55 protein-coding genes and 1 tRNA gene (2 of these 56 running past the window's edge) are annotated in these 55,947 nt (G+C 63.6%); 27 read left to right on the top strand and 29 right to left on the bottom strand.

The window, feature by feature from the left end:
- On the top strand, positions 1-2,092 hold the 3' portion of the coding sequence (locus tag FJW07_RS25155) for a nitrate reductase (RefSeq protein WP_140859178.1). 578 nt of this gene lie to the left of the window's left edge; the window shows 2,092 of its 2,670 coding nt (coding positions 579-2,670); the start codon falls outside the window, past its left edge; its stop codon occupies positions 2,090-2,092.
- Between the two features lie 31 nt (positions 2,093-2,123).
- On the opposite strand, the gene FJW07_RS25150 is transcribed toward FJW07_RS25155, so the two are convergent.
- The 8 genes from FJW07_RS25150 to FJW07_RS25115 form a co-directional block, all read right to left on the bottom strand.
- Positions 2,124-3,110 carry an ABC transporter permease gene (locus tag FJW07_RS25150; protein ID WP_140859177.1) on the bottom strand — a complete coding sequence of 329 codons (987 nt, stop codon included), beginning with the start codon at positions 3,108-3,110 and terminating at the stop codon, positions 2,124-2,126.
- On the bottom strand, positions 3,107-4,087 hold the full coding sequence (locus tag FJW07_RS25145; RefSeq protein WP_140859176.1) for an ABC transporter permease: 981 nt from the start codon (positions 4,085-4,087) through the stop codon (positions 3,107-3,109). The genes FJW07_RS25150 and FJW07_RS25145 overlap by 4 nt, the downstream gene beginning before the upstream one ends.
- Entirely contained in the window at positions 4,084-5,628 is a 1,545-nt protein-coding gene (locus tag FJW07_RS25140; protein ID WP_140859175.1) for a sugar ABC transporter ATP-binding protein, read from the bottom strand. The genes FJW07_RS25145 and FJW07_RS25140 overlap by 4 nt, the downstream gene beginning before the upstream one ends.
- Positions 5,629-5,828: 200 nt before the next feature.
- Positions 5,829-6,863, bottom strand: coding sequence for an ABC transporter substrate-binding protein (locus tag FJW07_RS25135; protein WP_140642493.1), 1,035 nt, complete (start codon positions 6,861-6,863; stop codon positions 5,829-5,831).
- Between the two features lie 72 nt (positions 6,864-6,935).
- Positions 6,936-7,847, bottom strand: coding sequence for a sugar phosphate isomerase/epimerase (locus tag FJW07_RS25130; RefSeq protein ID WP_140859174.1), 912 nt, complete (start codon positions 7,845-7,847; stop codon positions 6,936-6,938).
- Between the two features lie 19 nt (positions 7,848-7,866).
- The gene (locus FJW07_RS25125) at positions 7,867-9,423 is read right to left on the bottom strand and encodes a mannitol dehydrogenase family protein (protein ID WP_140859173.1); all 1,557 of its coding nucleotides are present in this window, start codon (positions 9,421-9,423) and stop codon (positions 7,867-7,869) included.
- Complete coding sequence (locus tag FJW07_RS25120) at positions 9,399-10,181, bottom strand: SDR family oxidoreductase (RefSeq protein ID WP_140859172.1); 783 nt, start codon at positions 10,179-10,181, stop codon at positions 9,399-9,401. The genes FJW07_RS25125 and FJW07_RS25120 overlap by 25 nt, the downstream gene beginning before the upstream one ends.
- 172 nt (positions 10,182-10,353) lie before the next feature.
- The gene (locus FJW07_RS25115; protein WP_140859171.1) at positions 10,354-11,253 is read right to left on the bottom strand and encodes a MurR/RpiR family transcriptional regulator; all 900 of its coding nucleotides are present in this window, start codon (positions 11,251-11,253) and stop codon (positions 10,354-10,356) included.
- Positions 11,254-11,566: 313 nt separating this feature from the next.
- Here FJW07_RS25115 and FJW07_RS25110 point away from each other — a divergent pair, with 313 nt between their 5' ends.
- Positions 11,567-12,751, top strand: coding sequence for a Gfo/Idh/MocA family oxidoreductase (locus FJW07_RS25110; RefSeq protein WP_140859170.1), 1,185 nt, complete (start codon positions 11,567-11,569; stop codon positions 12,749-12,751).
- A gap of 157 nt (positions 12,752-12,908) precedes the next feature.
- Here FJW07_RS25110 and FJW07_RS25105 read toward each other — a convergent pair whose 3' ends face one another.
- Positions 12,909-13,088 (bottom strand): hypothetical protein, encoded by a 180-nt coding sequence (locus FJW07_RS25105; RefSeq protein ID WP_140642480.1) that lies wholly within the window; start codon positions 13,086-13,088, stop codon positions 12,909-12,911.
- Between the two features lie 289 nt (positions 13,089-13,377).
- On the opposite strand from FJW07_RS25105, the gene FJW07_RS25100 reads away from it, so the two are divergent.
- A complete protein-coding gene (locus FJW07_RS25100; RefSeq protein ID WP_140642478.1) occupies positions 13,378-13,812 on the top strand; it encodes a hypothetical protein in 435 nt (144 codons plus the stop codon).
- 187 nt (positions 13,813-13,999) lie between these two features.
- Here FJW07_RS25100 and FJW07_RS25095 read toward each other — a convergent pair whose 3' ends face one another.
- From FJW07_RS25095 to FJW07_RS25085, 3 genes are all read right to left on the bottom strand, one after another.
- Positions 14,000-15,190, bottom strand: coding sequence for an NADH-quinone oxidoreductase subunit D (locus tag FJW07_RS25095; RefSeq protein ID WP_140651331.1), 1,191 nt, complete (start codon positions 15,188-15,190; stop codon positions 14,000-14,002).
- Between the two features lie 63 nt (positions 15,191-15,253).
- Positions 15,254-15,643 carry a hypothetical protein gene (locus FJW07_RS25090; RefSeq protein ID WP_246677134.1) on the bottom strand — a complete coding sequence of 130 codons (390 nt, stop codon included), beginning with the start codon at positions 15,641-15,643 and terminating at the stop codon, positions 15,254-15,256.
- 88 nt (positions 15,644-15,731) lie between these two features.
- On the bottom strand, positions 15,732-16,340 hold the full coding sequence (locus FJW07_RS25085) for an alpha-ketoglutarate-dependent dioxygenase AlkB (RefSeq protein WP_140859169.1): 609 nt from the start codon (positions 16,338-16,340) through the stop codon (positions 15,732-15,734).
- A 95-nt stretch (positions 16,341-16,435) separates the two neighbouring features.
- Here FJW07_RS25085 and FJW07_RS25080 point away from each other — a divergent pair, with 95 nt between their 5' ends.
- The 4 genes from FJW07_RS25080 to FJW07_RS25065 all read left to right on the top strand — a co-directional run bounded on the left by FJW07_RS25080 (position 16,436) and on the right by FJW07_RS25065 (position 23,034).
- Positions 16,436-16,666 (top strand): KTSC domain-containing protein, encoded by a 231-nt coding sequence (locus FJW07_RS25080; protein WP_140642469.1) that lies wholly within the window; start codon positions 16,436-16,438, stop codon positions 16,664-16,666.
- A gap of 344 nt (positions 16,667-17,010) precedes the next feature.
- A complete protein-coding gene (locus FJW07_RS25075) occupies positions 17,011-20,907 on the top strand; it encodes a GAF domain-containing protein (protein WP_140859168.1) in 3,897 nt (1,298 codons plus the stop codon).
- Between the two features lie 224 nt (positions 20,908-21,131).
- Positions 21,132-21,479: an Hpt domain-containing protein gene (locus tag FJW07_RS25070; protein ID WP_140859167.1), complete on the top strand. Its 348-nt coding sequence runs from the start codon at positions 21,132-21,134 to the stop codon at positions 21,477-21,479.
- A gap of 1 nt (position 21,480) precedes the next feature.
- A complete protein-coding gene (locus tag FJW07_RS25065) occupies positions 21,481-23,034 on the top strand; it encodes a response regulator (protein WP_181182710.1) in 1,554 nt (517 codons plus the stop codon).
- A gap of 185 nt (positions 23,035-23,219) precedes the next feature.
- Here FJW07_RS25065 and FJW07_RS25060 read toward each other — a convergent pair.
- Positions 23,220-23,309, bottom strand: a tRNA-Ser gene (locus tag FJW07_RS25060).
- A 435-nt stretch (positions 23,310-23,744) separates the two neighbouring features.
- Between FJW07_RS25060 and FJW07_RS25055 the strand changes: the two genes are divergently transcribed.
- The 4 genes from FJW07_RS25055 to FJW07_RS25040 all read left to right on the top strand — a co-directional run bounded on the left by FJW07_RS25055 (position 23,745) and on the right by FJW07_RS25040 (position 26,713).
- Positions 23,745-24,440 carry a DUF2569 family protein gene (locus tag FJW07_RS25055; protein WP_140642452.1) on the top strand — a complete coding sequence of 232 codons (696 nt, stop codon included), beginning with the start codon at positions 23,745-23,747 and terminating at the stop codon, positions 24,438-24,440.
- Between the two features lie 84 nt (positions 24,441-24,524).
- Positions 24,525-24,851, top strand: coding sequence for a hypothetical protein (locus FJW07_RS25050; protein WP_140642450.1), 327 nt, complete (start codon positions 24,525-24,527; stop codon positions 24,849-24,851).
- A 257-nt stretch (positions 24,852-25,108) separates the two neighbouring features.
- The gene (locus FJW07_RS25045; protein WP_140859165.1) at positions 25,109-26,098 is read left to right on the top strand and encodes a BMP family ABC transporter substrate-binding protein; all 990 of its coding nucleotides are present in this window, start codon (positions 25,109-25,111) and stop codon (positions 26,096-26,098) included.
- 156 nt (positions 26,099-26,254) lie between these two features.
- On the top strand, positions 26,255-26,713 hold the full coding sequence (locus tag FJW07_RS25040; RefSeq protein WP_140859164.1) for a GNAT family N-acetyltransferase: 459 nt from the start codon (positions 26,255-26,257) through the stop codon (positions 26,711-26,713).
- 70 nt (positions 26,714-26,783) lie between these two features.
- Here FJW07_RS25040 and FJW07_RS25035 read toward each other — a convergent pair whose 3' ends face one another.
- Together FJW07_RS25035 and FJW07_RS25030 are read right to left on the bottom strand one after the other, a co-directional pair.
- Positions 26,784-27,191: a hypothetical protein gene (locus FJW07_RS25035; RefSeq protein ID WP_140859163.1), complete on the bottom strand. Its 408-nt coding sequence runs from the start codon at positions 27,189-27,191 to the stop codon at positions 26,784-26,786.
- A 22-nt stretch (positions 27,192-27,213) separates the two neighbouring features.
- Positions 27,214-27,423 (bottom strand): SlyX family protein, encoded by a 210-nt coding sequence (locus tag FJW07_RS25030; RefSeq protein WP_140859162.1) that lies wholly within the window; start codon positions 27,421-27,423, stop codon positions 27,214-27,216.
- Positions 27,424-27,681: 258 nt separating this feature from the next.
- On the opposite strand from FJW07_RS25030, the gene FJW07_RS25025 reads away from it, so the two are divergent.
- The 6 genes from FJW07_RS25025 (at position 27,682) to deoA (ending at position 33,910) form a co-directional block, all read left to right on the top strand.
- Positions 27,682-29,214 carry an ABC transporter ATP-binding protein gene (locus tag FJW07_RS25025; protein ID WP_140651393.1) on the top strand — a complete coding sequence of 511 codons (1,533 nt, stop codon included), beginning with the start codon at positions 27,682-27,684 and terminating at the stop codon, positions 29,212-29,214.
- On the top strand, positions 29,211-30,350 hold the full coding sequence (locus FJW07_RS25020; protein ID WP_140706806.1) for an ABC transporter permease: 1,140 nt from the start codon (positions 29,211-29,213) through the stop codon (positions 30,348-30,350). Before FJW07_RS25025 ends, FJW07_RS25020 begins: the two co-directional genes overlap by 4 nt.
- A 1-nt stretch (position 30,351) precedes the next feature.
- Positions 30,352-31,323: an ABC transporter permease gene (locus tag FJW07_RS25015; protein ID WP_140642435.1), complete on the top strand. Its 972-nt coding sequence runs from the start codon at positions 30,352-30,354 to the stop codon at positions 31,321-31,323.
- A 61-nt stretch (positions 31,324-31,384) separates the two neighbouring features.
- Complete coding sequence (gene cdd, locus FJW07_RS25010) at positions 31,385-31,777, top strand: cytidine deaminase (RefSeq protein ID WP_095766692.1); 393 nt, start codon at positions 31,385-31,387, stop codon at positions 31,775-31,777.
- A gap of 13 nt (positions 31,778-31,790) precedes the next feature.
- Positions 31,791-32,594, top strand: a complete 804-nt coding sequence (locus tag FJW07_RS25005; protein ID WP_140859161.1) for a purine-nucleoside phosphorylase — start codon at positions 31,791-31,793, stop codon at positions 32,592-32,594.
- The gene (gene deoA / locus FJW07_RS25000) at positions 32,594-33,910 is read left to right on the top strand and encodes a thymidine phosphorylase (protein ID WP_140859160.1); all 1,317 of its coding nucleotides are present in this window, start codon (positions 32,594-32,596) and stop codon (positions 33,908-33,910) included. The genes FJW07_RS25005 and deoA overlap by 1 nt, the downstream gene beginning before the upstream one ends.
- Positions 33,911-33,916: 6 nt before the next feature.
- Here deoA and FJW07_RS24995 read toward each other — a convergent pair whose 3' ends face one another.
- The 3 genes from FJW07_RS24995 to FJW07_RS24985 form a co-directional block, all read right to left on the bottom strand.
- Positions 33,917-34,483, bottom strand: coding sequence for a TIGR02281 family clan AA aspartic protease (locus FJW07_RS24995; RefSeq protein WP_140642428.1), 567 nt, complete (start codon positions 34,481-34,483; stop codon positions 33,917-33,919).
- Between the two features lie 106 nt (positions 34,484-34,589).
- Positions 34,590-35,219, bottom strand: coding sequence for a uracil phosphoribosyltransferase (gene upp, locus FJW07_RS24990; RefSeq protein WP_027165262.1), 630 nt, complete (start codon positions 35,217-35,219; stop codon positions 34,590-34,592).
- Positions 35,220-35,376: 157 nt separating this feature from the next.
- Complete coding sequence (locus FJW07_RS24985; protein WP_140859159.1) at positions 35,377-36,351, bottom strand: adenosine deaminase; 975 nt, start codon at positions 36,349-36,351, stop codon at positions 35,377-35,379.
- A 168-nt stretch (positions 36,352-36,519) separates the two neighbouring features.
- On the opposite strand from FJW07_RS24985, the gene ubiE reads away from it, so the two are divergent.
- The 5 genes from ubiE to coaBC all read left to right on the top strand — a co-directional run bounded on the left by ubiE (position 36,520) and on the right by coaBC (position 40,913).
- Positions 36,520-37,296: a bifunctional demethylmenaquinone methyltransferase/2-methoxy-6-polyprenyl-1,4-benzoquinol methylase UbiE gene (gene ubiE / locus FJW07_RS24980; protein WP_140859158.1), complete on the top strand. Its 777-nt coding sequence runs from the start codon at positions 36,520-36,522 to the stop codon at positions 37,294-37,296.
- A 43-nt stretch (positions 37,297-37,339) separates the two neighbouring features.
- Positions 37,340-38,914, top strand: a complete 1,575-nt coding sequence (gene ubiB, locus FJW07_RS24975; protein ID WP_140859157.1) for a 2-polyprenylphenol 6-hydroxylase — start codon at positions 37,340-37,342, stop codon at positions 38,912-38,914.
- Positions 38,915-38,998: 84 nt separating this feature from the next.
- Positions 38,999-39,256, top strand: a complete 258-nt coding sequence (locus FJW07_RS24970; RefSeq protein ID WP_140642420.1) for a plasmid stabilization protein — start codon at positions 38,999-39,001, stop codon at positions 39,254-39,256.
- Positions 39,257-39,258: 2 nt separating this feature from the next.
- Positions 39,259-39,681 carry a type II toxin-antitoxin system VapC family toxin gene (locus FJW07_RS24965; protein ID WP_140642418.1) on the top strand — a complete coding sequence of 141 codons (423 nt, stop codon included), beginning with the start codon at positions 39,259-39,261 and terminating at the stop codon, positions 39,679-39,681.
- Positions 39,678-40,913, top strand: a complete 1,236-nt coding sequence (gene coaBC, locus FJW07_RS24960; RefSeq protein WP_140784385.1) for a bifunctional phosphopantothenoylcysteine decarboxylase/phosphopantothenate--cysteine ligase CoaBC — start codon at positions 39,678-39,680, stop codon at positions 40,911-40,913. Before FJW07_RS24965 ends, coaBC begins: the two co-directional genes overlap by 4 nt.
- A 38-nt stretch (positions 40,914-40,951) precedes the next feature.
- Here coaBC and FJW07_RS24955 read toward each other — a convergent pair whose 3' ends face one another.
- From FJW07_RS24955 to FJW07_RS24920, 8 genes are all read right to left on the bottom strand, one after another.
- Positions 40,952-42,388: an MFS transporter gene (locus tag FJW07_RS24955; RefSeq protein WP_140859156.1), complete on the bottom strand. Its 1,437-nt coding sequence runs from the start codon at positions 42,386-42,388 to the stop codon at positions 40,952-40,954.
- A gap of 137 nt (positions 42,389-42,525) precedes the next feature.
- Positions 42,526-43,533, bottom strand: a complete 1,008-nt coding sequence (locus tag FJW07_RS24950; RefSeq protein WP_140859155.1) for a hypothetical protein — start codon at positions 43,531-43,533, stop codon at positions 42,526-42,528.
- An 8-nt stretch (positions 43,534-43,541) separates the two neighbouring features.
- Positions 43,542-44,342 carry a hypothetical protein gene (locus tag FJW07_RS24945; RefSeq protein ID WP_140859154.1) on the bottom strand — a complete coding sequence of 267 codons (801 nt, stop codon included), beginning with the start codon at positions 44,340-44,342 and terminating at the stop codon, positions 43,542-43,544.
- A 602-nt stretch (positions 44,343-44,944) separates the two neighbouring features.
- Positions 44,945-45,421, bottom strand: coding sequence for a DUF992 domain-containing protein (locus FJW07_RS24940; protein WP_140642408.1), 477 nt, complete (start codon positions 45,419-45,421; stop codon positions 44,945-44,947).
- Positions 45,422-45,634: 213 nt separating this feature from the next.
- On the bottom strand, positions 45,635-46,486 hold the full coding sequence (locus FJW07_RS24935) for a tetratricopeptide repeat protein (RefSeq protein WP_140859153.1): 852 nt from the start codon (positions 46,484-46,486) through the stop codon (positions 45,635-45,637).
- 132 nt (positions 46,487-46,618) lie between these two features.
- The gene (gene rpsU, locus FJW07_RS24930; RefSeq protein ID WP_027165252.1) at positions 46,619-46,885 is read right to left on the bottom strand and encodes a 30S ribosomal protein S21; all 267 of its coding nucleotides are present in this window, start codon (positions 46,883-46,885) and stop codon (positions 46,619-46,621) included.
- 179 nt (positions 46,886-47,064) lie between these two features.
- On the bottom strand, positions 47,065-47,451 hold the full coding sequence (locus FJW07_RS24925) for an SET domain-containing protein-lysine N-methyltransferase (protein WP_140859152.1): 387 nt from the start codon (positions 47,449-47,451) through the stop codon (positions 47,065-47,067).
- Between the two features lie 110 nt (positions 47,452-47,561).
- A complete protein-coding gene (locus tag FJW07_RS24920; protein WP_140859151.1) occupies positions 47,562-48,320 on the bottom strand; it encodes an SDR family oxidoreductase in 759 nt (252 codons plus the stop codon).
- Between the two features lie 252 nt (positions 48,321-48,572).
- Here FJW07_RS24920 and FJW07_RS24915 point away from each other — a divergent pair, with 252 nt between their 5' ends.
- The 5 genes from FJW07_RS24915 (at position 48,573) to FJW07_RS24895 (ending at position 54,172) form a co-directional block, all read left to right on the top strand.
- Positions 48,573-49,826 carry a sarcosine oxidase subunit beta gene (locus tag FJW07_RS24915; RefSeq protein WP_140859150.1) on the top strand — a complete coding sequence of 418 codons (1,254 nt, stop codon included), beginning with the start codon at positions 48,573-48,575 and terminating at the stop codon, positions 49,824-49,826.
- A gap of 72 nt (positions 49,827-49,898) precedes the next feature.
- Complete coding sequence (locus FJW07_RS24910) at positions 49,899-50,195, top strand: sarcosine oxidase subunit delta (RefSeq protein ID WP_140651419.1); 297 nt, start codon at positions 49,899-49,901, stop codon at positions 50,193-50,195.
- Positions 50,192-53,185 (top strand): sarcosine oxidase subunit alpha, encoded by a 2,994-nt coding sequence (locus FJW07_RS24905; protein WP_140859149.1) that lies wholly within the window; start codon positions 50,192-50,194, stop codon positions 53,183-53,185. The genes FJW07_RS24910 and FJW07_RS24905 overlap by 4 nt, the downstream gene beginning before the upstream one ends.
- The gene (locus tag FJW07_RS24900; protein ID WP_140859148.1) at positions 53,178-53,762 is read left to right on the top strand and encodes a sarcosine oxidase subunit gamma; all 585 of its coding nucleotides are present in this window, start codon (positions 53,178-53,180) and stop codon (positions 53,760-53,762) included. The genes FJW07_RS24905 and FJW07_RS24900 overlap by 8 nt, the downstream gene beginning before the upstream one ends.
- Before the next feature lie 185 nt (positions 53,763-53,947).
- The gene (locus tag FJW07_RS24895; RefSeq protein ID WP_140706830.1) at positions 53,948-54,172 is read left to right on the top strand and encodes a hypothetical protein; all 225 of its coding nucleotides are present in this window, start codon (positions 53,948-53,950) and stop codon (positions 54,170-54,172) included.
- Between the two features lie 103 nt (positions 54,173-54,275).
- Here FJW07_RS24895 and FJW07_RS24890 read toward each other — a convergent pair whose 3' ends face one another.
- From FJW07_RS24890 to FJW07_RS24880, 3 genes are all read right to left on the bottom strand, one after another.
- Positions 54,276-54,506: a DUF680 domain-containing protein gene (locus tag FJW07_RS24890; protein WP_140642390.1), complete on the bottom strand. Its 231-nt coding sequence runs from the start codon at positions 54,504-54,506 to the stop codon at positions 54,276-54,278.
- 167 nt (positions 54,507-54,673) lie between these two features.
- Complete coding sequence (locus FJW07_RS24885) at positions 54,674-55,318, bottom strand: TetR/AcrR family transcriptional regulator (RefSeq protein ID WP_140651424.1); 645 nt, start codon at positions 55,316-55,318, stop codon at positions 54,674-54,676.
- Positions 55,319-55,458: 140 nt separating this feature from the next.
- Positions 55,459-55,947 carry the 3' portion of an SDR family oxidoreductase gene (locus tag FJW07_RS24880; RefSeq protein ID WP_140859147.1) on the bottom strand. The gene runs 288 nt beyond the window's last position, so 489 of the gene's 777 nt are visible here — the last part of the coding sequence; the start codon falls outside the window, past its right edge; the stop codon is at positions 55,459-55,461.

Below are 55,947 nucleotides of genomic sequence, written 5' to 3'. Positions count from 1 at the left end.
CGTCATCGATCCGCGCCGCACCGCCACGGCCGACGAGTGCGACCTGCATCTGGCGCTCGATCCCGGTACGGATGTGCTGTTGTTCAACGGGCTGCTGGCGCATCTCGTGCAAGCCGGTAAGGTCGATTCAGGCTTCGTCCGTGACCATACATCGGGCTTCGACGCCGCATCCGTGCTCGCCAGCGCCGACGCGCCGTCGATCGCGCGCGTCGCGAAAGGTTGCGGGCTGGCAGTCGCCGATATCCAGGCCTTCTACGATCTCTTCGCCGCCACAGAGCGGACCGTCACGGTCTACAGCCAGGGCGTCAATCAGTCGGCGCATGGGACCGACAAGGTCAACGCCATCATCAACTGCCATCTTGCCACCGGCCGCATCGGGCGACCCGGCATGGGGCCGTTCTCGGTCACTGGTCAGCCGAACGCCATGGGCGGCCGCGAGGTAGGCGGCCTGGCCAACCAGCTCGCCGCGCATATGGACTTCGCGGATGAGGCCAACGTCGACCGGGTCTCGCGCTTCTGGAAGGCACCAAGCGTCGCGCGGCGCGGCGGCCTGAAGGCGGTGGATATGTTCCAGGCGGTCGCCGACGGCCGCATCAAGGCGCTGTGGGTGATGGGCACCAATCCGGCCGTCAGCATGCCGGATGCGTCGCGCGTGCGCGCCGCCTTGTCCAAATGCGATTTCGTCGTCGTCTCGGATGTGACCCGCACCGACACCACGCGCCATGCCGACGTGCTGCTGCCGGCCGCCGCCTGGGGCGAGAAGGACGGCACGGTCACCAATTCGGAGCGGCGCCTCTCGCGTCAGCGGCCGTTCCTGCCGCCGCCGGGCGAGGCGAGAGCCGACTGGCGCATCATCTGTGATGTCGCCGCCCGCATGGGCTTTGGCGATGCCTTCGCCTACCAGGCGCCGGCCGACATCTTCCGCGAGCACGCCGCGCTGTCCGCCTTCGAGAACAGCGGCGAGCGCCTGTTCGATCTCGGCGGCATGGCTGACCTCAGCGACACGGACTATGCCGCCTTCGCGCCGCGTCACTGGCCCGCATCGGTGCGAGGCGAGCAGCAGATACGATTGTTCGGCGACGGCCGTTTCCCGACGCCCGACGGCCGTGCGCGCTTCGTGCCGGTGCGGCAGGAGGCAACCGCCTTCACCGTCGATGCCGATTATCCGCTGGCCCTGAACACCGGCCGGCTGCGCGACCAGTGGCACACCATGACGCGCACCGGGACCGTGCCGCGTTTGATGGCGAACGCGCCGGAGCCCGCGGCCGACATCCATCCGGCGGATGCGGCCGCGCACCGTCTCAAGGACGGCGACCTCGTCCGTCTTTCAACCCGCTTCGGCTTCGTCCGTGCACGGGTGCGGGTGTCGGAAGCACAGCGACGCGGCCAGGCCTTCCTGCCCATGCATTGGAGTGGCCATTTCGCGGCGAAGGCCGCGGCCGGTCTGCTGTCCTCGCCGATCACCGATCCGCATTCCGGCCAGCCAGAGCTCAAGCATGTTCCGGCAATGATCGTGCGGGAAGACATCGGATGGGCGGGCGTGCTCATTACACGCCGCGATTTGCGGCCGACAGGTTTCGTCCATTGGAGCCGACAGGCGGTCGAGGGCGGTTGGGTCTACGAGCTGACCGGAACGGAGCCGCCGGATCAGGGCATTCTCCTGGCGCGCAAGCTGCTTGGCGTCCAACGGCGAGACCAGCTTCTGGAATATACCGACCGGCGCGGCCTCGCCTATCGCGCGGCGGCCATTGACGATGGCGGCGCCATGGCGGAAGCCTTGCTGGTCGCCGCCCCGGATCAGTTGCCGGCACGTGACTGGCTGGTGTCGCTGCTTGCAGCGCGCCAGCCACTGTCGGCGACCGATCGCCATGCGCTTTTGTCGGGACGCTCGCCGGTGCCCATGCCTGTCATCGGGCGGGTCGTGTGCGCGTGCTTCCATATCGGCGCCAACCAGCTTGCGTCGGCGGTCGCCGCCGGTTGCGACAGTCTGGAAGCAATCGGCTCGACGCTGCGCGCCGGTACCAATTGCGGCTCATGCCGCTCGGAGATCAGGGCGATCATCGATGCCCGCCAGGTGCAGGCGGCGGAGTGAGCCGCGCCTGTCACGGCCACGTCGCTTGGTTCTATCGGTCCTCGACAATCCGCAGATACGCCGCCGTCACGAACAGCACGATGAAGCCGAACAGGATGCGGCGGCCGCCTTCGGGCATTTGCAGGATGGTGAGCAGCGTCGTCAGCACGGTCAGGATCAGCGCGCCGATGATGGTGCCGGTGTAGCCGCCGCGGCCGCCGAAGATCGAGGTGCCGCCAATGACGGCGGCGGCCACGGATGGCAGCACCAGCGGTTCGGCGAGCGACAGCGAGGGCGCCTTGATCAGGCCGATATAGAGCAGGCCGGTGATGCCGGCGAGCAGGCTGGAGAGGACGTAGAGCGCGGTGATCACCTGCCAGTAGCGCACGCCCGACAGACGCGCGGCGCGTTCATTGTCGCCCACGGCATAGAGCAGGCGGCCGAAGCCGGTGCGGTTCAGCATGAAGACGATCAGCACCGCCACCGGCACGAACAGCAGAAGCGCGTTGGGAAAGCCGTAGGTGACGCCGGTGCCCAGCCAGCTGAGGAAATCCGGAATCTTGGCGCCGGAGGCGATCACGGTGCGCTGGTAGACCTGCAGGAAGCCGGTGCCGATCAGGCTGGTGCCGAGCGTCATGATCAGAGGATGCACGCGGAACACGCCGACGCCGATGCCGTTGACGAGGCCGATCAGCACGGCGGGCAGCATGGCCAGCAGGAACGCCACCGCCGGATCCTGGTTGACGATCTGCGTCGCCATGATGAAGGCGCTCATCGTCGCTACCGTGCCGACGGAAAGGTCGATGCCGCCGGTCAGCATTGTCATGGTCTGGCAGCCGGCGAGGATCCCCAGCGGGATGGCGAATTTCGCCGTGTTGGCGAGCCAGCGCTCGTTGACGATACCGGGGCGCAGCACCTGCAGGATCGCCACGAGGATGATCAAAAGGATGATCAGCGGGATGAGCGGCCGGTCCGCCATGAAGCGCTTGATCCGGCGACCGAACGAGACCGGCTGGGGCATGGTCGCGATGTCGGTCATGGCGTTGCTCCTGCCGGGCGGCTCCGCATGAAGGCGCCGAACATGACGACGGCGACCATGATCGCGCCTTCGATGATCGCGGTGACGTTCGGATCGATGGCCAGAAGCGTCAGGTCGGTGCGCACCAGCCTCAGCACGAAGACGGCGATGATCGGCCCGAGCAGGCCGCCCTTGCCGCCGCCGAGCGCGACGCCGCCCAGCACCACCGCGGCGACGCTGGCCAGCAGATAGGGCCCGGGGATGGGCGCACCGATGCCGGTGCTGACGGTGAGCGACAGGCCGCCAAGCGCTGCGAACAGGCCGGACAGCGCGTAGGCGATGATCTTGGTGCGCGCCACCGGCACGCCGCTGCGGAAGGCGGCGAGCTCGTTGCTGCCGATGGCGTAGATGGAGAGGCCGAGGCGTGAGCGCCTGAGCGGAATCCACACGATGCAGAGGCAGACGACGAGCAGCACCAGCGCCTTCGGCACCCAGGCGTCCACCCAATCCGGCAGGCCGGGGACCGGCACGGTGCCGATGACGCTTGCCTTCAGCCATTCGGCGGCGGCGCCGCCGGGGGCGCCCAGCACAAGCAGCGCCGCGCCCTGGAGCACGAACAGCATGGCCAGGGTGACGACGATGTCGGGCACCCGGGTGACGACGATGAGGAGGCCGTTCAGCGCGCCGAGCACCAGCCCCATGGCCAGCACGAAGGGCACGACGAACAAGGCATACTCCTCGCTGGCGCCGTTCATCATCGAGGCGGCGGTGACGCTGGTCAGCGCCATCATGGCGGCGACCGACAGGTCGATGCCGCCGGCGATGACGACGACGGTCTGGGCCGCGACGGCAAAGGCGTAAGGCAGAACCGCGCGCGCCAGCGAACCGAAGTCGCCGCTGCCATAGCCCGGCTGGATCAGCTTGGTGACGACGAAGAGAAAGATCAGCAGGGCGAACAGCCCCGCGACCCAACCCTGGTTGCGGAGAAAGCGGCTCATGACGCGGCCTCCGCACTGGAACCGGGTTTGACCTCGGCAAGGATGCCGACATCCGCCTTGGCGCCGCGCGGCAGGCCGTAGGCTGCGCGCATCAATGCCGCTTCATCGGCTTGCTCGACCGGGAAAGTGTCGACGACGCGGCCGCCGAAGATGACGATGACGCGGTCGCAGACACGCTGCACCTCTTCCATTTCGGATGTGTAGAACAGCACCGACTTGCCCTGGCCGGCGAGCTCGCGCAGCAGCTTGTAGATTTCCTGCTTGGTGCCGACATCGATGCCGCGGGTAGGGTCGAAGCAAAGGATGGTGCGGGCGTTGGCTGCGATCCAGCGGGCGATGGTCACCTTCTGCTGGTTGCCGCCGGAAAGGCGCTGCACCTCGCCCTGGGCGCGGGTGTCGATCTGCAATCTGGCGATGGCGCTGGAAACCACCACCTGCTCGCGGCGCATGCGGATCGGGCCCCATTTGCGCAACGCCGCGCTGAAGGGCAGCGCGATGTTCTCGCGCACCGAGCGCTGCATGGCCAAGGCCTCGGCGCGGTCGCCCGGCACATAGGCGATGCCGGCCTGGATGGCGTCGCTCGGATGCGAGAATTTCACCGGCGCGCCGTCGACGTCGATGGTGCCGCCGGTCGGACGGATCGAGCCGGCAAGCGCTGCGAAGAGCTCGTCCTGGCCCTGGCCCTCGAGCGCAAACACGCCGGCGACCTCGCCATTGGCGAGATCGAAGGAGACGTCGTTGAGCTTGGTGCCGAGCTGCAGGTTGCGGACCGACAATCGCGGGCGGCGGCCGCCGGCAACCGCCACATCATTTGCCGCGCGCGCGGTGACGTGTGTCTTCTCGATGCGGGTGCCGAGCATCATCTCGACTATTCTTTCCTCGACGCCCGGCTCGATGTCGACGACACCGACCGTGGAGCCGTCGCGCAGCACGGTGGCGCGGTCGCAGAGCGCGGAGATCTCGACGAAACGGTGCGAGATGAAGATGACGGAGCGGCCGGCGTCGCCCTGGCGCCGCACGACTTCCAGCACCTTCTCGGCAAGGTTTGCGGGCAGAGCCGCGGTCATCTCGTCGAGGAGAAGCACGTCGGGTTCGACGGCAAGCGCGCGCGCCAGATCGAGCACGCGCAGGATGGCCAAGGGGATATGACGCGCCGTCTCGCGGATATCGAGGTCGGGAATGCCGAGCTCGCGCACCCAGGCGCGGAACGGCTCGACCGGCGTGCCGGTCAGCCGCAGATTGGACAGGACATCGAGATCGGGGATCAGCGCCGGTTCCTGGTAGACCGGCAGCAGCCCGGCGCGGCGGGCGTCGGCGGGCGAGCGGACATCGAGCTGCTGGCCGCGGATCAGGATGCGCCCGGCGTCCGCCTTGATCGCGCCGGTCAGGATCTTCACCAGGGTCGACTTGCCGGCGCCGTTGGCGCCCATCAGCGCATGCACCTCGCCCGGCAATACGGACAGCGAGGCGTTGCGCAGCGCGGCAACCGCACCGTAGTTCTTCGCTACGCCTGTGGCGTCGAGGAGGAGGTTGGTGGTCAAAGCTTTCTCGATCCAGAGCGTTTCACCGTTTCATGGAAACGGCGAACCGCTCTATCCTTTTGTTTTACGCAATTCCGGACGGAAAACCGCTCACACTTTTCCTGGAATTGCTCGAAGGCTCAAATTATGCGTGCCAAATCAAATGGCAAGGACGCCAGACCTTGGTCCAGCGTCCTCGCGCTTGCGTCCGGATCAGGCGCTTATTCGCCCGGGCCCTTGCAGGCTACGATCTGCTCCTTGGTGTAGGTCGTCCAGTCCGGGATCGAGATCGAGACCGGCCATTCGGGGCTGAGCGATGGATCGACGACGCTTTTCAGCTTGGCCTTGCCTTCGTCGGTGGCGTTTTCCCAGAGCTGCGGCTCGACCAGCACGGTCTGCTGCGCCGGCTTCTTGCCATCGAGGATCTGCAAGGCGAGCGTCACGCCGGCGCCGCCGATCGAGCCGGGATTGGTGACCGCAGCACCGACCAGGCCCTTGACCGAGCTGAGCTGGCCGACGAAGCCGGCATTGTCGGCGCCGACCACAGGCACCATCGGCGCCTGCTGTTCGACCAGCGCGTCGACAATCACGTTGTCGATGCCAGAGGTCCAGATGCCGTTGATCGGGGTGCCGGTGGCGAGGAAGGACAGGATCTGCTGCTTGGCCTGGTCCTGCTGCCAGCCGGTGAAGACTTCCTGCGCGACCTTCACGTCGGGGAATTCGGCGAGCGCCTTCTTGAAGCCTTTGTCGCGATCTGAGTCGGCCGAAGCGCCGGCGGCGCCGCGCATGTAGAACACCTCGCCCTTGCCGCCCATCTGCTGGAACAGCCACTTGGCGCCGAGATAGGCATATTGTTCCTGGTTGTTGGAGATGATGTAGGCGGACGGCTCGGTCACCGCCTGGTCGACGGCGACGACGACGATGCCGGCCTTGGTGGCTTCCTCGAGGCCGGCCTTGATGCCGGCCGGATCGGCCGGGTTGACGACGATGGCGTCGACCTTGGCGCTGATCAGGTTGCGGATGTCCTCGAGCTGGCCGGCGGCGTCGGTGTTGCGGTGGGCGATGTTGAGCTTCGTCACTTCGCCGGATGCGAGCGCCTGCGCCTTCATCGCGCAGATCATTTCCTCGCGCCAGCCATTGCCCTGCACGGTATTGGAAATGCCGATCGTATACTTGCCGGCGGCGGCCGAAACGCCCACCGAGGCAAGCAAGGCGGCGCCGGCAAGGAGCGAGGCCACGGTCAGATGTCTTTTCATTTCAGTACTCCTCCACATTGATCTTTTCAGTTCAGTTCCAGGGCTCCGACACGGTCGGAGCCAAGTTTTTCGTCATTTGATGAAGGGGCGCAGCACGTCGCGGGCAAGCAGGAAGCCGCGCTTGACCTTTTCATCCGTCCCCTCGAAGCGCCGATCCTCATGCTCGATGATGACCGGCCCGTCATAACCGGCCCGGTAGAGGCCCGAAAAAATCCTGCTCCAGTCGATGTCCCCAAGCCCCGGCATGCGCGGCACCTGCCAGCCTATGCCAGCCGAAAGGATTCCGCGCTCGTACAAACCATCATGATCAATCATCAGATCCTTGGCGTGCACATGCAGCATGCTCTTGCCGAACTCGCGGATGAAGCGCTCCTTGTCGATCATCTGCCAGACGAGATGCGAGGGGTCGAAGTTCATGCCGACGTCGCCGCCCCAGGCTTCGAGGATGCGGCGCCAGACATAGGGCGAGTAGGCGATGTTGTGCCCGCCCGGCCATTCGTCATAGCTGAAGATCATCGGGCAGTTCTCGAAGGCGAGCTTCACGCCATGCTCGCGGGCGTGGGCGATGATCGACGGCCAGATTTTCTGCGCATCCTCCCAGTTGGCGTCGATAGTCTTCGAAGCGTCGCCGCCGCAGAAGGTGTTGACGAGCGGGACCCCCATGCGGCTCGCCAGCACGATCACTTTCTTCAGATGATCGATCACCGCTTCGCGATGCGCCCGGTCGGGATGGAGCGGATTGGGGTAGAAGCCGAGGCCGGAGATGGCCAGGCCCTTACCGGCAAGCTCGGCGGCTATGTCCTTGGCCTGCGCGGCTGAGACGTCCACGTCGATATGGCTGGTGCCAGCGTAGCGGCGGCTCGCCCCGGACGTCTTCGGCCAGCAGGCGATTTCCAGCGCCTCGAAGCCGACAGAGCGCGCCCAGTCGGCAACTTCGCCGAGTGGCGTATCCGGAAACGGTGCTGTCAGCAGTCCAAGCTTCATGTTCCCTCCCAGTTGCTAACTATGCAGATCGCGCCGGCTGCTTCAACCGCGCATCGGTTGGCCCAGCGCAGACTTGTCCGACAAAGCCCATCGGATCGCCTGAAAGCAAGCCGTCGAGCCCGGCGACGACATGCGCCCGGAATGTGGCGTTGGCGGCCAAGGACGGGTCGAAGATAGCGTCGATGGCAAGGATCGAATCGACAAGCGCGCCGCTGTCCGCACCGATGCGGTCGGCGATCGCCGCAATTTTCCCGGCAAAGGGGTCGGATACCTGCCAGGCGCGGCCGAAACGCACGGATGCCTTGATCAGATAGGCCATCCAGCCGGCGACCGGGACCGACAGCAGCGCAATGCTCTCGCCCTTCGCCAGGCGGTCGCGGATCGGGCTCAGCAGACGCTGCACGATCTTCTGCGAGCCGTCGGTGGCGATCTGGTGGTTGCGATGGCGGATCGCCGTGTTGGCGAGGCGCGACAGGCTCTGCTCGACATAGGCAGTGGGCGCTATGCCGGGCACGGGCATCAGCGTCGGCAATGCTTCCTCGGTCAGCATGCGGCGGACGAAATTCGCCAGAAGCGGGTCGGCGATGGTCTCGAACGTGTGCTCGAAGCCGCCCAAAACGCCGAGATAGCTGAGCGTCGTCTGGGCGCCGTTCAGGACGCGCATCTTGAGATGCTCGAACGGTGTGACATCGTCGACGAAGGTCGCGCCGACGCGGTCCCAACGCGGAACGCGGCCGGCGAAGCGGTTCTCGATCACCCATTGGCGGAAGCGCTCGCCCACCACCACGGCGCCGTCGCGGTAGCCGAAGCGTTTCTCGACGGTGTCGATATCGGCTTCGGTCGTCGCCGGCGCGATGCGATCGACCATGGCCGAGGGGAAGGCGACATTGGCCTCGATCCAGTCCGCCAGCCTCCTGCCGCGCCGCTCGGCGAATGTGCGCACGACATTGCCGAGGATAATGCCGTTGGTGGGGATGTTGTCGCAGGACAGCAGCGTCACCGGCCGGCCATGCGTGGCCATGCGCAGCTCCAGCGCCCTTGCCAGGATGCCTGGCACGCTGCCCGGCGTCTCGGGATTGGCGAGATCGTGCGCGATGTCGGGATGGTCGGGGTCGAGCGCGCCGCTCGACGGAATGTGGCAATAGCCTTTCTCGGTCACCGTCATGGTGACCATCTCGATGTCGGGCGAGGCGAGCACGTCCAGCGCCGGCGCCGCACTTTCCTGGCTGTCGACGACGCTAACGATGCTGCCGATGATGCGCGCTTCGACCTCGTCGTTCTGACGGATCAGCCGCGTGTAGAGGCCGTCCTGACGCCCCAGCGTATCGGCCAGCAGCGGAGATCGGATATTGATGCCGACCAGTCCCCAGCGGTCGAAATCCTTCGCCAGCAGGTCGTCGGTGTATTCGGCCTGATGGCAGCGGTGGAAGGCGCCGACACCGATATGGGCGATCCCGGGCTTCAGAGCGGCGCGATCGTAGGCCGGCTTGCGGACCTCGGACGGCAAGCGATCGAGCAAGGCAGGGCTGAGGCTCTCGGGCGATGACGCGCTCAACGATTGGCTCCGATCACCCATTGCTCCTGGTCGATCAGCGCGCCGGTCATCGGGCCGGCAGCATCGGAAAGCAGGAAGACGGCAAGGTTGGCTATATCGGTCACGGCGAACAGCCGGCCGAAGGGCTGCGTCGCATTGGCCGCGTCTAGCCAGCCCGGCCCCTGGCCGAGCGTCTCGGCTTGCATGACGCGCTCGGCCGGCGTGTCGGTCCAGCCGACATTGATGCCGTTGACGCGGATGCGGTCGAAGCGGTGGGCGTTGGCGGCGTTCTTGGTCAGCGTCGCCAGCGCGCCCTTGGTGGCGGAATAGACGGCAAGCTCCGGCGAGCCGCAATGCGCGTTGATCGACAGGATGTTGACGATCGAGCCGCCCTGTCCGCGCTTCTTCATGTCGGCGATCGCCGCCTGCATCAGGAAGAAGGGTGCTCGGGCGTTGACGGCAAACAGCGATGCCCAATCGTCGAGGGTGGCGTCGACGAAAGAGGCGCGATCGGTCAGCCCGGCGGCATTGACCAGGCCGTCGATGCGACCGAAGCGTTCGATGCAGGCCTGCGCCAGCCGCGCCGGGGTTTGCAGATCACCGAGGTCGGCGGAAGCGAAGGCGGCAGCGGTGCCCATGGCCGAGAGCTCTGCCGCGGCAGTGTCGCCACGTTCCTGGTCACGGCCAGTGATCAGCAGTCCGGCGGCGCCGGAGCGCGCGGCGATCTCGGCGATCGCCCGGCCGATGCCTTGCGTCGCGCCGGTGACCAGCACCACCTTGCCGTCGAGACGAACCTCCATTCCTCCTCCCGGAACAAAGTTTCCATTTTTTCAAATATGGAACGATGGTTCTCTTTAGTCAATCGTGCTAGAGCGGTTCGCCGTTTTCATGGAACCGGTGAACCGCTCTATCTCCTTGTCTTTCGCAATTCCGGACGGAAAACCGCTCACGCTTTTCCTGGAATTGCTCTTGTCAACCTGTCCGTTGCGCGACGACGCCGTGGACCAAGGCCATGCCGACCGCGAGCGAGGCGGCGAGCGAACGGAAGCCGCCGAAATCCTGCTCGACCACTTCCAGCCAGGTGTCGGAGAGTTTTACCAGCGGCGAAAAGGTGCTGTCGGTGATGGCGACGATGCGCGCCTTGCGCTCATGCGCGACGGCGACGAGGTCGGGCGTGATCGAATTGTAAGGGCTGAAGGAGACGGCCAGCACCGCGTCGCGCGGCGTGATGCAACCGACCTGGTCGAGCGCAGTCGAGCCGACATTGTCGACCAGCACGTTGCGCACGCCCTGCTGCGAGAGCGTCAGCGACAGATAGGTGGTGACCGGGAAGGCGCGCTTGCTGCCGATCACATAGATCAGCTCGGCGGCCGCCAGATGATCGACCATCGTCTCGAAAGCGGCGATATCGAAATTATTGCCGATGCGGCCGAGCGAGGCCTGGCAGGCACCGACCATGCCATTGAGGAAATGCAGGTTCGCGTTCGGCTCCTCGGCCTTGTCCTGGCCGCCTTGCGTATCCGGCCAGGAGCCTTTCATGCGGTCCTTGAACAGGACCTGGAAATCGGAAAAGCCGGAGTAGCCGAAGATCTGCGCGAAGCGCACCAGGGTCGAGGGCTGCACGCCGGCCTGGTCCGCCACTTGCGCGATCGTGCCCAGAGCCACGTCGCTCGGATGCTGCCATAGGAAGATCGCGACCTGGCGAAGCCGCTTCGGAAAATGCACGGTGCCCGACGAAAGCACCGCCCGCAGCTCTTCATAGGTTTGCGGCTTGGTGTAGCCAAGTGCCGCCAGCGACCGGCTCCGCTTTCTCGCCGCCGTCTCCAGACTGTGTGCAGACTGTTCGTCGGCCGCCTTGCCGCGGCCGCTCATAGGATATGCCTCATCGTGACCCCAACCATCGGATGCGTCATCCGATCCCTGCCCTCCGGATGCGGTCCGCTGGATCAGAACGACGTTTCGTTGAACCGTCGTCCTGATCCAGCTCGTTGTTGAAGCATGATCTTTTCCGAAAACCGGTTCTCAACTTTCGGGATCATGTCTAGCTGGACCTGGATCAAAAGCTAACGCGGCACAATCGTTTTACAAAACAAAAAATAGAAATATCATTCGAAAACAACGGCGGTCGGTTACGACGAACATCGGCGACGACCGGCACATCGAACTTGGGAGAATAATCGCAATCATGGTCTATGCAACCGCCGACGGTACGTCGCGTCAACGTCTCCGGGTCGGCATGGTCGGAGGCGGCCGCAACGCCTTCATCGGCGCCGTGCATCGGCTGGCCATGCGGCTCGACGACCAGATCGCACTGGTCGCGGGCGCTTTGTCCTCCGATCCGGAGAATGCCGCGGCCTCCGCGGCGGAGATCGGCATCGCGCCTGAGCGCAGCTATGCCGATTACTGCGCCATGGCGAAGGCCGAAGCGGCGCGACCGGACGGCATTGAGGCGGTGGTCATCGTCACGCCCAATCATCTGCACGCGCCGGTCGCCACCGCCTTCCTCGAAGCCGGCATCGACGTGATCTGCGACAAGCCGCTGTCGACGACGCTTGCCGAGGCCGAAGCGCTGGTTGCGCTGACCAAAGCCAGGAAGCGCCGCTTCGTCGTCACGCTCAACAACACCGGTTACGCCATGGTGCGCCAGGCGCGCGAGATGGTGGCGGCGGGCGAACTCGGCCGCATCGTGTCGGTGCACGGCGCCTATATCCAGGACTGGCTGACCAAGCCGATCGATGCCGAGGGCCAGAAGCAGGCCGAATGGCGCACCGATCCGGCGCGCGCCGGCCAGTCGGCGGTGCTCGCCGATATCGGCGTGCATGCCTTCAACCTGGCGAGCTTCATTTCCGGTTTCGAGGCCGAGGCGGTTTCTGCAGATCTGTTCACCGCCGTGCCGGGGCGGCGACTCGACGACAACGCGCATGTGCTGCTGCGCTGGACGGACGGGGCGCGCGGCACGATCCTCGCCAGCCAGACCTCGCCCGGCCACTACAACGACCTGTCGGTGCGCATCTATGGCGAGAAGGCCGGGCTCGAATGGTCTGGATCGCGGCCGGAGGAGTTGCGCTTCTCGCCCTATGGCGAGGAAACGCGCACGCTGGTGCGTGGCGGCCATGGCTCGACGGCGGAAGCCCGGCGCGTCTCGCGCATGCCGGCGGCGCATCCGGAAGGCTATATCGAGGCCTTCGCCAACTTCTACCGCGACGCCGCCGACATTATTCGCGCGCACCGCTCGGGTGGAACGGTCGATACGGCGCGCGTGGCGCAGATCCCAGATGTCGTCGACGGCGCGCGCGGCGTGAAGTTCGTCGCCGCGGCGGTGGCGTCGAACGCGGCGGAAGGGGCGTGGACGGCGGCGCGGTTCGGGTGATTACCCCTTCGCCGAGCCCGTGACGCTGCACGACACCGACGTCATTTACGGCGTCTACCGCGAACGCATGATCGAACGCAGAAGAAGCACCTGCCGACCATGCGTGGGGAATGAGTGATCGCCATGGGCGGCGCTGGAAGCACCGCCCATGAGCCATTCAAGGCCGGCGCCGCCTCGGCGTGGAATGCTTCGGCGGCGTGTCGTTCTCGTCGGGATTGGGGATCGGCTCCTCGTCAGGCAGCCGATCCGGATCCGGCTCGCGCACCGGCTTCGGTTCGGGGATGGGCGGCGTGGGCACTGGCGTGGGAGCCGGGTCCGGATTGGGGAGAATGGCCATCGCGTTTTCCTTCCGCTGGTGCTCTGCTGCGATCCCAACAAGCGGGATGCCCTGCCCGACCTGAAATGATGGAGGTGATCGCCGCACTCGGACGCTTCGTCGGGAGTAATCGGCGGCACAAGCTGGCAGAACGGTCGCGCCCGCGGATGGTTCCAACACGATCGGGCCGCGCGATGGCGGCAGATAATGATCAAATGATTCTACGTGGCTGTTTCGGCTCTTGCCGGCGTCGGTCGGCGCCTTAAATCCCGTTGTGGACGGGGGCCATCTGCCGACACAGGAGACGGCCGTGAAGCACCAAACCCTTGACCAGATCAACGCCGTTGCCGACGTTCATGCCGAAGCACCGGCTCTCATCGCCAATCGCGGCCAGCGCCTTGAACGCTGGGCGCAACTTCTGGAGGATAGTCCGAGCCGCCGCCTCACGGCGCTGGCAGGCACCGAATACGCCGCACCCGACGTGCGTGAAAGAATGCGCACAGACGGATCGGCGATCACCATCGCTTTCGAGGACCCGATCTTTCGCGCGCAAGGCTTGCGCGACGACACTTACGGCGAAGCCAAGCGCTTTTTCGAGATGAGCGACTGGCAGCTGCATGAGGTCGTCTGCCATTGCCATGTCGGCGCCAACATGCCGGCCCGCTGGGCGGCATCGCGCGTGCGGGCGGCGATCTCGCCGGGTGCGGGCATTCTCGCCTGGCTGAGAGCGGTGTTCATGCGTTAGAGCGGTTCACCGTTTCATGGAAACGGCTTTCCGCTCCACCGCTTTGTCCGACGCTATTCCGGACGGAAAAACGCGGGCACTGTCTCTGGAATTGCTCTAGCGCTGGCCGCGATGCCCACGATCGCGACCGTTCAAGACCTCCATGGGAACGACGGAGACTTGGCGGGCTCTCCGCGCTCCCTTTTGTTCAGCGATCGATCTCGCCGAACACGATGTCGAGCGAGCCGATGATCGCCGCGACATCGGCCACCATGTGCCCGCGCGACAGGAAATCCATGGCCTGGAGATGGGCGAAGGACGGTGCGCGTATCTTACAGCGATAGGGAACGTTGCTGCCGTCCGAAACCAGATAGACGCCGAACTCGCCTTTCGGCGCCTCGACCGCGGCATAGACCTCTCCGGGCGGCACGCGGTGGCCTTCGGTATAAAGCTTGAAATGATGGATGGTCGCTTCCATCGAGCGCTTCATGGTGGCGCGCGGCGGCGGCGTGATCTTCTGGTTCGGCACGGCGACAGGACCTTGGCCATCCGATGAGCGCAGCTTTTCCAGGCACTGCCGCATGATCCGCACCGACTGGCGCATCTCTTCCATGCGTACCAGATAGCGATCGTAGCAGTCGCCGTGCTTACCGATGGGGATGTCGAAATCCATTTCGGAATAGCATTCATAGGGCTGCGCCTTGCGCAGGTCCCAGGCGGCACCCGAGCCGCGCACCATGACGCCGGAGAAGCCCAGGCCCCAGGCGTCGTCGAGCGAGATCGCGCCGACATCGACATTGCGCTGCTTGAAGATGCGGTTGTCGGTGAGCAGGCCCTCGAGATTGTCGCAGGCCTGCAGGAACGGATCGCAGAAATCCCAGATGTCATCCAAGAGCTGCCCCGGCAGATCCTGGTGGACGCCGCCGACGCGGAAATAGTTCGCGTGCATACGGGCGCCGGAGGCGCGTTCATAGAACACCATCAACTTCTCGCGTTCGGCGAAACCCCATAGCGGCGGCGTCAGCGCGCCGATATCCATGGCCTGCGTGGTGACGTTGAGAAGATGCGACAAGAGCCGCCCGATCTCGCAAAACAGCACGCGGATCAGTTGGCCGCGCCGGGGGACGGACAGTTCGAGCAGCTTTTCGGCGGCAAGGCAGAAGGCATGCTCCTGGTTCATCGGCGCGACATAGTCGAGCCGATCGAAATAAGGCAGAGCCTGCAGATAGTTCTTGTATTCGATCAGCTTTTCGGTGCCGCGGTGGAGCAGACCGATATGCGGATCGGCACGGTCGACGATTTCGCCGTCCAGTTCCAACACCAGCCTGAGCACGCCATGCGCCGACGGGTGCTGCGGCCCGAAGTTGAGCGTGAAGTTACGGACCGCGGCTTCGGTCATGACGACCTCGCAAGGGTGAGTATCGAAGGCGGACCGCGGCCCGTCAGCCGCCGTCCAGCCGGGTCATGCCGTCGTCTGGATGATCAGGGTCAGCGTGCCGTCACCGTCAATGTTGGCGGCGACGACTTGCGAGGAATTCAGTCCGTTGGCATGCAGAACCGACGTCGCCTCGGGCGAGGCGTCGACCGAGCTCTGCAGCTTGGCCAGCTCCTTGGCCGTCGTCCTGGTGACGATGGCCTCGGCCTGAGCTTTCACTTCCGAAGGCAAATCCTCGAATGCGACCACGACAATGTTGGTGACATTCTGGCCGGCATTGTCCTCGCCAGGCTGGGCCTGGTCGGGGGCGGGCTGCTGGGCCGGAGGCAGGACTTGCGGCGGCTGCGGATCGGCGCGTTGAGCGGAAGCGGGCTGCGCCAATGCCATTGCCGACAGGGTCAGGACTATCGTCAACATGCGCATCGTCTTTCCTTTCCATCGGGAAACCTGACGACACAACCCCGGGGCCGGACGATGGTTCCCGGACATTCGCCGGCGCGGCAACTTACGAAGCGCGCATTGTCCGGAAGGTGACGGAATAGCGGTGTTGCTCAACAGGCGGGATGCTGTGCTCCCATTCGTTTCGCGACGGGCCGGCCATGAGATAGACAGACCTGGGCTCAACCTCGATCGTTTCACGATCCCATGCCGCGCCGTTCTTACGGCGCAGCCGGAAGCTGCAGGGCGCGAGCAGCGAAACGCCGGCGACCAGTTCGAAATGCGGCTTGTCCCGGTGCCAGCCTATGCCGGCACCCGGCCGATACTCGTTGATCAGCACCTGCGCGAATTCGGTGGCCGGGACCGCCGCGAAGGCGGCCACCTTGGCGCGAAGCAGCAGCAGGAAGTCCGGAATCGGCGGCGCTTCGAGCACCTGGCGGCGCTCATAGTCATAGCGCAGGCCGAAGCCGACGACCTGCCTGTTGGCAAGATGGCCGTGAAAATCGAACGGTTTGAAAGGCAGGCCCTGGATATGACGGACCAGCTCGTGTTCTTCGTCGCGGGCAATCAGGCCTGGCTGGTAGGAGAAGCCTTCGGGCGCGGGCGGCAGGCTTGCGGGCGCACCGAAGAGATCGCCCTGGAAATCGTCGTCGGCTCGGCTTTTCAATGAAGTCATGCGGCTCAGATAGGCAATCGGAGCCCCTGTGCAAGCCGGCGCGGCGGAACCGCGCGGCGCACGACGAATTAAGAGTTGGAAGCAGGAGCCTTCACGTGCCTTCCACCGCGATCCGGAATATCCACTACGATCCGTCGAAGCGGGTCCTTTCGGTATGGTTCGTCCCGACCGGCAAGCGCTATGACTATGAGGACGTAGGACCCGAGGTCTACACGGCTTTCAAGGCGGCTTTCTCAAAAGGACAGTTCTTCAACGAATTCGTGCGCGATCGTTTCAGATATCACCTGGTCGAGCATGAAGGCTCGGCTTGCTCCGAAAAAATATAGAAATCAATCAAGTTAAATGGCGGAGAGAGCGTCTTTCGATTAGGGGCCGACCGATTCCATCCGCCTGCCAGCACTCCTAAGTGGCTCCGAGATTTAAGTGCTTCCGGGATTGGGTTGGAGGGCTAGCCTCGGAACGGCAGCTCTGCGCCGCATCTCGGCCGCTGCAGCAATCTTGCCACTGGCCGGAAGCAGACAGGGTCCGAGCCGCAGAGTCTAGCTTGTCCCAAAGCCACCCCTCGACGGTACTGTCAATCAGTCGTCTGGCATGTAAAACTACTTGCTAATATGCGGGTGGGAAAGCATTCCGCTGAACCTGGCGGAAGGTCCCTTTGGGAGAAGCCAATATGCAGGGCTCAGTCGAAAGCGACCTTGCCAGTCGCCTGGCATCCGCCGACCGGCGTATTGCCGAACTGGAACATATCAACGCAGTCGCGACGATCGAGCTTGACCGTCTTTCCGTTGAAAACAAGCGATTGATTCAATTCACCGAGGAACGCACCAAGGAATTGGCCATCCTCAACAGCGTCGGCGAAGCGACCGCCAAGACGCTGAATGTCGAAACAGTGACCCGTATTGTTGGCGACAAGGTTCGCGAGATGTTCGGCGCGGATTTGACGGAAATCCTGCTGCACGACGAGACGTCCAATTTGATCAACGTCTCCTATGCATTCGACGGCAATTACCAGTATCCTGAACCTTTTGCGATGGGCGAAGGACTTACCTCGAGAGTTATATTGTCGGGTAAGCCACTATTGCTGGGGACCGCCGACGAAGCCATCGGGTTGGGCGCCCTGATGCCCAAGGAAGAGGACGAGACTGAAACCTATCTCGGTGTGCCTATTATTGCCGGGAATAGGACGCTGGGCGTGGTTAGCGTGCAGAGCTACAGAAAAAACGCCTTCAACGAAGATCATATGCGCTTGTTACAGGGATTATCCTCCAGCATGGGCGTGGCGATTGCTAACGCACGCCTTTTCGACGAAACCCAGCGGCTGCTGAAAATATCAGAGGACCGCGCAAAGGAACTCGCCATTCTCAATAGCGTCGGCGAAGCGATGGCGAAAACGCTGAATGTGAAGACAGTGACCCGTATTGTCGGCGACAAGGTTCGCGAGATATTCGGCACTGAAGTAACCGAAATCCTATTGCGGGATGAGATGTCGGATCTAATCAGGATCCCTTACGCGTTCTATGGCGATTACCAGGATCCTGAACCATTTGTTATAGGTGAAGGCCTGACTTCGAAGGTCATATTGTCAGGCAAGCCGCTGCTGTTGGGAAATATTGACGAGCACATTGCTCTGGGTGCCCTGATGCCGAAGGAGGAGGATAGAACCGAATCATACCTGGGCGTGCCGATCATTGCCGGAGACAGAACGCTCGGTGTGGTCAGCGTGCAGAGCTACCAAAAGAATGTCTTTAACGAAGATCACGTGCGCCTGCTGCAAGGGCTGTCGTCCAGCATGGGCATTGCCATTGCCAACGCGTATCTCTTTGACGAGACGCAGCGGCTCCTGAAAATGGCGCAAGACCGCGCAAAGGAATTGGCCATTCTCAACAGCGTCGGCGAAGCGATGACGAAGTCGCTGAATGTTGACACCGTCATCCGACTGGTGGGCGATAAAGTGAGGGAGGCGTTCGGCACAGAGGTCAGCGAGATTCTGTTGCATGATAGTCAATCCGGTTTAGTTCGAGTTCCTTACGCTTACTACAGGGGCTACAAGACCATCGAGCCGTTCCCTTTGGGGATAGGACTTACATCGGAAATTATCTCCACTGGAAAGCCGTTGGTTTTCAACACCATGGAGGAAGGAAAAAGGCGCGGTGCCTATTTTCCAGACGAAGACGACAGGACCTCTTCATACATTGGCGTGCCTATCAATTCAGGCGAGAGAACGCTCGGAGTGGTCAGTGTGCAAGGCTACGAGTCAGATGCCTTCGACGAAAACCACGTGCGCCTGTTGCAGACGATAGCCTCCAGCATGGGAGTCGCGATCGCCAATGCCCGCTTGTTCGACGAGACACAGAGGCTTCTCAAGGAAACCGAGCATCGCGCCGCTGAACTGGGCGCGATCAGCAAGGTTAGCCAAGCCCTCATAGGTGAAGCTGAACTTGGCAATACGATCCAGCTGATAGGCGATCAGATGCAGGAGATTTTCAGCGCCGACATCGTCTATGTCGCGCTGCTCGATCCAAAGACCAAGCTCATCCATTTCCCGTATCAGTTCGGCGAGGCCTTCACTACGCTCCGGCTCGGGGAAGGCCTTACAAGCAAGATCATAGAAACCGGCGAGCCGTTGCTCATCAATCAGGATGTCGCGGAACGCGGCGCGGAAATCGGAGCAACTCCAGTTGGCAAGGATGCGCTGTCTTACCTTGGCGTTCCAATCAAGACGGCGCAGGGCAATGTCGGCGTGATCAGCGTGCAGAGCACGACACGGGAGGGCATGTTCAACGAAAATTCGCTGCGGCTGCTTTCAACCATCGCCGCCAATGCGGGTGCGGCGCTTCACAACGCACAACTGTTCACCGAGCTCAAGGAGCTTTCGCTGGCCCTGACGGAGGCCAAGGAAGCGGCGGAGGCCGCCAACGAAGCCAAAAGCACGTTCCTCGCCACCATGAGCCATGAAATCCGCACGCCCATGAACGGCGTTATCGGCATGGCCAACCTGATGCTGGCCACCAAACTTGACGATGAGCAGCGGGAAATCGGCGAGACGATAAACAATAGTGCGGAAGCGCTGCTGACCATCATCAACGACATACTCGACTTCTCAAAGGTCGAGGCGGGTAAGCTCGACCTTGATCCTCGGCAGTTCGAACTGCGCGAATGTCTCGAAAGCGCGATAGACCTGATCGCGCCGAGGACGGCAGAGAAGGGACTGGATCTCGGCTACGTGATCGAGCCCGGCACGCCGGAAACGATTGTCGCCGACGGCAACCGTCTACGCCAGGTTCTGATCAATCTGCTCAACAACGCCGTCAAATTCACCGAGCGAGGAGAGGTCGTGCTTTCCGTGATGGAGGTGCCGTCCGCAGCCGCGGACACAAGTCCACAGGCCGAAGGCGAGCGGAAAATTTGTACGCTCCAGTTCGCAGTGCGCGACACCGGCATCGGCATAGCCAAGGACCGGATGGATCGCCTGTTCAGGTCATTTAGCCAGGTCGATGCCTCCACGACCAGACGCTATGGCGGAACCGGCCTCGGTCTGGCGATCAGCAGGCGCCTGGTGGAATTGATGGGCGGTGAGGTTTGGGTGGAGAGCGCCGAAGGAAAAGGCACGACATTCTCCTTTACCATCCGCGCTCCGATTGCCTCGAGTCGAAAAACGGCTCAGGCAGCGCCGTCAAAGGACGAGTTGGCCGGTAAACGGCTGCTGTTCGTCGACGACAACGCAACAAACCGGCGCATCATGTCGCTGCAGTCGCAGTCCTGGAACATGGCTGCATCAGCAATCGAACATCCCGCCGACGCGCTTCGAAGACTTGCGGGAGGCGAGGTCTTCGATGTCATCGTTCTCGACATGAACATGCCCGGCATGGATGGGATCGAACTGGCCAGGCAAATACGCGCGCTCGAAGGCAACGGCAGCGTTCCGTTGGTGCTGCTCAGTTCAATGGTGCCCATGCCTGAAGACAAGAAGAAGGAAATGGAAGGCATTAAGTTCGCGGCCACGCTCTCCAAGCCGATCAAGCCGTCGCCATTGCTCAATACGTTGCTGTCGATCTTCGTCGGAACTCCGACACGCTCCATCCGATCAGATCAGCCGAAGGGGACGGCTCTCGATAGTACGATGGCGCAGAAGTTTCCGCTTCACATCCTCCTGGTCGATGACAATGCCACCAACCGGAAGCTTGGCTCCAAGGTGCTCGAGCGTCTGGGTTACAAGCCGCAACTGGCGGTCGACGGGCAGTCGGCGGTCGCCGCTTATACTCAGGGCAGCCATGACGTTATCCTGATGGATATCGAAATGCCTGATATGGACGGTCTCGAAGCGACAAGATTGATCCGCGCGCCCGGCCCCCAATATGCGCGTCAGCCGTTCATCATTGCCCTGACCGCCAACGCGATGGCCGGAGATCGCGAGAGGTATCTGGATGCAGGGATGGATGACTATCTCAGCAAGCCGCTGCGCGTCGAAGACCTTATCGCTTCGCTGAACAAGGCGGTGCTGGCAGGCGGGCACAGGCCTGCCGTCGCAACGCGAGATTTCGAGGAACCTGGCGTACCAAGGGTCTAAATACGAAGGGTGCACCTTGGCGCAATCGCCACCGGCGCCGTGGCGGTATTGATCGAGAACTATGTGCTATCGCTAATTTAGCACGTCTGCGATAGTCTGCTTTTGAGCGCGGTGGAACTCTCACAAATCCAATCAGGGGGTTCGATTTCGGTCTTACTTCACCAGTACCGGAAGAAACTCGCGGTCACTGGTTATAGTCGGAAGAAACGCACATCGGGGATGTCGTGGCGATCGACAAAGGGGCACTGGACAAGCTGCGCGAGCTTGTCGGTGGCGAAGAGGCTGATCTTGTAGAGCTCGTGGAGTCCTTTCTCGAAGAGGGGCCATCCATCATGCTGGACATGTGGTCGTCGGCTCGGGCTTCCGACCTGGCAGTCACTCGGCGGGCTGCCCATTCCATGAAATCCAACGCGCGGGATATGGGGGCGGCCGAACTCAGCCAAATCTGTGCCCAGGTGGAGGCGCGGTGCGCAAGTGGGGAGCCGGCGGATTTGGCGGAAATCGACAACGCGCAGCGCGCCTTCGACGCCGCCGTCACGGAGCTCCGAAAAATCTTCAAGCTGGGAGAATAGCGTGAGCAGCCCTGGTAGGATCCTCATTGTTGACGACTCCCGGACCATAAGGATCAAGCTCAAGAAATCGGTCGAGGTTCTCGGACACGAAGCCGAGGCGGTGGAGAGCGGCCGGGCGGCGCTCGATTTGCTCGCCACCGATAATTTCGACCTCATCCTTCTCGATATCATGATGCCGGTGATGGACGGCTTCGAGGTGCTGAAGGGTCTCAAGGCGTCGTCCAGAACGCGGGATGTGCCGATCATCGTGATTTCCGCGCTCGACGATGAGATGAGCAGCGTCGTCAAGGCGATCGAATTGGGCGCCGAGGATTTCCTGCCCAAGGATTTTGAACTCGCGCTTCTCAAGGCACGGGTTTCCACCTGCATCGAGAAGAAGAGACTGCGCGACATCGAGAAAGAATACTTGCGGCAGGTGGCCAAGCTGACGAAGGCGGCCGCGACCTTGGAAAGCGGGAGGTTCAACCCTTCAAAGCTCGGCATCCGCGATGTGGCAGGCCGCCCGGATGGCTTAGGCAAGCTCGCCACGGTTTTCGCTACGATGGCCCAGAAGGTCTATGAGCGCGAGCGCAAGATGCGGCAGAATATCCGCACATTCCGTGGCGCATTGCTGCTGTTGGCCTGCGGAGGACTGTGGGGCCTTGTCGTGCCACTCTCGAAGATGGCTTCACTCGTTGAAGCTCATCCGATAGGGCTGGCGATCCTTATTGACGTCATTGGGGCAGTATTCTGCGTCGGGATAAGCATCAAGCGCGGGACAATGCCGCGCCTGGCTGATCTTACGCGCTCGGATTGGAAGTTCATCCTCATCCTTGCGTTCATCAGTTCGGTGATCAATCAGGTGCTGGTCTATTGGTTGGCAAGCAAGCTTCCCGCCTTCATCGTCTCCATTGTCATCGTCCTGGAGGGATTCTCCGTATTCCTGTTCGCTGCCTTGATGCGGACGGAAGCGCCTAACCTGAAGCGGTTTTTGGGACTTGGATTGGGTCTCGTCGGCATCTTCATCATACTCCTCTATGGAGAGCCGGCGGAAATGGCTACCAGCTGGTTGTGGCTTGCCATTGCACTCGTCATCCCGATCACTTACGCGACCGAGGATATCTACCTCTCGGAGCGCAAGCCTGCTGCTATCGATAGCGTCGCTCTGTTCGGCATCACCCTTGTTGCTTCGGTTTTGATGCTGATGCCGCTGGCGGCCTTCTATCGGGACTTCATCCCGCTTGATCTATTGACCGGAAAGCTTGGCGTGATCGTCGTTCTAATGGCGGTTGCCGGCAATCTGGCAATGCTGCTTTTCATCGCGCTGATCTCCAGCACAGGCGCCGTATTCGCAAGCCAGAACGCCTACGCGGTCACCACAGCCGGCATAGGCTGGAGCATGCTGTTGTTGGGTGAAGCCATACCGGCGCTCACCTGGGTCTCCTTGGCGCTGATCGTCGTTGGTCTTCTGATGGTCGAGCCGAAGCAGGAGGCCGAGGAGGAACCGCCACTACTCGACGACGGGTTGGAGGAATTTGTCCTGCGGCCCGACCTGGTGCCGTTACCGACGGAATGAACAGACTTGGAGTATTCGGGCGCGTCGGATTTGTCCTGCTAACAGTGGCCAGATTGCCTCCGTGATATTTTGGCGGACCAACTGGCTTTTTGGCAGTTTGTTACACAGATCAACGATGTTTCAGCCTTGAGGTGCCCGTCTATTGTTCTAAGTTATTGAAATCGTTAAATTTATTAGGAAAATTATGGCGGAGAGAGCGGGATTCGAACCCGCGTTACGGTTTCCCGTAAACACACTTTCCAGGCGTGCGCCTTCAACCACTCGGCCACCTCTCCGTCTTAGCATCTCGCGTCGGCCGGTTTCGCCGCGCGGGTTGGGGAGATGCTCCCGTGGGAAGTCCTCAACGGACATCTGGTGCCTTCAACCGGCGGGCAACCTTCCCGGCACCGCTAGCCGTCTAGGCAAACAGGCGCGGGGCTCATCTAGTCGATCCGAAAGCGAATGCCAAGCCATATTGGCGTTGCCGCGGCTTTTGCCGTGTATGGCGCAAAGGCGGGGAAGGGCGATGCGTTCGAATGATGTGTACAGGCCGATCGCCCCCTCCGGCAACGCTTGACTTCGCCTGCGCCCGGCTGTCGACTGCCGTTAATCATGCAATCCCGGTGAACGGTTGCGGGCTTTCCTGGAATTGCCGGTTCGGTTTTGCAATCCCGACGAAAGCCGGCAGGCGGCCTTCCTGGAATTGCTTGGGCGAGGGGCGTCGTTCCGACATGGCATCGATCGACCAGCAACCCGCGGGGCGGCCGGACGGCGGCCTGTCCTTCATCCCGGTGGCGTGGCTCGTCATCGTCATGGGGCTGTCTGCCTACGGGCTGATCTCCTCCTGGCGGCTGATCGGCGACTTTAGCCTGCCCGACAGCGTGTTCTTCCTGGTCTATGGCGGCTTGACCGGCGGCGTCATCACCATCCTGTGGGGGCTGTACCTGCTTGGCCTTGCCTTCAACCGGTCGGCCCGCTTCCCGCGCCATTACACGATCTGGCAAATCGCCATCATCGTCTGGCTCCTCGTGCGCCAGGCCTATGTGTTTTACAGCTTCGCCTTCTCGGTCGAAGCGCTGGGCTTCACCGTGGCCGAGATCGCCATCGGCCTGCTCTGCATCTATCTCCTGCGCAACGGGGCCGGCGCGGACACGATCTACGCCAATCCGGAGACCGAGCGGCCGCCGGTCTTTGTCTCGATCCTTGCCGCGCTGCTCGGCATCATCCTTGGCGGCGCGATCGGCGCCTGCGCCGGGTTCTTCGCCGGTTCGCTGATCGCGGACCTGACGCATATGAGCTGCTTCGAGGGCGCCTGCGGATTTTTCGCGGCTTTTGTCGGCCTGGGCGGCCTGATCGTCGGCGCGATCGCCGGCGGTATTTTCGCCGTCTGGCGGGTGAACCGGCGCGGGCCGGCGCGGGCTCGCTAATTTCACGGGCCGCGATTGCGCGGGAACCACGCACGCTCTATGTCGATTGCGGGGTAGACGGGAGCTTTCCCGGGGAGAGCGTCGATGTTGCGTTTCATCTTTCGGCTGGCAGCCATGGTTGCGCTGTCGATCGCCGTCATCATGGCGGTGATCGACACGACACGCTCGGTCGCAGCGTCGTCGCTGGTGATGACACCGCTCAACGCAAGCTGGCTCGCGGTCTCGCCCGATACCCGCGCGGCTTTCGAGACTTTCGTGCGCGCCAAGGCAAACCCTCTGGTCTGGGACGGCGCGGTCGCCTGGGTGCTCGCGCAACCCGGTTTCGCGGTGTTCGCGGTGCTTGCCTTCCTGCTCTACGCCATCGGCTACCGGCGCAAGCGCCGCGGCGCGGAATTCGCTCCAAGCCCTTGAAGGCTTTTGTTCTGACGCAATTCCGCATGCAAACCACAACACACTTTTCCTGGAATTGCTTTTAAGAGACGTGCCGGATCGCCGGTAACCGCTTTTTCCAACAGGTCAAAATTCCACGTGAATTTTGTTTCGCGCCGTGCCAGATTGACCGCGAGCGGGAGGGTCAAACACTTCCTGCCTGGCCTCGCCAGCCCGCCGGAGAACCGGGCGAGCAGGCGGTGCAAAAACGGAAAAATAACCGACAGGGTGTGGATCACATGAAACGTATCGTTCTCGGCCTTCTGGCCGCAACCGCAATGGTTCTTCCGACTTTCGCCGCGGACGTGCAGCCGGCCATCCTCTATGATCTGGGCGGCAAGTTCGACAAATCCTTCAACGAGGCCGCCTATAACGGCGCCGAGAAGTTCAAGAAGGAAACCGGCGTCGCCTATGTCGAATTCGAAGTCTCCAACGCCTCGCAGCGCGAACAGGCGCTGCGCCGCTTCGCCGAGGACGGCCGCAACCCGATCGTCATGGCGGGCTTTGCCTGGGAGGACGCGCTGAAAGCGGTCGCGAAAGATTATCCCGACCTCAACTTCGCCATCATCGACGATGCCGTCGACCTGCCCAATGTCCGCTCGCTGGTGTTCAAGGAGAACGAAGGCTCCTACCTCGTCGGCATCCTGGCGGCGATGGCGTCGAAGTCGAAGAAGGTGGGCTTCATCGGCGGCATGGATATCCCGCTGATCCGCAAGTTCGAATGCGGCTATGTCGGCGGCGCCAAGTCGGCCGGCGCGACCGATGTCATCCAGAACATGACCGGCGATACGCCGGCCGCCTGGAACGACCCGGCCAAGGGCGGCGAGATCGCCAAGACGCAGATCGATCAGGGCGCCGACGTGGTCTATGCCGCTGCCGGCGGCACCGGCGTCGGCGTGCTGCAGGCGGCGGCGGATGCCGGCAAGCTCGGCATCGGCGTCGATTCCAACCAGAATGGCCTGCAGCCCGGCAAGGTGCTGACCTCGATGATGAAGCGCGTCGACGTCGCCGTCTACAACACCTTCATGGACGGCAAGAACGGCACCTTCAAGGGTGGTCTGGAGAATCTCGGCCTCAAGGAAGGCGGCGTGGACTACGCCATGGACGACAACAACAAGGCGCTGGTGACCGATGAGATGAAAGCGGCCGTCGAAAAGGCCAAGGCCGACATCATCGCTGGCAAGGTCCAGGTGCACGACTACACCGCCGACAACGCCTGCCCCTATTGATCGGCAGCTGAGCCGGAGCGGTTCAGTGATTGAACCGCTCTAGCTTTTGTTTTCACGCAATTCCGGGCGGAAAACCGCTACGCACTTTTCCTGGAATTGCTCTGGGGTTCGAACCGCCGGGCCAATGCCCGGCGGTTTTGTTTTGGAGACGGCACGATGCGACCGGCAATCGAAGCCATGGCCGAAGGCGACGTCGAGCCACTGGCGCGGCTTCGGCTCGAGGCTTTCTTTGAGGGTACGGATCGGACACTCGACGAGGACCTGGCCGGGCTGCGCGGGCTGATCGCCGGCGACGGCTTCGAGGCGGCCTTTGTCGCCCGCGACCGCGGCCGGCCGATCGGGAGCTGCCTGCTCGTCCGCGACGAAATCAGTTCGCCGCACGATCTGACGCCATGGCTGGCCGGACTGATCGTCGAGGAAGTCTATCGAGGCGGGGGCGTCGGCACGGCGCTGGTCAGAACCGTCGAGTCTCATGCGGCGTCTGCCGGTATCGGCACGCTCTACCTTTATACCTGGCAGGCGCGCGGCTTCTACGAGGCGCTTGGATGGACGGCGGTCGAGACCTTCGAGCAGGACGGCGCGCCGATGCTTCTGATGTCGAAGTCACTGCTTTGACGCAATTCCGGACGGAAGGCTACGACGAAGGCGCCGAGCCCAACCGCCCGCACTTTTCCTGGAATTGCCTTTATAGCGTGCCGGCGAGATAGCCGAGCGCAAAGGCCGCCACCAGGGCAAGCGCGATGACGAAGCCCAGCCTGCCGCCAAGCGAATGCAGGCCGACACCGTAGGGCTTCCGCTCGAGCCGGTGGATCATCGGCGGCGGCGGTTCCGTCTCCGGGACGCCGACGCCAGCCAGCCGCGTCTGCATTTGCGGCAGTTCGGCAAGGCGTTGCGTGACCAGTTCCCAGCGATCGCCGCGCGCTTCAGGTCTCGCGGGATCGAAGGCGCGCAGGCGTTCGGCCAGCCGCAGCACCGTGTCGCGAAAGGCGGGATCGATCTCGAGGTCGCGTTCGGCGCGGGCGCGTTCCCTGTCGTTCATCAAGCCAAAGACATAATCGCCGGCTCGAGCGACGCGGTCGCTTTCACTGGACATGGCCGTCTTTCCCCATGGCTCCTCACCAATGCGGCGGCTTGGTCACCGGCACATCGGAGGCGGACTGCTCCTCCAATTCGAGGAAGCGGCCGGTCAGGGCTGCGAGCTTGCGCTCCATACGCTCGATCACCTTCCACTGTTCGGCGATCTGGCCGGACAGCTCCTCGATGGTCTTCTCCTGCTCGGCGGCGCGGATTTCCAACGTCGTCAGCCGATCGTCAGGCATGGCCATGCAAAACCGATCCTTGCGAATGTGAAGCCTCCAGCTAAGCAGATATTCGTGGGATGCCCCACGAATATCTGCTTAGCTCTGTTGGTTTTCGCAGGTTCAGATCGCAAAACCGTGGGACACTTTTGCGGAACCTGCTCAGGTTCGAAATTGACAAGGACGCGGGGATTTGTCGAGAGTGAACGGCCGATTGGCATAAGCGGGGCATCATGCTAGGCATTTTGACCAAGCGATAAAAAAATAACAGTGGGAACAGGCTGCATGGCGCAAGCCGCAATCGAGCTCATAGGCATCAACAAGAGCTTTGGCGCGGTGCGCGCCAACCGCGACATCAACCTGGAAGTCGCGCGCGGCACGATCCACGGCATTGTCGGCGAGAACGGCGCCGGCAAGTCGACGCTGATGTCGATCCTCTACGGCTTCTACCAGGCCGATAGCGGCGAGATCCGCGTCGGCGGCAAGCCGGTGTCGATCAGCACCTCCAACGACGCAATCGCGCTCGGCATCGGCATGGTGCACCAGCATTTCATGCTGGTCGACAATTTCACAGTGCTGGAGAACATCATCCTCGGCGCCGAAAACGATGCGCTGTTGAAGAGCAGCATCGCCAAGGCGCGCTCGGAGCTTGACCGGCTGGAGCGCGAATACGGCCTCGAGGTCGATCCCGACGCCGTCATCGAAGAGCTGCCGGTCGGCCTGCAGCAGCGCGTCGAAATCCTCAAGGCGCTCTATCGCGGCGCCGAGATCCTGATCCTCGACGAGCCGACGGGCGTGTTGACGCCGGCCGAGGCCGATCACCTTTTCCGCATCCTCAAGCAATTGAAGGAGCAGGGCAAAACCATCGTGCTCATCACGCACAAGCTGCGCGAGATCATGGCGATCACCGACACGGTGTCGGTGATGCGCCAAGGCACGATGGTGGCGACCCGGGTGACGAAGGAAACCACGGTCGGCGAATTGGCCGAACTGATGGTCGGCCGGCGGGTGTTGCTCAGGGTCGAGAAGGGCCAGTCGGAAGCCGGCGCGGTAAAACTCTCGGTCAAGAACCTGACGGTCAAGGATTCGCGCGGCGTCACCATGGTCGACAATGTCTCCTTCGACGTGCGCGGCGGCGAGATCGTCGGCATCGCCGGCGTTGCCGGCAACGGCCAGTCCGAGCTGCTCGAGGCGATCTCCGGCATCCGGCATGCGGTCTCCGGCGAGGTGATGCTCGACGGCAAGCCGATCGACCTCACCGGCAAGGCCGATCCCGGCGAACTACGCGACCGCGGACTCGCCCATGTGCCGGAAGACCGTCACCATGTCGGACTGGTGCTCGCCTTCGAGGAAAACGAGAACTCGATCCTCGGCTATCACGACGACGAGCGCTATTTGAAGGGGCCGTTCCTCGACATCGATGCCATCATGGCCGATGCCAAGGACAAGATCGAAAAATACGACATCCGTCCAAGCAATCCGCGGCTGAAGACGGCGAACTTCTCCGGCGGCAACCAGCAGAAGATCGTGCTGGCCAGGGAGATGGAGCAGGACCCGGGCGTGCTGATCGTCGGCCAGCCGACGCGCGGCGTCGATGTCGGCGCCATCGAATTCATCCACAAGCGGCTGATCGCCATGCGCGACCAGGGCAAGGCGGTGCTGGTGGTCTCGGTCGAGCTCGACGAGATCCGCTCGCTGTCCGACCGCATCCTGGTGATGTTTGCCGGCCGTGTCGTCGGCGAGCGCGGCCCGGACGCGACCGAAGGCGAGCTTGGCCTGTTGATGGCCGGCGTCGAGCACCAGGAGGCCGCCGAATGAGCACGCCTTACGCCAAATTGCCGGCCTGGGCCGATTATGGATTGATTCCGTTGATCAACCTGTCGGTCGCCTTCATCGTCGCCGGCTTCGTCGTCATGCTGGTCGGCGAAAACCCGTTCCGCGCCGCCGCCATCCTGGTCGAGGGCGCCTTCGGCAAGGGCACGGGCATCGCCTTCACTTTGTTTTACGCCACGACCTTCATCTTCACCGGCCTTTCCGTGGCGGTGGCGGCGCATTGCAGCCTGTTCAACATCGGCACCGAGGGGCAGGCCTATATAGGCGGCCTCGGCATCGCGCTTGTTTGCCTGAGCCTCGACAGCGTACTGCCCTGGTGGGTGATCTTCCCGATCGCGATCGTGGCCGCGGCGGCGTTCGGCGCGCTGTGGGGGCTGATCCCGGCCTATCTGCAAGCCAAGCGCGGCTCGCACATCGTCATCACCACCATCATGTTCAACTTCATCGCCGCCTCGGTGATGGTCTACCTGCTGGTCGGCGCGCTGAAGCCGGCCGGCTCGCAGGCGCCGCAGACGCGCAATTTCCTCGCCGGCGCCGAACTGCCGAAGCTCAACTGGATCATCGAATTGTTCGGTGCCAAGATCCGTTCCGCGCCGCTCAACATCTGCTTCCTGCTGGCGCTGGTCATGGCTTTCCTGGTCTGGCTTTTGATCTGGCGCACGAGGCTCGGCTACGAGATGCGCACCTATGGCCACAGCCCGAAGGCGGCGCGCTACGCCGGCATTTCGGAAACCCGCATCATCATCACCGCGATGATGATCTCGGGCGCGCTGGCCGGCATGATGGCGCTCAACCCTGTCATGGGCGACCAGCACAATGTCGCGATCGATTTCGTGTCCGGCGCCGGCTATGTCGGCATCGCGGTCGCGCTGATGGGCAGGCTGCATCCGGTCGGCATCGTCTTGGCGGCGATCCTGTTCGGCATGCTCTACCAGGGCGGCGCCGAGCTCGCCTTCGAGATGCCGGCGATCAGCCGCGACATGATCGTCATCATCCAGGGTTTGGTGATTCTCTTCGCCGGCGCGCTGGAACACATGTTCAGGCCCTACATCCAGGCGCTGTTCGCCTCGGTCAGTCCGAAATCGGTCGGCATGCAGGCAGTGAACGGGAAGGGGGCCTGAGATGGACATTTTCAACGCCATCGTCCAGGTGCTGGATTCGACCATCCGCCTTTCGGTGCCGCTGCTGCTCGCCTGCCTGGCGGGCCTCTATTCGGAACGAGCCGGCATCTTCGACATCGGGCTCGAAGGCAAGATGCTGGTCGGCGCCTTTGCCGGCGCTTCGGCCGCCGCCGTCTTCCATTCGGCGCTGATCGGCCTCGGCATGGCGGTGCTGATCTCGGTTGCATTCGCCCTGGTGCACGGCTTCGCCTCGATCACGCATCGCGGCAACCAGATCGTGTCCGGCGTGGCCATCAACTTCATCGCCGCCGGATCGACCATCATCCTCGGCCAGGCCTGGTTCCAGCAGGGCGGGCGCACGCCGGCACTGCAGCCGGGCGAACGCTTCGCAGCGATCACCTGGCCCGGCGCCGACGCGATCAAGGACGTGCCGATCATCGGCCCGATCTATGCCGAGCTGATCTCCGGCCACTCGATCCTGGTCTACTTCGCCTTCGCCATGGTGCCGTTCACCTGGTGGGTGCTGTTTCGCACCCGCTTCGGGCTGAGGATGCGCGCCGTCGGCGAAAATCCGGCCGCCGTCGACACCGCCGGCATCTCGGTCGCGTGGCTGCGCTATCGGGCGCTGATCTGCACCGGCGTGCTTACCGGCGTCGCGGGCGCCTATCTTTCCATGGTGCAGAATGGCGGTTTCGTGAAAGACATGACCGCGGGCAAGGGCTATATCGCGCTTGCCGCGCTGATCTTCGCCAAATGGAAGCCGGTCAACGCCATGTTCGCCTGCCTTCTGTTCGGCTTTCTCGACGCGGCATCGATCCGCCTGCAGGGCTCGCCGCTGCCTATTGTCGGCAAGGTTCCGGCGCAGTTCATGCAGGCGCTGCCCTATGTGCTGACCGTCATCCTGCTCGCCGGCTTCATCGGCAAGGCCATCCCGCCGCGCGCCGGCGGCGTGCCTTATGTCAAGGAACGCTGAGGCTGGATTTTCGCCCGGCGGCGACCGGCATTTGAACAAGATCGTGGGAGAGAAGAACCGGATGTCGCATGATCTGTTCGAGGCGGCGAAGACGGCGATGGCCAAGGCCTATGCGCCCTATTCGAAATTCCCGGTGGGTGCGGCGTTGCGCACCGAGGACGGGCGCGTCTTCACCGGCGCCAACATCGAGGTAGCGTCCTATCCGGAAGGCTGGTGCGCCGAGACGACGGCGCTCGGCCACTACATCATGGGCGGCGGCGGCAGGATCGTCGAGATTGCGGTGATTGCCGAACGCATGGCCAAATGCTCGCCCTGCGGCGGCTGCCGGCAACGGCTGGCGGAATTCTGCCGGCCGGACACGAAGCTCTATCTGTGCGACAACGCCGGCGTGGCCGAGACCGTGACCATGGGCGACATGCTGCCTTACGGCTTCAGGGGCGACATCTTGAAATGAAGAGCGGGTTGAAATGAAGGAAGCGCTGGATCATCTGGTCGAGAAGCTGGACGGGCTGGCGCCCGCGGCCGCGCTTGTGCTGGGCTCGGGCCTTGGCGGTCTGGTCGACCAGGTCAAGCATGCCAGGCGCATCTCCTATGCCGAACTGCCGGGCTTCCCACGCAGCGGTGTTTCCGGCCATGCCGGCGAGGTGGTTGCCGGGTATTTCGCCGGCACGCCGGTGCTGATGCTGTCGGGGCGCGCGCATTATTACGAGCATGGCAATGCCGCGGCGATGCGGCCGGCGCTGGAGGTGCTTGCCGGCATCGGCATATCGCATCTGATACTCACCAATGCCGCCGGCTCCGTCGATCCTGAAATGGGGCCGGGCTCGGTGATGCTGATCACCGATCACATCAATTTCTCCGGCTCCAACCCGTTGATCGGCGAGCCGAGCGACCGCCGCTTCGTCGGTCTCACCGAGGCCTACGATGCCGGCTTGCGCGGCGCGATCGAGAAGGCGGCGAAGGCGACCGGCACGGCATTGCACCAGGGCGTCTATATGTGGTTTTCCGGACCCTGCTTCGAGACACCGGCCGAGATCCGCATGGCGCGCGTCATGGGCGCGACGGCAGTCGGCATGTCGACCGTGCCGGAGGTCATCCTCGCCCGGTTCCTGGGTCTGAAAGTGGCCGCCTGCTCGGTGATCACCAACCTGGCGGCCGGCATGACCGGAGCAGAGCTCTCGCACCAGGAAACCAAGGACATGGCGCCGGTCGGCGGCGCGCGGCTGGCGACGATCCTGCGGCGCGTCTTCCAGGACGGCTTGCCCGACTGATGCTGCCGCAGGAGATCATCCGCCGCAAGCGCGACGGCCACAGACTCTCGGCCGACGAGATCGCGGCCTTCGTCGCAGGGCTGACGGCCGGCACCATCGCCGAGGGCCAGGTCGGCGCTTTCGCCATGGCAGTGTTCCTCAACGGCATGAGCCGCGAGGAGGCGGTGGCGCTGACGCTCGCCATGCGCGATTCCGGCGACGTGCTCGACTGGTCCGACCTGCCGGGGCCGGTCACCGACAAGCATTCGACCGGCGGCGTCGGCGACAATGTCTCGCTGATGCTGGCGCCGATCGTCGCCGCCTGCGGCGCCTATGTGCCGATGATATCGGGCCGTGGCCTCGGCCACACCGGCGGCACGCTGGACAAGATGGATGCCATCCCTGGCTATGCCAGCCAGCCGGACGTGGCGCTTTTCCGCAAGACGGTGCTCGAGACTGGTTGCGCCATCATCGGCCAGACCGCCGATTTGGCACCCGCCGACCGCAGGCTCTACACGATCCGCGACGTGACGGGAACCGTCGAATCGGTCCCGCTGATCACCGCCTCGATCCTATCGAAGAAGCTTGCCGCGGGCTTGGGCTCGCTGGTGCTCGACGTCAAGGTCGGCAACGGCGCCTTCATGGAAAAGTCGCGCGATGCGGTCGCGCTGGCGAACAGCCTGGTCGAGGTCGCCAATGGCGCCGGCCTGAATGCATCCGCGCTGGTGACGGGCATGAACGAGCCGCTGGCTTCGGCGGCCGGCAACGCGGTCGAGGTGCGAAATGCCGTCGATTTCCTCACCGGCCGATATCGCGACCGCCGGCTGGAGGACGTTACGCTGGCGCTGGCGGCCGAGATGCTGCAGTCGGCGGGGCTCGTCTCGTCTCACCAGGACGGTATCAGGCGCGCCACCGAGGCGCTTGCCGGAGGCCGTGCGGCAGCCGTCTTCGCGCGAATGGTGGCGGTGCTTGGCGGTCCCGGCGATTTCATCGAGAAACCGGAAAAGTATCTGCCGACAGCGCCGGTCGAATTGGCCGTGAAAGCGGAACAGGATGGGTTCGTGACCGGCATCGCCACGCGCGATATCGGGCTTGCCGTCGTCACGCTCGGTGGCGGGCGTTCCCGTCCCGACGACAAGATCGATCGTGCCGTCGGTCTGACCAGGCTGTTGCCGGTCGGCGCCGAGGCGCGCGCGGGTGAGGCACTGGCGCTGGTGCATGCCCGCACCGACGCCCAGGCCGGGGCAGCAGCGGCCGCCGTGCGTGCCGCCTATGCGATCGGGGCTTCCAAGCCGCCTGCCGATAAGACCGTGCTCAGGCGGATATTGCCTCGCTGATCGGCCTTACTGAACGAGCAGCAGCGAGCCGTCCTGGACCTGGTATTTCTGCAGGCGCTGCAGGAAGCTCATGCCGATCAGGTTGGTCTGCAGCGCCCTGTCGTCGAGCACCATCGCCTGGACGTTGTCGACAGAGATCTTGCCGATCTGCAGGCGGTCGACCGTCACCACGGCGGCCTTGATCGCCCCGTTGGCGGTGTTCACCTGGCGATTGAAGTCGGACGGGTTGAGCGAGATGCCGATCCTGCGGGCGGTCGAGGTGTTGATGGCGACCAGCGTCGCGCCGGTGTCGATCATGCCGTCGATCTGGCGGCCGTTGAGCTTGAACTGCGACGTGAAGTGACCGCGCCCGTCGGCATTGACCAGCACCTGGCGGCCGAGCGGCATTGGCGTCGCCGGCTTGTCCGGGACCGAAGCGAGATTGACCTGCGGCTCTGCCTTCGGCGCAGCCGGCTGCGAGGCGACGGTCGATTTCAGCAAGCCGTCCACCAGATGCGGATTCGCCTGATAGACGATCGGAATCGAAGCCGAGGTTCCGGCAAAGATGCCAAGGATAAGAAGCTTGCGCAGCATGGATGCCCCTTAAATCGAGGTCGCATCCTTGCGCCGACGTGGTGTTTTCCGCCTTAACGTGCGCCGGAACCGCGCGGTTGTGTAAACGCGTGGTAAACGGATGCGCTCATTTTGTGCCGTACATGCGGTCGCCGGCGTCGCCAAGGCCGGGCATGATGTAGCCCTTGTCGTTCAACTGCCGGTCTATCGAGGCGGTGAAGATCGGCACGTCCGGATGCGCCTTGGTGAAGCGCTCGATGCCTTCGGGGGCGGCAAGCAGGCAGAGGAACCGGATGTTGGTGGCGCCGCGGCCCTTCAGCTTGTCGATCGCGGCGATCGCGGAATTGGCGGTCGCCAGCATCGGATCGACGACGATCACCAGGCGGTCGGCGAGATCGCTCGGCGCCTTGAAGAAATACTCGACCGCTTCCAGCGTCTCATGGTCGCGGTAGAGGCCGATATGGGCGACGCGTGCCGCCGGCACCAGGTCGAGCAGGCCCTCGAGCAGGCCGTTGCCGGCGCGCAGCACCGAGGCGAAAACCAGCTTCTTGCCTTCCAGCGTCGGCGCCTCCATCTCCTCGATCGGCGTCTCGATCATGGTCGTGGTCAGTTCGAGATTGCGGGTCACCTCATAGCCGAGCAGAAGTGAAATCTCGCGCAGCAGCCGCCGGAAACCTGCCGTCGAGGTCTCCTTCTTGCGCATGATGGTCAGCTTGTGCTGGACGAGGGGGTGGTCGACGACGGTGACGCCCTGCATGATGTGCTCCGACTGGTTCGGGGTAGTAGTCAGTAGTGAGTAGTGAATAGTGAGCCGATTTGCGAGTCCTCGCCTCGGGGAAAGCTCTGGCCTTCAACCGATCTATGCGCGCTCGGCCAAATCCATAACTACTGACTCCCGACTACTCCCTACTCACTCACCGCACCTTCACGTCCAACCGGCCTAGCAGCATCACCTTGGTCTTCTTGTCCACGAAGGCCGCCTCGATGGCCGTCCTGGTGATCTCTGCGAGCGCCTTGTCGTTCATGGCGAAATGCTCGGCCGCGATATCGTATTCGCGCTTCAGCGAGGTCCAGAAATAGGGCGGGTCGTCGGAGTTGAGCGTCACCTTGCAGCCGGCGGCGCGCAGCGCCGGAAAGGGATGGTCGGCGAAGCTGTCGAACACCTTCAGCGCGATGTTGGAGCCCGGGCAGCATTCCAGCACCACGCCCTCGGCGGCGATGCGGCGGACGAGATCCGGGTTTTCGATGGCGCGAACGCCATGGCCGATGCGTGACGGGCGGATGTGGTCGAGGGCCGCCTTGACACTTTCCCAGCCCATCAACTCGCCGGCATGGACGGTGATGCCGAGGCCCGCTTCGCGCGCGATCTCGAAGGCGCGCACATAGTCCTCGAAGTCGCCGATGCGCTCGTCGCCGGCGACGCCAAAGCCGGTCACCAGCGGATGGCCGCAGCGCGCCGCGAAGCGCGCCGCCTGCTCGATCGCCTCGACCCCGAAATGGCGCACGCCGGTGACGATCATGCGGCCCTCGATGCCGGTCTTGGCCTTGGCGCGGGTCATGCCTTCGCCCAGCGCGTCCGTATAGGCTTTCGGCGACAGGCCGGCCTTTTTGGCATGGTCCGGCGAGGTGAAAACCTCGGAATAGATGGCGCCGTCGCGGGCGAGGCTGGTCAGGTAATAGTCGGCGAGGCGCGCATAGTCCTCTTCGGTGCGAAACAGGTCGGAAGCGAAATCGTAGGCGGCCAGAAACGAGGTGAAATCGTGCCAGACGAAGGAGCCTTCCTGGATATAGGGGGAAGGGTCCTTGCCATATTTGCGGGCCTGGCTGACGACGAGCTCGGGCGCCGCCGCCCCTTCGATGTGGCAATGCAGTTCGGCCTTCAAGATCATGCGGTCATCTCGTCCGATATGCTGCTCTCGCGCAGATTCTGGCCGGAAAATCATGCGTGACCTTTCCCTGCCGGGTTTTGAAGGCGCGGCCGAAAACCGCGCCTTGGACAATAGCGTCGGCACCATCGATCGGCTATGGTCCCGCCGGTTTTATGACGGATCAAAATAATGTCAGTTGAGAGAACCACGGCCGCGGGCGGCATGGAAACCTCCTATGGTTTCAGGAGGGTCGGGGAAGGCGAGAAGCAGCCCCTCGTCAACGACGTCTTCCACAAGGTGGCCAATCGATACGATCTGATGAACGATCTGATGTCGGCTGGGTTGCATCGGTTGTGGAAGGACGCGATGGTCGCCTGGCTGAACCCTCCCAAAAAGGTGGGCTGGAAGGTGCTCGACGTCGCCGGGGGCACCGGCGATATCGCCTTCCGCATCGTCGAGGCCAGTCAGCGACAGGCCCATGCCACGGTGCTCGACATCAATGGCTCGATGCTGGCCGTCGGCCGCGACCGCGCCGAGAAGCAGGGCCTTGCGGCAAACACCGACTTTGTCGAGGCCAATGCCGAGGAATTGCCTTTCAATGATGAGTCCTTCGACGCCTATACGATCGCGTTCGGCATTCGCAACGTGCCGCGCATCGAAGTCGCCCTTGGTGAAGCCTATCGCGTGCTGAAGCGGGGTGGGCGATTGCTCTGCCTCGAATTCTCCGAGGTCGACATGCCGCTGCTCGACAAGGCCTATGAGGCTTGGTCGTTCAATGCGATCCCCAGGATCGGCAAGGCGGTCACCGGCGATGGCGAGCCCTATTCCTACCTTGTCGAATCCATCCGCAAATTCCCCAACCAGCAGAATTTCGCGGCGATGATTAGCCGCGCCGGCTTCGACCGCGTCACGTTCCGCAACTATTCGGGCGGCATCGCCGCCCTTCATTCCGGCTGGAAGCTTTGAGGCGCGGCCCCTTGCAGCAGGCCCCTTTGACACAGGCAGGGCTATGAGCAGCGTCGCCGCCGCCTTTCGGCTCGCCAGGGCCGGCTGGGTGCTAGTCCGCGAGGGCGTCGTCGCGGCGTTGCCTGGCGAAGAACTGTCCGGCATGCCGAAATTCGGCTGGCGCGTGGCGCGGCTTTTTACCCGCCGCCGGGCGCTGAGCTATCAGCGCGGCGACAGGCTGGCGCGAGCGGTGGTGCGGCTTGGACCCTCCTACGTCAAGCTCGGCCAGTTCCTGGCGACGCGGCCCGATGTCGTCGGCAACGACATGGCGCTCGACCTCGCGCTGCTGCAGGACAAGATGCACACCTTCCCGAAAGCGGAAGCGGTCCATGCGATCGAAGCCTCGCTCGGACGCCGAATAGACGATCTCTACTCGAGCTTCGGGGATCCCGTTGCCGCCGCCTCGATCGCGCAGGTGCATGGCGCCGACGTGGCTCGTGACGGAACGACGTCGCGCGTCGCAGTGAAGGTGATCCGGCCCGGCGTGCGCCGCCGCTTCTTCCAGGATCTCGAAAGCTATTTCCTCGCTGCCCACCTGCAGGAGAGATACATCCCCTCGTCGCGCCGGCTGCGTCCGGTCGAGGTGACCCAGACGCTGGCGCAGACCACCAAGGTCGAGATGGACTTGAGGCTCGAGGCGGCCGCACTTTCGGAACTCGGCGAGAACACCAAGGACGATCCGGGCTTTCGTGTGCCTGCGGTTGACTGGGAGCGCACCGGCCGCGATGTGCTCACCATGGAGTGGATCGACGGCACCAAGATGAACGACATCGCCGGCCTTGCCAATGCCGGTCACAACCTCAAGGCGATCGCCGCCAATCTGGTCCAGTCCTTCCTCAGGCACACGTTGCGCGACGGCTTCTTCCATGCCGACATGCATCCGGGCAACCTGTTCGTCGAAACCAATGGCACCATCGTCGCCGTCGATCTCGGCATTGCAGGCCGGCTCGGCAAGAAGGAGCGACGCTTCCTCGCCGAAATCCTCTACGGCTTCATCGTGCGCGACTATCAGCGCGTCGCGGAGGTGCATTTCGAGGCGGGCTATGTGCCGCGTCAGCACAATGTCTCGGCCTTCGCGCAGGCGATCCGCGCCATCGGTGAGCCGATCCACGGCCAGTCGGCCGAGACCATTTCGATGGCGAAGTTGCTGACGCTGCTGTTCGAAGTCACCGAGCTGTTCGATATGGCGACGCGGACCGAATTGGTGCTTTTGCAAAAGACCATGGTGGTGGTCGAAGGCGTCGCCCGCACGCTCGATCCGGCTTTCAACATGTGGAAGACTTCCGAGCCTGTGGTCAGCGACTGGATCGCGGGCAATCTCGGCCCGCGCGGCATGCTCACCGACGCGCGCGACGGCGCCAAGGCGCTATTGACGCTGGCACGGCAGGCGCCGGACCTTGCCGCCCGTACCGACCGGCTGTCGCGCGAGATCGACCTGATGGCCGAGAACGGCCTGCGCTTCGACGAAGCGACGGCCCGCGCCATCGGCAAGGCCGAAGCGCGCCACACCCGCTCCGGCCGCGTGGCGCTATGGGTGATCGCGCTGACGCTGATCTACATCGCCTGGAAATTGCTGTGATCGTTTCAATGACAGCAATGCAAGCATTGCTGTCATTGAAAGCAGCTCTTTTATGTCCTACCTTGCAGGGTAAGGAGCAGAGATATGGGCACACTTACGATCCGCAATCTCGATGACAGCGTGAAGCAAAAACTTCGTGAGCGAGCTGCAGTAAGAGGAGTCTCGATGGAGGAGGAAGCGCGTAGTGTTCTCGCCAAGAGCGTTTTGTCGGACGGGTCGGGTTATGATGTGCACGGCGAGTCACTTTACGCAGCGATTCGTCGGCTAGTTGAGCCTCATGGCGGCTTCGATATTGAGCTGCCGGAGCGTGGCCCCGCGCGCGAGCCGCCAAAATTCGATTGACCATGTTCGTGCTGGATACGAACGTTATTTCGGAAACTTTCAAGCCGCAGCCAGATGCGGGAGTAGCCGCTTGGATGGAAAGTTCGTTTGGGAGGCGCTCTTACGTCACGGCGATGACCAAAGCGGAACTGCTCGTAGTCCTGGCAAATATGCCGGATGGGAAGCGTAAGGCTGCTCTGGGTAGCGTGATCGGGGCGTTTTTCACGATGAAGCTCAAGACCCCTGTGCTTGCGTTCGGAGATCGTGAGGCTGAGGCGTACGCAGAGATTGTTTCGAAGAGACGGGTTCTGGGGCATCCTATTCGTGAATTTGACGCGCAGATCGCCTCGGTTGCTCTCTGTCGGAGTTTTGCTGTGGTGACAAGGAATGTGGCCGACTTTGTTGATTGTGGCATTAACATAGTCAATCCTTGGGAGGGAGCATGACTCTTTCCGGCAAGCGCATCCTGCTCATCATCGGCGGCGGCATCGCCGCCTACAAGGCGCTCGACCTCATCCGGCGGCTGCGCGAGCGTGGCGCGTCGGTGCGGGTGGTGATGACGTCGGCCGCGCAGGAATTCGTCACCACGCTTTCGGTCGGCGCGCTTTCGGCCGATCATGTCTTCACCGAGCTGTTCGACCGCAAGGACGAGCACGATGTCGGCCATATAAGGCTGTCGCGCGAAGCCGACTTGCTGGTGGTGGCGCCGGCCACCGCCGATTTGATGGCGAAGCTCGCCAATGGCCATGCCAACGACCTTGCCTCGACGGTGCTTCTTGCCACCGACAAGAAGGTGCTGATGGCGCCGGCGATGAACCCGAAAATGTGGGCGCATGCTGCCACGCGCCGCAACCGGGCGACTTTGCTGAAGGACGGCATCGCCTTTGTCGGTCCCGCCAAGGGCGAGATGGCGGAAAGCCACGAAGCGGGTGAGGGCCGCATGGCCGAACCGCTGGAGATCGTCGCCGCGATCGAAGCCATGCTCGACGAGAAGCCGAAGCCGCTTGCCGGCCGCAGGATCATCGTCACCTCCGGGCCGACGCATGAGCCGATCGACCCGGTGCGCTACATCGCCAACCGCTCCTCGGGCAAGCAGGGCCACGCGATAGCGGCCGCGCTGGCGAAGCTCGGCGCCGATGTGCGGCTGGTTTCCGGTCCGGTCACCATCGCCGATCCGGCCGGCGTCGTGACCACGCATGTCGAAACAGCTGCCCAGATGAAGGACGCGGTCGAGCGCCTGCTGCCGGCGGATGCCGCCGTGTTTGTCGCGGCGGTCGCCGACTGGCGCACCGCCAACGCCGCCGGCGAGAAGATCAAGAAGGTGGCTGGCGAGGGGCCGCCTTCGCTGGAGATGGTCGAGAACCCGGACATCCTGGCCGGCATCGGCCATCACGCGCAGCGGCCGGGCCTCATCGTCGGCTTCGCCGCCGAGACGCAGGATCTGATCGCCAATGCCGAGGCCAAGCTCAAGAAAAAGGGCGCGGACTTCATCGTCGCCAATGACGTCTCGCATGAAAGCGGCATCGGGCCGTCCGGCGTGATGGGCGGCGACCGCAACAAGGTGCGCATCGTCTCCAGGACCGGTGTCGAGGAATGGCCGGAAATGGGCAAGGACGAGGTGGCGGCGCGGCTCGCCGCGCTGATTGCCGAGCGGCTGCAGCAAACTGTCGTGGTCTGAGCGGCAAGCCCGCGTTTCGGTCGTTGCCGTCGCCGCAGTCAACCCGCCGCAAGTCGCGGCCGGTTCGCTGTGGAGAAGATCCTCAGCGCCGCCAGGCAGCCGAACACGCCGAGCGGCACGAAGGCCAGGTACAGCCAACTGGCGACGGAAGCGGCCGCTTCCCGGTTCAGCCCTTCGGAGAAGCCGCTGGCATTGGCGATGATGCCGGCAAGCGCGGCGCCGACGGCATAGCCGATGCGCTGCATGGTCGGCACTGCGGCCGAGGCGATGGTTTGCTCGTCCGGCGCCGCCGACGCCACGATGATGCGGGTCAGGAACGGCCAGGCGATACCGAAGCCGCCGCCCTGCAAAAGGGCGCAGAGCAGGATCAGCGGGATCGAGCCGGCAGGGATCGTATAGGCGAAGCCGGCAATTCCGCATGCAATCATCAGCGCGCCGACGAGGATGATCGAGCGTTCGCGTTCCGGCGGGGCATTGGCGACGAGGATCGACAGTATCGACCATGAGATCGACTCGGCGGCGATGATGTAGCCGCTGGTGAGCAGAGGTATGTCGTGCAGCGTGGTCAGAAGCAGCGGCCCGTATATGCCAAAGGAACAGGTCGCCACCGAAAAGGCGGCGACCATGGTCATGCCGGTGCCGAGCGGCGCGCGCCATGAAAACAGATCTGACGGGAACAGGCGCGACCGGGGTCTCAGCCCATCGACCCTGACGAACAGCGCCAGGCCGATCAGGCCAAGGCAAAGCAGCAGCGACGAGCGGAGCAGGGCTATGTCGACGCCGGCGGTCGCGATCAGCACCACGCTGACGGCAAGGCAGGCGAGCGCGCCATAGGGGAAGGGCGGCGCGGCATCGGCCGAAACCTGCGGACGCGACGCGCCGGCGGTGTTGAGAACGGTGAGGCTGGCAAGCGCAACCGCGATGCCGCCCAGCGTGAAGATGCCGACCGCCCAGCGCCAGGACAGAAGCTCGACCATGATCGCCCCGATCATCGGGCCGCTGAAGGCGGCGATGCCCCAGATCGCCGACATCACGCCGAAAAGCTGGGGCCAGATGCTGCGCGGAAAGAGCCGCTCGACGGAGACGAAGGCAAGCGACACCAGCGCGCCGCCGCCGAAGCCTTCGATCAGCCGCCCGGCGAGGAACTGGGTCATCGAGGGCGCGACGGCGCTCAACAGCGCGCCGGCCGCGTAGAGGGTGGCGGCGACCGCCATGTTGCTGCGCAGGCTGACATAGCTGACGAGCCGTCCGGCCGCGGCGCCGGCGGTGATGGCGCCAAGCTCGTAGATCGCCAGCGACCAGCCGACGAGCTGCACGCCGTCGAGTTCGCCGACCATCGCCGGCATCACCGTCGCCACCATCGTCTCGTTGGTGGCGTAAAGCAGGATGCCGAGATTGATGAAGCAAAACCGCGCCAGATCGCCGCTCGCCCACAGCGCCCGCCAATCCACCCTGTTGTTCGAATCCTCACTCAAAATCGCTCTCCCGATTGACGTCGGAAAGCTGTCTAGGACCTCAACCGCGGTTGAGCTCAAGCGAATTCTTCATGCCGTGACCGTGGCCAGATCCTTCGCCACAGCACGGTGAATGCACACCGGATATGTCCGGGAAATCAGCGAATGGGGTCCGGCTCGGTTGTTTCGGATTCACGTCGGCAGCCATCGATGACGGGGTGGATGGTCCACTGGTTTTCCGGATCCTGCTGGGCTGCGACGGTCAGCGGCGAGCCGGCCGAATTCACGGCTTCGCACCAGCGGGCAGAGCTGCCGTCCGGAACCGGAGATTCATTCCAACTGCCGTTCCAGGTGCCGATCTTCTGACAGTGCTTGATCGGGTGGATCTCATTCCAGCCTTCGTGGGCGGAATCATAGACCCACGTCCCCTTGACGAACAGGATGTCGGCGCCTCGCCTTGTCGGATCATTGACGTGAAGGTCGCCGAGATTTTCGTCGACATCGGTTGGATTGGCTGTGTCGAGAATCCCCACGATGCCCCCGACCAGGACAATCGCGGCCGCGATGACCGTCAGGATCGCACATGCGATCCAACCGAAGAAGGGAATGGCGCAAGCCACCGCCGCGGCGGTGGCCACGGGGATCGCGGCAAGGCATGCGATCATCAGATCGTAGACGCCGGCTCCTTCGAATTCGCAGTGAAGCACCGCGGTAGGGTCGTCGTTGGCCCACTGACGAGCCTCCAGTCCCTGCCAATCGAGGCCCGCATTCTTGATCGCGGGCGTGTTGGCGATCAGCCGCCCGAACGGCGTGATCTTCTCGGCCTCGGCCTGCGACGTGAATTCGAAGACGTTTCCCGGAACCAGATTGAGGCTGTAGTCGGTGTCGAAGCGATCGAGACCGGACTTCTCCTGGGGCGGATCGATCTTGAGAAGCCAGCCGACAGCGCATTCGTCGCCGCCGAGGCAGATCAGCCGATCGTAGAGCCACCAGCGGCAGTATGCGAGGATGGCCGCGAGCGCGACCAGCATGACCGCCGGTCCGGCAACGACGCCGACCAGGATCAGCGGAAGCGCAACCACGGCAGCGGCAATGATCACCTGCGCATATTGCTTGCCGATATGATTTCCGACCGAAATGCATTTTGTGTAGCGCCGGTAAGCCATGGCGGTTCCTACCGTTCGACATAAAGCGTCACGCCGCCGGCAAGTCCGCGCGCCGAGAAGGCATGGACGTTGACCGCCTTGCGGCCGGTGAAGCCGGTAGGTGGCTCGACATTGACGGCGACGGAAATCTCTTCTCCGGGACCGAGGGCGGCTTGCGCCGGGTCGAAGGTGACAAGCCAACCGGCAGGGATGGGATGTGCCCGGCGGGTATGGCCGGCAGGCACTGCCGCTATGGTGCCGGGAAAGGTGCGCAGCGGCCGCCGTGACGGCCTCGGGCGGGGCCGCTCGCCGCAGACCGGCAATTCAGGCAATGCATAGGTGTCAGCTTCAAGCCGAAACTCGGCCCTTTCCCGTTCGCCGTTGCGCAAACGGAATTCGAACTTTGCCGGGGAATGGGCGACGCCGACGGTGGTGTTGTCCTGCCCGAGGTTGTTGTTGGGGTTCACGTCGTCCAGCCAGTCGAGCAGCACCTGGATGCAGTAATGACCCGGCTCGGCCGGCGTGCGCCATTTGACCGAAGCAAAGGCCGGATGATTTGCGCCGCCTTTGACTCCGAGATCGGTCTTTGTCTCGTCTATCCAGGTCGAAGTGGTCCCGATGCCGAAACTCAGATAGGAGAACTTCACGGGCAGGTCGACGACCGGCGCCTCGGTCGAGTTGTTCCAGATGCGCGCAACGACCTCATATTCGGTATCTGGCTCCAGCATATGCGGCGGTACGGTGACGCCACCGCGCTTGATCTCGATATCCGGATTGTCCCAGGTGACAGCCAGGCCCTGGCCCATCAAATAATACTGAGCGTAGATCAAAGGGTCTGGCCGCCTGTAGGCGGGATCGCTGATCTTGACGCAGCGTTGCGGCCCGCTCCGATCGAGCCGGCTGGGAAGCTTGGCTCTTTCGCACATCAACCTGATGAGCGCGCAAATCTGCCCGGCTATCCGGCGCAGATTGTCTGGCCAATGCCTGAAGGCGTCAACGATCGCCTTCAGAAATTCCAGTATTTTGGGGACCGGTGTCACGGCCTGTCTCGGGCCGTCAGCGTCGTTGCCGACGCATATAGAACCAGATGGCAGCGACTAGGAACGGAGCAAGGATCAAAAGAAGTTCGAAAGATCCTGAACCACCGTCAGGCGAAAAGCCGAATAACTTCTCGATGAAATCCACCACAGCCTCCCCGGCCTGCAACAAGAATTGCAGTTAACGATGTCTTTGCATCTGTTGGGAGGCTGCCCCTCTGCCGGCGATTGCCACCAACACCTCGGCTTGATAACACAACATAAGCAAAGCTGCCACACGCAATTGACATTCTCGCGGTGCTTGTGTTTCCAACTATGTTCGGGGGCTTCCTATATGCGAAGGCCGCGCCCTTCGTAGAAGGCGCGGCCCTGCGGGTGCCGTGGTTCTGCGGCGGCTATTTGTAGGAGTGGACGAGATCCAGCGAGGCCACCGCGACGGCCAGGTTGAGGCCGGTCTGTGCCTGGACGCTGAGCGGCTCCAGCATGAAGGCGCCGTCAAGGCCGCCGACCAGGAGGTTGGCGCCGCCGCCGGTCACGACGCTCGCCTCGGCGTTGACGCCGTAATAGCTGCCGGCGAGGTCGCCAGCGTCGTGATGACGAGTGGCAGCAAGCACCGCCCAGACGAGTTGGCCCTGATGCGTCTGGCCGAGGTCGACGCCGAGCTTGGAGATCATGCCGGTGTACTGCTCGGCTGGACCGTGATGATAGGGGCGGAAGGTGCAGGAGACGCCCTTGTTCGACGTAATGACGTAGCCGACGCCGCCGTCGATCGTGCAATCGAGCGTACCGAGCCGGAGCGTGCCGGCGCTGACGGGAGAAGCGAGGACCGTGGCGGCAAGCGCGGCAGCGGCACAGGCAAGTGTTTTGATCATTGGAAAGGTCCTTTCGCGAAAATCTTGGCCCCGGCCTAAACGATCGAGGTGCACGGAGCGTTCCGCTGAAAACTTGGCGCGAACATGGCAAAGATTAACGCATTGGACTGGGCGGTTAACGGATCGCTATCGGCGTCTGCGCGGCGCAACACTGCGGCCGCCGGCGGACCCGTAAGTCGTGCAAGATACCTTACTTTCGGCGCCAGCTTCCGATCAGCTGGCGTTGCCACCGGTGCGCGACAGGCCGTCCTTGGCCGGCTGATAGCTGGGGTCGAGGTGGATGGCCTCGCGGTAGGACTTGGCTGCCCTTCCCTTGTCGCCGCGCTTTTCGTAGATCAGCGCCTGGTTGGCCCAGGCTTCGGCGTTCTTGCCGTCGAGCTTGATGGCCATGTTGAAGTCCGAGAAGGCGTTGTCCTCGTCGCCCGTCGCCAGATAGGAGAGGCCGCGGCCGTTGTAGGGCTCGGCGGCGTCGGGCGCGAGCGAGATGGCGGTCGAGAAATCCTCGATGGCGAATTTGTGCTGGCCCTGGCTCTGATAGATCAGGCCGCGATTGTGGTAGGCGCGGGCATCGGTGGTGTCGAGCTGGATCGCCTTCTGGAAGTCGTTGAAGGCATCCTGGGTGCGGCCTGCCTTGCGGTAGAGATTGCCGCGGCCGATATAGGCGGCGTCGTAGTTGGCGTTGATCTGGATCGAGCGGTTGTAGTCGGCCAAAGCGGCTTCCTGATTGCCGAGGAAGCGCTGGATCAGGGCGCGGTTCGAATAGGCCTGGTAGAAGTTCGGGTTGAGCTGGATGGCCTGGTTGAAGTCCTTGAGCGCCGCCTGGTACTGGCCGCCGCGGCCATAGGCCGAGCCACGCACATTATAGCCCTCGGGATCCTGCGGATTTCGCTGGATGACCGCCGAAAGCGAGGAGATGTTCTCGCTCGACCCTTGCGCCTTGTCGATCGAGTTGAACTCACCCGTCGGGGTCGTCTGGCATGCCGCAAGCGTCAGACCCGAAAGCAGGGCCGCCGTCAGGGCGAAGCCGCGAAAAGCGGTTTTGCGCTCCACGGAAATTGCGTTCATCTTTGTCCTCACTGCCGCAGCGCCGTCAGTCCGTTCCCTCTCCGAACCGGCTCCTATGCATAAACAAAAAGGTGGCGGCGATTCCGCATCGCGCCACCCTCGGTATCCTTCGAAAAGGACGAAAAATAGGCGTTATGAGCGCGGCGAGCGCGATGCGCCGGCAGCACCAGCCGGAGCCGGGCGCGGGGTCATCGGCAGCAGGCCTTCGCGCTGGGCGCGCTTGCGGGCCAGCTTGCGGGCGCGGCGCACGGCCTCGGCCTTCTCGCGGGCACGCTTCTCGGACGGCTTCTCGTAGTGACCGCGCATCTTCATTTCGCGGAAAATACCTTCGCGCTGCATTTTCTTCTTCAGCGCGCGAAGCGCCTGATCAACGTTGTTGTCGCGGACGAGTACCTGCACGGGCAATCCTGTCTTCGGGTTTGATATCGATAGGCATACAGCCATAGCCGCCATGCCTCCGCGGCGGGTTGCACCGCGAATTGTGGGCGGCTGATAGCAGAATCATGCCGCACTGTCCACCGCTGATTGCAGGAAACCGCGATCAAAATCCCGCGTGTCCCGGCGTGACGGCCGGAGCACTATGCGGTCGCCAGATGCAGGCGGGCGAAATCCTCGAAAAACTCGCCGTAATCGCAGGTGATTTCCTCGCCGGCGGCAATGTCGCGAATGGCGGTGGCGCCGCCATATTGCGAGAAATCCGTGTTCGGCCGCTCGGAATGGTTCATGAAGCGGCCATTGTCGACCTCGTAGACCATGAAGCCCGGCTTGTCCGGGCTCGGATAGGCGTAACGGTCGAGCAGTTCCTTGAGATGCGCGGGAGCGGTCTCGTATTTCTCCATCGGTACCAGCCGGTCGAAATCGGGATCGAGCCGCCAGATCGAGGCGCCTTTCCTGATCGGCTCGGCGGCGAAAACGCCGACGCCTTCGATGGCGCTCTGGGCGACATAGGTTCTGATCAGCAGCATCGTTCCGGTCCGTTTTTCGACGGGAACGAAAATCGTCAAAACAGACCGGAATGCAAGGGTGCAGTCGCAAGATTTTAGCGGATGAGCATGTCTGCCGTCGGCCAAACGGATCACGTCCGGCTGATTGACACGCCGCCATCGGCAAACAGCGCGGTTCCGGTGGTGAAACTCGAAGCATCCGAGGCGAGATAAAGCGCCGAGCGGGCAATCTTTCCCGGTTGCGCCATGCGCTTCAAGGCATGGATGCCTTCGACGAAGGCGCGGGCCTCCGGTGTCGTGGTCGTGGCGCCGGGCGTGTCGGTGCCGCCGGGCAGCAGCGCATTCACGCGCAGACCCCTCGGACCGTATTCGGCGGCCAGCACCTGCGTCAGGCCGATCAGTCCGGCCTTGGCGGCGGCATAGGCCGCCATGCCAGGCATGCCGACGGTGTAGCCGACGAAGCTCGAGGTAAAGATCAGCGAACCGCCGCCGCGTTCCAGCATGGCCGGGATCTGATGCCTGGCGGCGAGGTAGGCGCTGGTCAGGTTGGTGTCCATCGTCTCCTGCCAGATCGCCGGCGCCATGTCGGTCACCGGTCCCATCACGCCGACGGCGCCGGCATTGTTGAAGGCGATGTCGAGGCCGCCGAACCTTTCGACCGCGAGGTCGACGAGCGCCTTCGCGTGGGCCTCGTCCCTCACATCGCCGGCAAGCTTAACCGCTGTGCCGCCGGCATCCTCGATCTCGCCGACGAGCGCGTCGAGTTCGGCCTGCCGGCGCGCCGCGACGACGAGGCTCGCGCCCTGGTCGGCGAATAGTCTGGCTGTGGCGCGGCCGATACCAGAGCTGGCGCCCGTCACGATGGCGACCTTGTTTGTCAGGGTGAACATGTCCTTGCATCCTTCCTTGTGCCTGGCTTGCCGGCGGTTGGATGCTTGGTCGCAAATCGGTATGAATGCAGCCACCCGAAAGCTGCCTTGCCATCGGCGCGCGGGCATTACGCGGCACGGGCGCAAAACGGCAAGTGCCGTCGCAAACAGCGCAAGGATGACAGCGCGGTTTCGCTAGTGATACACCTCGCGCGCCGAGGCGGGGATGCCCGGCCGCAAATCCGCGAAAGCTACTGGCGCGAGGCCTGAAACGTGAAGAAATACTCGGTATTCGCCATTGCCCGCGAGGCCATGCGCGGCCACAAGGGCTGGGAAGAGCAGTGGACGTCGCCCGAGCCGAAGAAGGAATACGACGTCATCATCGTCGGCGCCGGCGGGCATGGCCTGGCGACGGCCTATTATCTGGCGAGCCAGCACGGCATCACCAACGTCGCGGTGCTGGAAAAGGGCTGGCTCGGCGGCGGCAACACCGGCCGCAACACCACCATCATCCGCTCCAACTACCTCTATGACGAAAGCGCCGGCATCTACGACCATGCGCTGAAGTTGTGGGATGGGCTGAGCCAGGAGCTCAACTACAACGTGATGTATTCGGCGCGTGGCGTGATGATGCTGGCGCACAACGTCCACGACGTGCAGGTCTTCAAGCGCCACATCCATGCCAACCGGCTCAACGGCATCGACAATGAATGGCTGACGCCGGAGCAGGCGAAGGAATTCTGTCCGCCGCTCAACATCTCCAAGGACGCGCGCTATCCGGTGATGGGTGCCGCGCTGCAGCGGCGCGGCGGCACGGCGCGCCACGACGCGGTCGCCTGGGGCTATGCGCGCGGCGCCTCGGCGCGCGGCGTGCACATCATCCAGAACTGCGAGGTCACCGGCATCAAGCGCGCGGCCAATGGCGCGGTCAGCGGCGTGGAGACGACGCGCGGCTTCATCGGCGCCAAGAAGGTCGGCGTGGTCGCGGCCGGCCATTCCTCCGTTATCATGAACATGGCCGGCGTGCGCATGCCGCTCGAAAGCTATCCGCTGCAGGCGCTGGTGTCGGAGCCGATCAAGCCGGTCGTGCCCTGCGTGGTGATGTCGAACACCGTGCACGCCTATATCTCGCAGTCGGACAAGGGCGAGCTGGTGATCGGCGCCGGCACCGACCAGTATGTCTCCTATTCGCAGACTGGCGGCCTGCACATATTGCAGCATACGCTCGACGCCATCTGCGAGATGTTCCCGATCTTCACCCGCATGAAGATGCTGCGCTCCTGGGGCGGCATCGTCGACGTGACGCCCGACCGCTCGCCGATCCTGGCCAAGACGCCGGTCCAGGGCCTCTACGTCAACTGCGGCTGGGGCACCGGCGGCTTCAAGGCGACGCCCGGCTCGGGCAACGTGTTCGCGCATACGATCGCCAAGGACGAGCCGCACCCGATCAACGCGCCGTTCACGCTCGAGCGCTTCCGCACGGGACGCCTCATAGACGAGGCCGCCGCGGCCGCGGTGGCGCACTGATGATGGCTCAGCCGCTTTGCTTTCACTCGGCCGGTGCGCGCGCCGGTCACGGCAAGTTTTAGGATCACCCAGATGCTTCTCATCCGCTGCCCCTATTGCGAGGAAGAGCGCCCGGAACTCGAGTTCCGCAATGCCGGCGAGGCGCATGTCGTGCGCTCAGCCAACATTGCCGGCGAGAGCGACGACGATTTCGAGAAATTCTTCTTCATCCGCGCCAATCCGAAGGGCGTCATCTATGAGCGCTGGCGGCACATCCATGGCTGCGCGCGCTTCTTCAACGCCGTCCGCGACACCGTCACCGACAAGTTCGTCATGACCTACAAGGCCGGCGAACCGAAGCCGGCGAAACTGCCTGGAGCCGCGAAATGAGCGCTGCATTCCGTATCTCCGGCGCCGGTCGCCTCAGCCAGGCGAAGACCGCATCGTTCAGCTTCGACGGCCAGGCCTATTCCGGCATCGAGGGCGATACGCTGGCCTCGGCGCTGCTCGCCAACGGCGTGCATCTGGTCGGCCGCTCGTTCAAGTACCACAGGCCGCGCGGCTTCCTGTCGGCCGGCGCGGAAGAGCCCAACGCGCTGGTGCAGATCGTGCGCGACGATGCGCGCAAGACGCCCAATGTGCGCGCCACCGTGCAGGAGCTCTATGACGGGCTGACGGCCAATTCGCAGAACCGCTGGCCGTCGCTTGCCTTCGACGTCGGCGCCGTCAACGACATCGCCTCGCCGATGTTCTCGGCCGGTTTCTACTACAAGACCTTCATGTGGCCGAAGTGGGCGTGGAAGGATCTCTACGAGCCGAAGATCCGCGCTGCGGCGGGCCTCGGCGTTTCGCCGGAGAAGCCGGATCCGGACCATTATGCCGCCCGCTACGCGCATTGCGAGGTGCTGGTGCTGGGAGGCGGCGCCGCCGGCATTGCAGCTGCCCTTGCCGCCGCCGAAACGGGCGTGCGGGTGATCCTCGCCGACGAGCAGGCCGAATTCGGCGGCAGCCTGCGCTTCGAGAGCGGCGCCAGGATCGACGGCCAGAACGGCTTTGCCTGGGCTCAAGGCGCGATCGCCAGGCTCAAGGCGATGGACAATGTGCGCGTGCTGTCGCGCACGACTGCTTTTGGGTACTACGCGCAGAACTTCGTCGGCCTGGTCGAGCGGGTCAGCGACCATCTCAAGAGCCCGGGCCGCGAGCTGGCGCGCGAGCGCCTGTGGCAGGTTCGCGCCAATCGCGTCGTCATCGCCACCGGCGCCATCGAGCGCCACATGGTTTTCGCCAACAACGACCGTCCGGGCGTCATGCTGGCTTCGGCGGCGCGCACCTACCTCAACCATTATGGCGTGGCGGTCGGCAGGAATGTCGGCGTCTATACGGCCAACGACTCCGCCTATGCCGCCGCGATTGATCTCAAGAAGGCGGGCGTCAATGTCGCTGCCATCGTCGACCTGCGCGACAATCCCGCCGGCGCGGTGATCGACGAGGCGAGGGCGCTCGGCATCGAGATCAATTTCGGCCGCGCCGTGGTCAGCGCCGGCGGCAAATTGCGCGTGTCGTCGATGACCGTGCAGCCGAAGAATGGCGGCGGCGAGCGCACCATCCCGGTCGACGCGATCCTGATGTCGGCCGGTTGGACGCCGTCGGTGCATCTGTTCTCGCAGTCGCGCGGCAAGGTCGCCTTCAACGACGAGACCAAGCGCTTCGTGCCCGGCACCTACGCGCAGGACTGCGTCTCGGTCGGTGCCTGCAACGGCACGGACGGGCTGGACGCGACGGTCGATGAGGCCTATGCGGCCGGCGCCAAGGTGGCAAAGGACGCCGGCGGCAGCGCCAGGAAGAGCGCCAAGCCGAAGGTCGATGCCGGCGAGAGCTGGTCGCGCGGCATGCTGGGCGCCGGGCCCGGCGCCGGGTCGGGCACAACGGTCAAGGCCTTCGTCGATTTCCAGAACGACGTAACCGCCAAGGACATCCGCCAGGCGGTGCATGAAGGCATGCACTCGATCGAGCACGTCAAGCGCTTCACCACCAATGGCATGGCGACCGACCAGGGCAAGACGTCGAACATGCATGGCCTGGCGATCGCCGCCGAGGAACTCGGCAAGCCGATCCCGCAGGTCGGCCTCACCACGTTCCGCGCGCCCTATACGCCGGTGACGTTCGGCTCGATCGTCGGCCACGCGCGGGGTGCGCTCTTCGACCCGACCCGCCGCACGGCAACGCATGGCTGGGCCGCGTCGCAAGGTGCTGTGTTCGAGGATGTCGGTCACTGGAAGCGCGCCTGGTATTTCCCCAAGGCCGGCGAGGACATGCACGCCGCCGTCGACCGCGAATGCGTGACGGTGCGAAAAGTGGGCGGCCTGTTCGACGCCTCGACGCTCGGCAAGATCGAGGTGGTCGGGCCGGATGCGGCGAAGTTCATGGAGCTGCTCTACACCAACCCGTGGGAGAAGCTGGAAACCGGCCGCTGCCGCTACGGCATCATGCTGCGCGAGGACGGCTTCATCTATGATGACGGCGTCGTCGGCAGGCTGGCGCCCGACCGCTTCCATGTGACCACGACGACCGGCGGCGCGCCGCGCGTCATGAACCACATGGAGGATTACCTCCAGACCGAGTTCCCGCATCTCAATGTCTGGCTGACCTCGATCACCGAGCAATGGGCGGTCATAGCCGTCCAAGGGCCGAAGTCGCGTGACATCATCGCGCCGCTGGTTGAAGGCATCGACATGTCGGACGAGGCGATGCCGCATATGTCGGTGCGCGAGGGCAAGATCTGCGGCGTGCCGACAAGGCTGTTCCGCATGTCCTTCACCGGCGAGCGCGGCTTCGAGGTTAACGTGCCGGCCGATTACGGCGAGGCGGTCTGGGAAGCGCTGTGGGCCGAAGGCCAGAAACATGGCGCGACTGCTTACGGCACCGAAGCGATGCACGTGCTGCGCGCCGAGAAGGGCTATATCATCGTCGGCCAGGACACGGACGGCACGGTGACGCCGAACGATGCCGGGCTCGACTGGGCGGTCGGCAAGAAGAAGACCGATTTCGTCGGCATTCGCGGCCTGACCCGGCCGGACCTTGTAGCCAAGCGCCGCAAGCAACTCGTGGGCCTGAAGACCAAAGACCCGAAGGTGGTTCTGGAAGAGGGCGCGCAGATCGTCGCCGACCCGAAGCAGCCGATCCCGATGAAGATGATCGGCCACGTCACCTCCAGCTATTGGTCGGAGAATTGCGGCCGCTCGATCGCCCTGGCGCTGGTCGCCGGCGGTCGCGACCGCATGGGGCAGACGCTCTACGTGCCGATGCCGAACGGCACGATCGAGGTGGAAGTCACCGGCATGGTGTTCGTCGACGAGAAGGGAGAACGCCTCAATGGCTAAGGCCGCCGCCAAGACAAAAGCCGCTGCTGCCGCGCCTTCCGTCGAGCGCCGGCCGGCACTCGCCGGCCGCACGGTCTTGGCGCCGGGCGTAAAAGTGGAGATGCTGCCGCCGGCCGAACGCATCTCGCTGCGCGCGCCGCAGGCTTCGGTCGCAGCACTTTCCAAGGCGCTCGGCGTGACGCTGCCGGCCAAGCCGAAGACCTCGGCGACCAAGGACGGACGCATGGCGCTGTGGCTCGGGCCGGACGAATGGCTGATTGTCGACGAGGCGGGCAACGATCCGCTCGCCGACTGCGCCAAGGTGACGGCGCTGCATTCGGCGGTCGGCATCTCGCACCGCAATGTCGCAATCTCGGTCACCGGGCCAGCGGCCTCGATGACGGTCAATTCGGGCTGTCCGCAGGACCTGTCGCTCGAGGCTTTCCCGGTGGGTGCTGCCTCGCGCACCATTCTCGGCAAATCCGAGATCGTGCTGTTGCGCACCGCGGCCGACGCGTTCCGTGTGGAGTGCTGGCGTTCCTTCGCGGACTATGTCTTTACTCTGCTGTCGGAAGCGGCGAGCGACGCGGCGAACTGATCTTTGCGCCACGCTATCCGAAGGGATGCGGCGTGGCAGGAACCATCGCCGATCCAGCCCGTTCTTGCGGCAAGAGCGGCTGGGTGTTTTATGACGCCCACCGCTCTAAATGTTTGCTCTGCCGCAGTTCCGGACGGAAAACCGCTGCGCACTTTTCCTGGAACTGCTTAGCGAGGGAGAAGCCGATGCCATCCAAACCCGCGCCGAAAACGCCCAAAAAGACTTCGGCCGTCCGCTCGCTCGAGCGTGAGAAGCATCGCCAGGTCGAGGACGAGGAACTCGAGGAAGGCCTCGAGGACACATTCCCAGCCAGCGATCCGGTGTCGATCACCAGCACCACCATTCCCGGCGCTCCCGCCAAAACCGGCAAGGCCAAGACGGTACCCGAGAGCAAGCCGCGCAAGAAATAGGTGCTGTCGCCGACCGTTTCAGTTGGCGCCATACAGGTGGATACGAAACGGGCGGCCGGATGCCGCCCGTTTCGATGTTGAGATCTTAAAAGCCGGCCGGCACTTAGAGGCCGGGCACGAACCACGGGCTGACATCGATGCCGAGCCGCGGGCTCTTCGTCGTCTTGTTGGCGTCCGCCTTTTCGACCGAACCGGTCGACGTGCAGTCGAGTTTCACGCTGGCGTTGGTCTGAGCGCAAGCCGCGGGGGCATGCTTGGCCGGCTGGCTCGCGCCAGCGAAAGCAGCACCCGAGAAAGCCAGCACGGTGGCGAGCGCAAGGAGGGTCTTCTTCATTTTCCGTCTCCAGTCAATCTCGTCGTACGCGTACGATACGGCGTACAAATACGGTTAATAGAGTCGGAATTCAAGGAGGAATCTGTACGTGTACGACAAATTTTTTTGAACACAGGAATTCGCCGCCGCAAATCAGGCGAAGCGATGCGAGCCGACGATCAAAGAGATCAGCAGTTGACGGGCGTTGCGGTCAGCGGCGGAATATCCTGCGCCTGCAACCCCACAAGCGTGAAATCGCACATGCGCTTCACATAGGCCTGGGCGTCGCCGAACGGATAAAAGGGAAAGGTGATCAAGAGCGAAATCGTGCCGTGGCCCACGGTCCACAGCATGGTCGCGATGGCGCGCGGGTCGCCCTTAAGTCTGCCGGCGGCAACGCAGGCCTCGACGCGTTTGATCAGCACCTTCATGGCCGGATTGCCCTCTTCCATGTCCTCGTAGCTGCGTCCTTCGGGCAGCTTGGTCTTCTCGGTCATGAAGACGGTGCGGTATTCGTTGGGATTGCCGAGCCCGAAAGCCGCGTACTCGGTCATCACCGCCTTGAGCGCCTCGATCGGGTCGTCGGCGGGGTGGTCCTCGATGCGACGAGCGAGCGTCTCGAAGGCGTCTTCGGCCAGCGCGAACAGGATGTCCTGCTTGTCGGCGAAATAGGAATAGACCGACATCGGCGCGTAGCCGACGCGCTTGGCGAGCTTGCGGATGGTGAGGCCCTCGTAACCCTCTTCCTGCACCAGCTTGTGAGCCGCCGCGACCAGTTCGGAGCGAAGCTCCGCCTTCTGTTTTTCGCGGCGTTTCTGAACGCTCAGCGTCAATGTCCGCTGCCTTTGTCGTTGGTTGCCTGACGAAGTTATATACGCTGTACGGAAACGGACAAGAGAGCGTTCCGGTTCCGCAACGTCCGTTCAAGCTCCTCGGTTAACGCGATTGCGGACGCAAGCCGTTCCCAGCATGCTCAAATGGCGCCAATGCCGCCGTCGAGCGCCAGCGCGTGACCGGTCATGAAGGAGTTGGCAGGGTCGGCAAGGAACAGGACGCCGGTGGTGATCTCGTCGATCTCGCCGACACGCTTCATCGGCACGCCGCGCGTGAGTTCGGCAAGCGCTTCGGCTTCGGACGCTCCGGTGAAACGCACGAAGCCGTCGACCATCGCCGTGCGGGTGTGGGCCGGGCAGACGGCGTTGATGCGTATCCCTTTGCTGGCATATTCCACGGCGGCCGAGCGCGTCAGCCCGACGACGCCATGCTTGGCGGCGGCATAGACCGAAAGTTTCGGCGCGCCCGATAGACCGGCGACCGAGGCGATGTTGACGATGACGCCGCCCTTGCCGCTTTCCCTGAACTGCCGTTCCAACTGAGGAATCTGGTGCTTCATGGCATAGAAGACGCCGAGCAGGTCGACCTCGACCACGCGGCGCGCCTCTTCCGAGGTCACCTGCGGCAA

Source organism: Mesorhizobium sp. B3-1-9 (genome assembly GCF_006439595.1).
Taxonomy (GTDB): Bacteria; Pseudomonadota; Alphaproteobacteria; order Rhizobiales; family Rhizobiaceae; genus Mesorhizobium.
The sequence above is the reverse complement of the archived record's forward strand: the minus strand, read 5'-3'. Positions and strand labels throughout refer to the sequence as shown.

Excerpts from the sequence above, each read along its gene's own strand:
- FJW07_RS25150 (WP_140859177.1), bottom strand. The coding sequence starts at position 3,110 with ATGACCGACATCGCGACCATGCCCCAGCCGGTCTCGTTCGGTCGCCGG.
- FJW07_RS25145 (WP_140859176.1), bottom strand. The coding sequence starts at position 4,087 with ATGAGCCGCTTTCTCCGCAACCAGGGTTGGGTCGCGGGGCTGTTCGCC.
- FJW07_RS25135 (WP_140642493.1), bottom strand. The coding sequence starts at position 6,863 with ATGAAAAGACATCTGACCGTGGCCTCGCTCCTTGCCGGCGCCGCCTTG.
- FJW07_RS25130 (WP_140859174.1), bottom strand. The coding sequence starts at position 7,847 with ATGAAGCTTGGACTGCTGACAGCACCGTTTCCGGATACGCCACTCGGC.
- FJW07_RS25125 (WP_140859173.1), bottom strand. The coding sequence starts at position 9,423 with ATGGGTGATCGGAGCCAATCGTTGAGCGCGTCATCGCCCGAGAGCCTC.
- FJW07_RS25120 (WP_140859172.1), bottom strand. The coding sequence starts at position 10,181 with ATGGAGGTTCGTCTCGACGGCAAGGTGGTGCTGGTCACCGGCGCGACG.
- FJW07_RS25115 (WP_140859171.1), bottom strand. The coding sequence starts at position 11,253 with ATGAGCGGCCGCGGCAAGGCGGCCGACGAACAGTCTGCACACAGTCTG.
- FJW07_RS25110 (WP_140859170.1), top strand. The coding sequence starts at position 11,567 with ATGGTCTATGCAACCGCCGACGGTACGTCGCGTCAACGTCTCCGGGTC.
- FJW07_RS25105 (WP_140642480.1), bottom strand. The coding sequence starts at position 13,088 with ATGGCCATTCTCCCCAATCCGGACCCGGCTCCCACGCCAGTGCCCACG.
- FJW07_RS25095 (WP_140651331.1), bottom strand. The coding sequence starts at position 15,190 with ATGACCGAAGCCGCGGTCCGTAACTTCACGCTCAACTTCGGGCCGCAG.
- FJW07_RS25090 (WP_246677134.1), bottom strand. The coding sequence starts at position 15,643 with ATGTTGACGATAGTCCTGACCCTGTCGGCAATGGCATTGGCGCAGCCC.
- FJW07_RS25085 (WP_140859169.1), bottom strand. The coding sequence starts at position 16,340 with ATGACTTCATTGAAAAGCCGAGCCGACGACGATTTCCAGGGCGATCTC.
- FJW07_RS25075 (WP_140859168.1), top strand. The coding sequence starts at position 17,011 with ATGCAGGGCTCAGTCGAAAGCGACCTTGCCAGTCGCCTGGCATCCGCC.
- FJW07_RS25055 (WP_140642452.1), top strand. The coding sequence starts at position 23,745 with ATGGCATCGATCGACCAGCAACCCGCGGGGCGGCCGGACGGCGGCCTG.
- FJW07_RS25050 (WP_140642450.1), top strand. The coding sequence starts at position 24,525 with ATGTTGCGTTTCATCTTTCGGCTGGCAGCCATGGTTGCGCTGTCGATC.
- FJW07_RS25045 (WP_140859165.1), top strand. The coding sequence starts at position 25,109 with ATGAAACGTATCGTTCTCGGCCTTCTGGCCGCAACCGCAATGGTTCTT.
- FJW07_RS25040 (WP_140859164.1), top strand. The coding sequence starts at position 26,255 with ATGCGACCGGCAATCGAAGCCATGGCCGAAGGCGACGTCGAGCCACTG.
- FJW07_RS25035 (WP_140859163.1), bottom strand. The coding sequence starts at position 27,191 with ATGTCCAGTGAAAGCGACCGCGTCGCTCGAGCCGGCGATTATGTCTTT.
- FJW07_RS25030 (WP_140859162.1), bottom strand. The coding sequence starts at position 27,423 with ATGGCCATGCCTGACGATCGGCTGACGACGTTGGAAATCCGCGCCGCC.
- FJW07_RS25025 (WP_140651393.1), top strand. The coding sequence starts at position 27,682 with ATGGCGCAAGCCGCAATCGAGCTCATAGGCATCAACAAGAGCTTTGGC.
- FJW07_RS25020 (WP_140706806.1), top strand. The coding sequence starts at position 29,211 with ATGAGCACGCCTTACGCCAAATTGCCGGCCTGGGCCGATTATGGATTG.
- FJW07_RS25015 (WP_140642435.1), top strand. The coding sequence starts at position 30,352 with ATGGACATTTTCAACGCCATCGTCCAGGTGCTGGATTCGACCATCCGC.
- cdd (WP_095766692.1), top strand. The coding sequence starts at position 31,385 with ATGTCGCATGATCTGTTCGAGGCGGCGAAGACGGCGATGGCCAAGGCC.
- FJW07_RS25005 (WP_140859161.1), top strand. The coding sequence starts at position 31,791 with ATGAAGGAAGCGCTGGATCATCTGGTCGAGAAGCTGGACGGGCTGGCG.
- deoA (WP_140859160.1), top strand. The coding sequence starts at position 32,594 with ATGCTGCCGCAGGAGATCATCCGCCGCAAGCGCGACGGCCACAGACTC.
- FJW07_RS24995 (WP_140642428.1), bottom strand. The coding sequence starts at position 34,483 with ATGCTGCGCAAGCTTCTTATCCTTGGCATCTTTGCCGGAACCTCGGCT.
- upp (WP_027165262.1), bottom strand. The coding sequence starts at position 35,219 with ATGCAGGGCGTCACCGTCGTCGACCACCCCCTCGTCCAGCACAAGCTG.
- FJW07_RS24985 (WP_140859159.1), bottom strand. The coding sequence starts at position 36,351 with ATGATCTTGAAGGCCGAACTGCATTGCCACATCGAAGGGGCGGCGGCG.
- ubiE (WP_140859158.1), top strand. The coding sequence starts at position 36,520 with ATGTCAGTTGAGAGAACCACGGCCGCGGGCGGCATGGAAACCTCCTAT.
- ubiB (WP_140859157.1), top strand. The coding sequence starts at position 37,340 with ATGAGCAGCGTCGCCGCCGCCTTTCGGCTCGCCAGGGCCGGCTGGGTG.
- FJW07_RS24970 (WP_140642420.1), top strand. The coding sequence starts at position 38,999 with ATGGGCACACTTACGATCCGCAATCTCGATGACAGCGTGAAGCAAAAA.
- FJW07_RS24965 (WP_140642418.1), top strand. The coding sequence starts at position 39,259 with ATGTTCGTGCTGGATACGAACGTTATTTCGGAAACTTTCAAGCCGCAG.
- coaBC (WP_140784385.1), top strand. The coding sequence starts at position 39,678 with ATGACTCTTTCCGGCAAGCGCATCCTGCTCATCATCGGCGGCGGCATC.
- FJW07_RS24950 (WP_140859155.1), bottom strand. The coding sequence starts at position 43,533 with ATGGCTTACCGGCGCTACACAAAATGCATTTCGGTCGGAAATCATATC.
- FJW07_RS24940 (WP_140642408.1), bottom strand. The coding sequence starts at position 45,421 with ATGATCAAAACACTTGCCTGTGCCGCTGCCGCGCTTGCCGCCACGGTC.
- FJW07_RS24935 (WP_140859153.1), bottom strand. The coding sequence starts at position 46,486 with ATGAACGCAATTTCCGTGGAGCGCAAAACCGCTTTTCGCGGCTTCGCC.
- FJW07_RS24925 (WP_140859152.1), bottom strand. The coding sequence starts at position 47,451 with ATGCTGCTGATCAGAACCTATGTCGCCCAGAGCGCCATCGAAGGCGTC.
- FJW07_RS24920 (WP_140859151.1), bottom strand. The coding sequence starts at position 48,320 with ATGTTCACCCTGACAAACAAGGTCGCCATCGTGACGGGCGCCAGCTCT.
- FJW07_RS24910 (WP_140651419.1), top strand. The coding sequence starts at position 49,899 with ATGCTTCTCATCCGCTGCCCCTATTGCGAGGAAGAGCGCCCGGAACTC.
- FJW07_RS24905 (WP_140859149.1), top strand. The coding sequence starts at position 50,192 with ATGAGCGCTGCATTCCGTATCTCCGGCGCCGGTCGCCTCAGCCAGGCG.
- FJW07_RS24900 (WP_140859148.1), top strand. The coding sequence starts at position 53,178 with ATGGCTAAGGCCGCCGCCAAGACAAAAGCCGCTGCTGCCGCGCCTTCC.
- FJW07_RS24895 (WP_140706830.1), top strand. The coding sequence starts at position 53,948 with ATGCCATCCAAACCCGCGCCGAAAACGCCCAAAAAGACTTCGGCCGTC.
- FJW07_RS24890 (WP_140642390.1), bottom strand. The coding sequence starts at position 54,506 with ATGAAGAAGACCCTCCTTGCGCTCGCCACCGTGCTGGCTTTCTCGGGT.